This window comes from Actinomadura parmotrematis (assembly GCF_019458805.1).
GTDB lineage: Bacteria > Actinomycetota > Actinomycetes > Streptosporangiales > Streptosporangiaceae > Spirillospora > Spirillospora parmotrematis.
Window position 1 is genome coordinate 166,237 of record NZ_JAIBOA010000014.1, and the last position, 56,479, is coordinate 222,715.

Genomic DNA, 56,479 nt, shown 5'->3' on the forward strand with positions numbered 1-56,479 from the left:
GGGCGGGAGCGGTCGCCGGAGGCGATCGTCGCGGCGGCGCGGGAGGAGTTTCCGGGGTTTCACGAGCACATCGCCGCTTTGATCCGCTGAGCGGCGGGGGGCATCGGTCAGGAATCGAGAAGCGGGGGTGGCGGGCGGCTGCCTAGCGTGGGGGGCGCGGGCGGCGTTCGGGCCGTTCGGAGGGCGATTCCGGGAGTGGTGATGGGTACCAAGGGGATCACGACCGTGCTGCATCCCGTGGCGGATCTGGCGGCGGCCAAGGCGGTGTACACGGCGCTGCTGGGGGCGGAGCCCAGCACCGACAGCGAGTACTACGTCGGGTACGACGTCGGCGGGCAGCACATCGGGCTCGTGCCGGGCGGGGCGGAGAAGGGGCCCGTCGCGTACTGGGCGGTGGACGACATCGAGGGCAAGCTGGCCGAAGTGTCGGAGGCGGGTGGGACCATCAAGGACGCGCCGCGCGACGTCGGCGGGGGCCGCCGGGTGGCGACGTTCACCGACGTCGACGGCAACGTGCTCGGGGTCCTGCAGGACGGTTGAGCGACGGATGATGGAGGCACGATGACCACGCACGCCGCCGACGGCCATGACCTGATCCGCGTGCACGGGGCGCGCGAGAACAACCTCAAGGACGTCGACGTGGAGCTGCCGAAGCGGCGGCTCACGGTGTTCACCGGGGTCTCGGGGTCGGGGAAGAGCTCGCTGGTGTTCGGCACCGTCGCCGCCGAGTCGCAGCGGCTGATCAACGAGACCTACAGCACCTTCGTGCAGGGGTTCATGCCGTCGCCGGCGCGGCCCGAGGTGGACGTGCTGGACGGCCTGACGACCGCGATCATCGTGGACCAGCAGCGGATGGGCGCCGACCCGCGGTCGACGGTGGGGACCGCGACGGACGCCAACGCGCTGCTGCGCATCCTGTTCAGCCGGCTCGGGGAGCCGCGCCTCGGGTCGCCGAAGGCGTTCGCGTTCAACGTCGCCTCGATCAGCGGGGCGGGCGCGGTGACGGTCGAGCGCGGCGGCCGGAAGGTGAAGGAGCGGCGGGCCTTCAGCATCACCGGCGGCATGTGCCCGCGCTGCGAGGGGCGCGGCGCCGTCACCGACTTCGACCTGTCCCAGCTGTACGACGCGGAGAAGTCGCTGGCGGAGGGCGCCATCACCGTCCCCGGCTACAGCGCCGACGGCTGGTTCGGGCGGATCTTCATGGGGTCGGGGTTCCTCGACCCGGACAAGCCGATCCGCGCGTACGGCGAGCGCGAGCTGCACGACCTGCTGTACCGCGAGCCCACCAAGATCAAGGTGGACGGGATCAACCTCACCTACGAGGGCCTCGTCCCGAAGATCTCCAAGTCGATGCTGGCCAAGGACCGGGAGGCGATGCAGCCGCACATCCGGGCCTTCGTCGACCGCGCCGTCACCTTCACCACCTGCCCCGACTGCGGCGGCACCCGGCTGAACGAGGGCGCCCGGTCGTCCAAGGTCGCCGGGATCGGCATCGCGGACGCGTGCGCGATGCAGATCAGCGACCTCGCCGGGTGGGTGCGCGGCCTGGACGAGCCGTCGGTGGCGCCGCTGCTCGCGGCGCTCGGGGACACGCTGGACTCGTTCGTGGAGATCGGCCTCGGCTACCTGTCGCTCGACCGGTCCGCGGGGACGCTGTCGGGCGGCGAGGCGCAGCGCGTCAAGATGATCCGCCACCTGGGGTCGCCGCTCACCGACGTCACCTACGTGTTCGACGAGCCGACGGCGGGGCTGCACCCGCACGACGTCCAGCGGATGAACGACCTGCTGCTGCGGCTGCGCGACAAGGGCAACACGGTGCTGGTCGTGGAGCACAAGCCGGAGGTCGTCGCGATCGCCGACCACGTCGTCGACCTCGGTCCCGGCGCGGGCCCGGCGGGCGGCGCGGTCTGCTTCGAGGGGACGGTCGAAGGGCTGCGGGCGAGCGGCACCGTCACCGGCCGCCACCTCGACGACCGCACCGCGCTGAAGGAGAAGGTGCGCGAGCCCGCCGGCGTCCTGGAGATCCGCGGCGCGTCCGCGCACAACCTGCGGGACGTCGACGTGGACGTGCCGCTCGGCGTGCTGACGGTCGTGACGGGCGTCGCGGGCTCGGGCAAGAGCTCGCTCGTGCACGGGTCGATCCCGGCCGGCGACGGCGTGGTGTCGGTCGACCAGAGCCCGATCCGCGGGTCGCGGCGCAGCAACCCGGCGACCTACACCGGGCTGCTCGACCCGATCCGCAAGGCGTTCGCGAAGGCCAACGGGGTGAAGCCGGCGCTGTTCAGCGCCAACTCCGAGGGCGCCTGCCCCACCTGCAACGGCGCCGGGGTGATCTACACCGACCTCGCGGTGATGGCGGGCGCCGCCACCACCTGCGAGGACTGCGAGGGCCGGCGGTTCCAGGCGGCGGTGCTGGAGTACCGGCTCGGCGGCCGCGACATCGCCGAGGTCCTCGCGATGCCGGTGGACGAGGCGGCGGGGTTCTTCGGCGACGGCGAGGCGCGCCTCCCGGCCGCGCACCGCATCCTCGGCCGGCTGTCCGACGTCGGGCTCGGCTACCTCGCGCTCGGGCAGCCGCTCACCACGCTGTCGGGCGGCGAGCGGCAGCGGCTGAAGCTCGCCGCCCACATGGGCGGCAAGGCCGGCGTGTACGTCCTGGACGAGCCGACGACCGGCCTGCACCTCGCCGACGTCGCGCAGCTCCTCGGCCTGCTCGACCGGCTGGTGGACGGCGGCACGTCGGTGATCGTCATCGAGCACCACCAGGCCGTGATGGCGCACGCCGACTGGATCATCGATTTGGGGCCGGGGGCGGGCCACGACGGCGGGCGGGTCGTGTTCGAGGGGACGCCCGCCGCGCTCGTCGCGGACGGGTCCACCCTGACCGGGCGGCACCTGGCGGCCTACGTCGGCGCCGCGCCGGGGCGGGCGTCGTGACGCCGATCGTGCGCCCCGGGCCGCGCGCGGTCCGGCCGGGCAGGGCGTCCGAACCGCAGCGGCTGCGGGACCTCGCGGTGCTCCGCCGCGTCCGCGACCGGATCGACCGCGAGTACGCGCGGCCGCTCGACGTCGAGGCGCTGGCGCGCGGCGCGCACATGTCGGCGGGGCACCTCAGCCGCGAGTTCCGGCTCGCCTACGGCGAATCGCCGTACGGGTACCTGATGACGCGGCGGATCGAGCGGGCCATGACGCTGCTGCGCCGCGGCGACCTCAGCGTCACCGAGGTGTGCTTCGCGGTCGGCTGCTCCTCGCTCGGGACGTTCAGCACCCGTTTCACCGAGCTCGTCGGGACGCCGCCGAGCGTCTACCGGCGCCGCGCCGCGGAGGAGACGGCCGGGATACCGCCGTGCGTGGCGAAACAGGTGACGCGGCCGTTGAGGAAGAGGGCGTGACCGGCATGGAGATCTCCGTTCACCACGTCTTCCTGCCGCACGACGACCCGGACGCGTCCCTGGCCTTCTACCGGGACGGCCTCGGGTTCGAGGTCCGCGGCGACGTCGGGTACGGCGGGATGCGCTGGATCACCGTCGGGCCCGCCGGAGGGTCCGGGACGTCGATCGTGCTGCACCCGCCGGCGGCGGACCCCGGCATCACCGCGGAGGAGCGCCGCACCGTCGCCGAGATGATGGCGAAGGGCACCTTCGGCAGCATCATCCTGGCGGCCGACGACCTGGGCGCCGCGTTCGAGCGGCTGGAGCGGACCGGCGCCGAGGTCGTCCAGGAGCCGGCCGACCAGCCCTACGGCGTCCGCGACTGCGCCTTCCGCGACCCGGCGGGCAACCTCGTCCGCATCCAGCAGGCCGGCTGACGGCGCGGGGTCCGCGCGGCGGGGCAAGGCTTCGCAGGCCCCCCGCCATCGGATGATCAAGTGCCGTTTCCGCCGGCGGGCGCGCGGGGAACCCTTCCGGGAAAGCCCAGGCGCGGAGGTGGGACGCGATGATACCGACGACAGGGGAGCGGGAGCGGCTGCCGGAGCTGGACGTCGAGCCGCCCGTCCGCCAGTCCCGCGTGACGGTGTTCTTCCGGCTGCTGCTGGCGATCCCGCACTTCGTGGTGCTGTTCTTCCTCGGCATCGCCCAGTTCTTCGTGGCGATCGTCGGCTGGTTCGCGGCGCTGTTCACCGGGCGCCTGCCGGAGGGCATCCGCGACTTCCTGATCGGCGTGCTCGGCTGGGAGACGCGGGTCGGCATGTACGTCGCGCTCACCGTCGACCGCTACCCGCCGTTCTCGTTCGAGCCCCGCGGCCACCCGGTCGCCATCGACGTCGGCCCGCCGACGCCGCTGAACCGGGTGGCGGTGTTCTTCCGGTTCATCCTGGTGATCCCGGCGTGGATCCTGATGGGCCTGCTGACGAGCGGCTGGTGGTCGGTGTCGTTCATCATCTGGCTGATCGTGCTGATCCTCGGCCGGATGCCCGCGCCGCTGTTCGAGGCGACCGCCGCGATCGGCCGCGCGTCGATGCGCACCCGCGCCTACTTCGGGCTGATGACGCCCGCCTACCCCAAGGGCTGGTTCGGCGACCCGGCCGCCGGGCCGCGGATGTCGGCGACCCGGCCGCTGGTGCTGTCCACGGCCGCCAAGGCCCTCATGGTGATCTTCATCGTGCTGGGCGTCGCCAGCGGCACCAGCCAGAGCACGGTGAACCGCGACCACAACGGCGACGACGCGACGACCACCTCCTCCGTCGCGCCCTGACGCCCGCCCGCGTGCGGACGCTCGAATGCGGCGGGCATGACAACGTCACTGCTTTGCCAATGCCGTTAGGAGCAAAGCAGTGCGAGCCATTTCTCGGGGCTTTAAGGCGCGGGCTCCGGTGCATGTCACTTGGGCTGGCAGGCAGGTCAGATGGTACCGGTAATTGCGCGGGGCGCCATTTCGGACGGAAAATGCGGTGGGACGGGGATGGCGCTGCGTCCGATGCCCGGGTAGGAAAGAACGGTGCAGGTGAGCTATGCGAGCGAACCGACGCCCGGCCGCCCGAACGAGGACCACGTGGTCGCCGGACCCGGCTGGGTGGCCGTCCTCGACGGGGCGACGGCGCGCCCCGGCGTGGCGACCGGCTGCGTCCACGACCCCGGCTGGCTGGTGCGGCGCCTCGGCGGCGCCCTCGCCGCCCGCCTCGCTCCCGAGGACGGGACGCCGCTGCCCGACGTCCTGGCCGGCGCCATCGAGGACGTGGGCGCCCGGCACGGCGGCGGCTGCGACCTCGGCAACCCCGACAGCCCGTCCGCGACGGTCGCGCTGCTCCGCCGCGCCGGCGGCGACCGCGGCGTCGACTGGCTGGTGCTCGCCGACTCGCCCGTCCTCGTCGACGACGGGACCGTCCGCGTCGTCAAGGACGACCGCGTCGACCGGCTGCCGAGCTACACCGACCGGGCCGTCCGCGACGCCCGCAACAGCCCCGGCGGGTTCTGGGTGGCGAGCACCCGCCCCGAGGCCGCCTACGAGGCGCTCACCGGCCGGGCCACCGGCGTCCGCCGCGCCGCCGTGCTGAGCGACGGCGCGGCCCGGCTCGTCGAGCGGTTCGGCCTCGCCGACTGGACGGGCCTGCTCGACCTGCTCGACGGCGAGGGCCCGCGCGAGCTCATCCGCCGCACCCGCGCGGCCGAGGCCGCCGCGGGCGCCGGGACGGCGCGCCGCGGCAAGCTCCACGACGACGCGACGGCCGTCCTCGTGCGGCCCTGAGGCGCTACTCGGCGGCGGGCGCGATGTGCGGCCACCAGCCGGCCAGGTCCTCGGGCAGGTGCCGGCCGTCGACCGTCAGCGAGGCGGTCATCATCGGGTGCATCCGGCAGGCCGGGAACGAGTGCGGGTAGCGCGGCTCGTCCAGGACGAGCACGCGGGTGCCGTTCACCGCCGGGACGTCCGCCGGCGCCGCCTCGTTGTAGACGCGGCGGCCGTGCGCGTCGTAGAGGAACCACGGCGACGTCGTGATCACCTTGCCGGGCGGTTCGGTGTCGGTGAAGTAGGCGACGACGTCGCGGTCCACCCGCTCGCCCGGCATCCCGCCGGGGCGGCCGGCGAGCGCGCCCGCCAGCAGCATGTGGAGCTGGAAGTTGTCGCTGACGCCGCCGAACGTCACCGTCCAGCCGTTGCCGGACTTGCGGTCCAGAACGAGCAGCCGCTCGCCGTCCAGGACGCGCAGGAGCGTCGCGGCGAAGGGCACGTTCTCGAAGTGCTCGGAGACGGCGCCGAGCCGCCGCGCCTTGTCGTCGCGGTCGGTGACGCCGGCCCGGACGCGCGGCGCCGTCGCCAGCATCGTGCGGGCGGCGAGCGCGTACCTGTCCATCGCGAACCACGCCATCATCGCCCCGACGGGGTCGGGCAGCGCGCGCGACAGGAGGTCCACGATGCGCTGCGACGGCTGGTCGTTGGAGGGATGCGGCAGCGGCTCGCCGGTCGCGCCGCGCCAGGCGCCCGCGAACGCCACGCAGACGTCGGCGTTCGCCACCGTCCTCGCGATGACGGCCTCGTCGGCGGGGAAGGACGCGGCGCCGTTCTCGACCCAGGCGCCGGCGATCACGGCGAGGATCGAGCCGAGGTTCGGCGGCGCGTCCCGCACCCCCTCGCCCATCTTCATCATCGCCGCGGTGAGGATCGTGGGGGGCGCCTCCTGGGACCACTGCATCATCCGGGGCATGAGCTCGCCGAACGCCGGGTCCTCGGCGACCGCCGCGCGCACGGTGGCGTCCACGTGCTGGAGGAAGGACTGATCCATGTGATCACCATGGCACGCGGCCACGACGGTTGTCGCAGGACGGCCGCGCTGACCTCGCCGATTCGATTTCGCACCCGGCCCCGGACCCGTGTATGGTTATCCCCGTCGCCGCGAACGAGAGAACGCGGAACGGCAGGCCCCTTTAGCTCAGTCGGCAGAGCGTCTCCATGGTAAGGAGAAGGTCTACGGTTCGATTCCGTAAAGGGGCTCCGCAGGTCAGAGACCGGTTCCGAGCATCTTCGGAGCCGGTTTTTCGTTGCGCCGCCGGCGCGGCGGGCGCACCGCCGCGGTCGGGTATCCTGTTTTCGTTCCTTACGGGCGCTGTGGTAGCGTCCCTCCGGTCTCAGCAGGACGATTCGCAGGTCACCGGCATAGGCGGTAACCTGGGGGCCGGCCGGGAGGCCACCTGCGGAAGCCGGTTCCGAGTCTCCGGGCCCGGTTCTCGCGATTCCAGGCCCCAGTGGAAATCCGGTATCCTTGCGAACCGGGCCATCAAGGCCAGCGCGGCGGGGTAGCTCAGTCAGGCAGAGCAAGCGGCTCATAATCGCTGTGTCGCCGGTTCAAGTCCGGCCCTCGCTACTAACCCGAGTCCGGCTCGCCCCTCACGGGGGCGAGCGGGCTGGGTTGAACCAACCAGGTCCCCCATCCCAGGGGCGGCCGAAGCTCGTCCATGTCCCCAGCTCAGAAAGGCACTCCATCGTGGCTGCCACCGACGTCCGGCCGAAGATCACGCTGGCCTGCCAGGAGTGCAAGCACCGCAACTACATCACGCGGAAGAACCGGCGCAACGACCCGGACCGCCTGGAGATCAAGAAGTACTGCCCCAACTGCCGCTGCCACCGGGCGCACCGCGAAACCCGATAGCCAAGGCCGTTACGGGGAAGCACTGCCCGCTGCGCTCTCCCACGGGGCCGGCTGCCACCGGGCGCACCGCGAAACCCGATAGCCAAGGCCGTTACGGGGAAGCACTGCCCGCTGCGCTCTCCCACGGGGCCGGCTGCCACCGGGCGCACCGCGAAACCCGCTAGCCCTCGCTAGTCGAGTCTGGCTCGCGCGGACCCCGCGCGCAGCGGCTTGGCGACTTCTTGCAGCCGAGCTTGCCCTGACATCATTCAGCCCGTCCCCGCGCCACCCGCGAGGGCGGGCTGAACGCCGTTCTGTTACGGTCCGAGCAGGCAGGTAGCGGGTGCCGGGGCGCGGGCACCCAGGGGGCCGCCAGGCCCACGAGCGTGGAGGGACGGCAAGGCATGGCACTGAACCGCGACTTCGTCGGGCGGACGTTCCCGCCCGGCGAGCCGTACGAGGTCAGCCGGGTGAAGATCCGCGAGTTCGCCGACGCGATCGGCGACCGCAACCCCATCTACCGCGACCCCGAGGCGGCGAAGGCCGCCGGGCACCCCGACGTGATCGCGCCGCCGACCTTCCCCATCGTGGTGTCGCTCGGCAACCCCGCGCTCGCCGACCCGGCCCTCGGCCTGAACTACGCGATGGTCGTGCACGGCGAGCAGCGCTTCGAGCACGTCCGCCCGATCCGGCCCGGCGACGCCGTCGTCTGCACCTCGACGGTCACCGAGATCCGCTCGATCGGCAACAACGAGAAGATGGTCATCGAGACCGAGATCCGCACCACCGACGGCGAGCTCGTCTGCAAGACCTACAACACCATCGTCGAGCGGGGGGCCTGATGACCGCGCAGGTGAAGTACGACGACGTCGAGGTCGGCACCGAGATCCCGGCGCGGAGCTACCCCGTCGACCGCGCGAACCTCGTCATGTACGCGGGCGCCTCGGGCGACTTCAACCCGATCCACTGGCGCGAGAGCACCGCCAAGGCCGTCGGCCTGCCCGACGTCATCGCGCACGGCATGTTCACGATGGCGCAGGGCGGCCGCTACGTCACCGACTGGGCCGGCGACCCCGGCGCCGTCGTCGACTACGGCGTGCGGTTCTCCGCGCCGGTCGTGGTGCCCGACGAGGGCGGCGCCGTCCTGGAGATCTCCGGGAAGGTGGAGGAGAAGCTGGCCGACGGCAAGGTCGTCGTGGCGCTCACCGCCCGCTCCGCCGGGCAGAAGGTGCTGACCCGCGCCAAGGCCGTCGTCCGGCTCGCCTGACCGGACGCGCGCGCCCGTTTCACGATCGCGCGCGCCGGGGACGTAGCATCGCCCCCGGCGCGCGCGATCGCGGCCGTTCCAGGGGAGGGAAGGACCACACGTGGCGGTGTTCGCCGAAGAAGTGAAGCTGGCCGGGTACACCACGCTCCGGCTCGGCGGGCCCGCCCGCCGGTTCGTCGAGGCGAGCACCGAGGCCGAGGTCGTCGACGCGGTGCGCCGCGCCGACGCGGCGGGCGAGCCCGTCCTGGTCCTCGGCGGCGGCAGCAACCTGGTGGTCTCCGACGACGGCTTCCCCGGCACCGTGGTGCGCGTCGGCACCCGCGGCGCCGAGCGCGTCGCCGGCGAGGGCGGCCGGACGCTCGTGCGGGTGCAGGCCGGCGAGGAGTGGGATCCGTTCGTCGCCCGCTGCGTCGAGCGCGGCCTCGCCGGGGTCGAGTGCCTGTCGGGCATCCCCGGCCGCGTCGGCGCCACCCCGATCCAGAACGTCGGCGCCTACGGCCAGGACGTCGGCGAGACGATCGTCGCGGTCCGCGCCTACGACCGGCGGGCCGGCGCCTGCGTCACCCTCGACCGCGCCGCCTGCCGCTTCTCCTACCGGCACAGCGCCTTCAAGGGCGACGACCGGTACGTGGTGCTGGAGGTCACCTACGCGCTGATCGAGTCCGACGAGTCGCAGCCGATCGCCTACGCCGAGCTGGCGCGCGAGCTCGGCGTCGCGACCGGCGCCCGCGTGCCGCTGAAGGACGCCCGCGCCGCCGTGCTGAAGCTGCGCCGCGGCAAGGGCATGGTGCTGGACCCCGCCGACCCCGACACGCGCAGCGCCGGCTCGTTCTTCACCAACCCGGTCCTGGACGCCGCCGGGCTCGCCGAGCTCGCCCGCCGCGTCGCCGACCGGTTCGGGCCGGACACCGCGTTCCCGCGCTACCCCGAGTCCTCCGGGCTGGACGGCGCGCCGCGCACCAAGACGTCGGCGGCCTGGCTGATCGACCGGGCCGGGTTCGCCAAGGGGCACGCGCGCGGCCCCGTCCGCATCTCCGGCAAGCACACCCTCGCCCTCACCAACCCCGACGGCGGCAGCACCGCCGACCTGCTGGGCCTGGCCCGCGAGGTCCGCGACGGCGTCCGCGAGGCGTTCGGCGTCGAGCTGGTGAACGAGCCGGTGTTCGTCGGCGTGCGGCTGTGACCGCGCGCTGCCGGCGGCCCCCGGCACCGCCCTCTTGACGAAGTTAGTTATCAAGCAATAACTTTGTCGCATGAGCCCCCGGATGAGCGCCGCCGAGCGCCGCGAGCAGGTGATCAAAGCCGCGATGGCCGAGTTCGCCCGCCGCGGCTTCGAGGGCACCTCCACGACGGCCATCGCCGGGCGCGTCGGCGTGTCCCAGCCCTACCTGTTCCGGCTCTTCCCCTCCAAGCACGCCATCGTCCTCGCCGCCGTCGAGCGCTGCTTCGACGTCATGGAGGCCGAGATGCGCGACGCGGCCGGCGGCCTGTACGGCGACGAGGCGTTCGCCGCGATGGGCACGCGCTACCGCGAGATGCTCGTCGGCGACCACGCGGCGCTCCAGTTCCAGCTCCAGATCTACGCCGCCGCGCTGGAGGACGAGGCGATCCGCGAGGTCGGCGAGCGGCGCTGGGCCGGGCTCTGGAAGATGATCGGCGAGATCAGCGGCGGCGACCCGCAGCGGGTCACCGACTTCGTCGCCTACGGCATGCTCCTCAACGTCCTCACCGCGTTCGGCATCCCGGTGACGTTCGGCGCGACGGCCGAGTCGCTGCGCGACTGGGCGCGGGACCGGCAGTGATCTTTTTTTCGGCATCAAAGTTAGTGACTGATAACTAATGAAGGAGGACGGCATGGCCCTGCGCCCCCCGGGCGGCGCCCTGCGCACGTTCATCGTCACCGGCATCGCGCTGTTCATGGTCACCCTGGACAACCTGATCGTCACCAACGCCCTGCCCGCCATCCGCACCGACCTCGGCACCGGCCTGGAAGGGCTGGAGTGGACGGTCAACGCCTACACGCTCGCGACCGCCGTCCTGCTCCTCCCGGCCGCCTCGATCGCCGACCGGTTCGGGCGCCGCCGCCTGTTCCTGCTCGGCCTCGCGCTGTTCACCGCCGCGTCCGCCACCGCCGCGCTCGCCCCCGGCATCGGCGTCCTCATCGCCGCCCGCGCCGTGCAGGGCGTCGGCGGCGCCATCGTCGCGCCGCTCACCCTCACCCTGCTCGCCACCGCCGTCCCGGCCGAGCGGCGCGGCGTCGCGCTCGCCGCCTGGAGCGCGATGAGCGGCCTCGGCGTCGCGCTCGGACCCGTCGTCGGCGGCGCCGTCACGCAGTACACCTCCTGGGAGTGGATCTTCTGGATCAACGTCCCGGTCGGCGCCGTGCTGCTCGCGATCGCGCCCCGGTTCCTCGCCGAGAGCCACGGCCCCGCCGGCCGCCTCGACCCCGCCGGCACGCTCCTCGTCAGCGGCGGCATGCTCGGCGTCGTCCTCGGTCTCGTGCGCGGCAACGAGCACGGCTGGACGAGCCCGCAGGTCCTCGGCGCGCTCGCCGCCGGCGGCGTCCTGCTCGCCGCCTTCATCGCCTGGGAGCTGCGCGCCCCGCACCCCATGCTGCCGATGGGCCTGTTCCGCAGCCGCGGCTTCAGCACCGTCAACCTGGTCGCCGCCGCCATGGCCCTCGCCATGTTCGGCACCACGTTCCTGCTGATCCAGTTCCTGCAGTCCGTCATGCAGCTCACGCCGCTCCAGGCGGGCGTGCGCAGCCTGCCCTGGACCGGCATGCCGATCCTCGTCGCGCCGCTCACCGCGCCGCTCGTCGCGCGCTTCGGCGGCCGCGCCGTGCTGGGCGCCGGGATGCTGTTCCAGGCCGCCGGCATCGGCTGGATGGCCGCCCTGCTCGCCCCGGACGTCACCTACGGCGCGCTCGTGCCCGGCTTCGTCCTCGCCGGCATCGGCATGGGCCTGTTCTTCCCGCCCGTCGCCCGCCTCGTCCTCGGCTTCGCGCCGCCCGAGCGGACCGGCGTCGCCTCCGGCGTCTCCAACACCGTCCGCCAGCTCGGCACCGTCCTCGGCGTCGCCGTGCTCGGCGCGATCTTCTCGGCGAACGGCGACATGACCGCGCCGGAGCCGTTCGCGGACGGCCTCGCCCCGGCGCTCTGGACCGCCACCGCCGTCCTCGCCGCCGCCGCGCTCGCCACCCTCGCCGTCCCGCGCCGCCTGCCGGCGCACCCCGCACCCGAGCCCGCGCCCGTCGCGGGACCGGTCGCCGAACCCGCCCCCTAGGCGGCCAGCCAGGCGTCGACGCCGGACAGCAGCCGCGCGCGGACGCCGTCCGGCGCCGCCGACCCCGCGATCGACTGGCGCGCCAGCTCGGCCAGCTCGGCGTCGGAGAACCCGTGCTCGGCCCGCACCAGGTCGTACTGGCGGGCCAGCCGGGACCCGAACAGCAGCGGGTCGTCGGCGCCGAGCGCGATCCGCGCCCCCGCCTCGTACAGCTCGCGGACCGGGACCGCCCCCGCCGACGGCGCCACCCCCAGGCCGACGTTGGAGGCCGGGCAGACCTCCAGCGTCACGCCCCTCTCCACGATCCGCCGCAGCAGCGCCGGATCCTCGACCGCCCGCACACCGTGCCCGATCCGGTCGGCGTCCAGCGTCTCCAGGCACTCGCGGACGCTGCCCGGACCGAGCAGCTCGCCCCCGTGCGGCGTCGACAGCAGCCCGCCCCGCTTGGCGATCCGGAACGCGCCCTCGAAGTCGTAGGCGCGGCCGCGCCGCTCGTCGTTGGACAGCCCGAACCCGACGACGCCGCGGTCGCGGTACTGCAGCGCGAGCCGGGCGAGCGTCCTCGCGTCCAGCGGGTGCCGGGTCCGGTTCGCCGCGATCACCACGCCGATGCCGACGCCGGTCGCCGCCGCCGCGGCGTCCACCGCGTCGAGCACCAGCTCCACCGTCGGGCTGAGCCCGCCGAACCGCGCCGCGTAGCCGCTCGGGTCCACCTGGATCTCCAGCCAGCCCGACCCCTCGGCGGCCTCGTCCTCGGCGGTCTCGCGCACCAGCCGGCGCAGGTCGTCCGGCGTGCGCAGCACCGACCGGGCGATGTCGTACAGCCGCTGGAAGCGGAACCAGCCGCGCTCGTCGGTCGCCCGCAGCTTCGGCGGCCACTCCTCCACCAGCGCCTCGGGCAGCTGCACGCCGTGCCCGGCGGCCATCTCGACGAGCGTCGAGTGCCGCATCGAGCCGGTGAAGTGCAGGTGCAGATGGGCCTTCGGCAGCGTGGACACGTCGCGCGGGACGCCCGGCGGGCGCGCCGGGGCGGCCGGCGCCGCGCCACCGGGACGGACGTGAGCGAGAGGGGCCTCCATGGGCCAATGTTGCCGGACGCCGCGATCGGGGCGGCGTCCGCCTCACCAGTACCGTCCCGGAGGACTAGGGAGGACCCTTCCCCATGGCCCGGCCGGACCAGGCGCGGCCTGGCCCGGAACAGCAGAAAGGATCATGGACCGGCGGGCGGTCCATGATCCTTCCGTGCTGGGGGAGCGGTCAGCGCGCCTCGCCGAGCAGCTTGGCCACCCGCGACACGCCCTCGACCAGGTCGTCGTCGCCGAGCGCGTACGACAGCCGGAAGTAGCCCGGCGTCCCGAACGCCTCACCCGGCACCAGCGCGACCTCGGCCTCCTCCAGGATCAGCGCCGCGAGCTCCACCGTGCTGCTCGGCCGCTTCCCCCGGATCTCCTTGCCGACCAGCTCCTTGACCGACGGGTAGGCGTAGAACGCGCCCTCGGGCACCGGGCAGAGCACGCCCGGGATCTCGTTCAGCATCCGCACCATCGTCTGCCGCCGCCGGTCGAACGCGGTGCGCATCTCCGCCACCGCCGACAGGTCGCCGGTCACCGCCGCGAGCGCCGCCGCCTGCGACACGTTCGCGACGTTGGACGTGGCGTGCGACTGCAGGTTCGCCGCGGCCTTCACCACGTCCTGCGGGCCGATCAGCCAGCCGACCCGCCAGCCGGTCATCGCGTACGTCTTCGCCACGCCGTTCAGCACCAGCGTGCGGTCGGCCAGCTCGGGCACCACGACCGGCAGCGAGTGGAACCCGGCGTCCCCGTACACCAGGTGCTCGTAGATCTCGTCGGTGACGACCCACAGGCCGTGCTCGTCCGCCCAGCGGCCGATCGCCTCGATCTCGTCGCGGGTGTAGACCGCGCCCGTCGGGTTGGACGGCGACACGAACAGCAGCACCTTGGTGCGGTCGGTGCGGGCCGCCTCCAGCTGCTCCACGCCCACCCGGTAGCCGGTCGTCTCGTCGGCCACCACGTCCACCGGCACGCCGCCCGCGAGCTTGATGGACTCGGGGTAGGTCGTCCAGTACGGCGTCGGCACGATGACCTCGTCGCCCGGGTCGAGCAGCGCCGCGAACGCCTCGTACACCGCCTGCTTGCCGCCGTTGGTGATCAGCACCTGGCCCGCCTCGACCGCGTAGCCGGAGTCGCGCGCGGTCTTCTCGGCGACCGCCGCGCGCAGCTCCGGCAGCCCGCCGGCCGGCGTGTACTTGTGGAACCGCGGCGTGCGGGCGGCCTCGACGGCGGCCTCCACGATGTAGTCCGGCGTCGGGAAGTCGGGCTCACCCGCGCCGAACCCGATGACCGGGCGGCCCGCCGCCTTGAGCGCCTTGGCCTTGGCGTCGACGGCCAGGGTGGCGGACTCGGAGATCGCGGCGATGCGCTGGGAGATGCGAGGACGGTCGATGCTCATGGCCCTATCGTTACAGAAGCCGGGCGGTGCTTCAGCGGGATATCGCGACCCGTCCCGGCGCTGGTGGACCGGCCGGGGAAACGCCCGGCGCGCCGGGCGCGGGGCGGCGTTCCGGCGTTCCGGTTCGACGTGCGGGCCGCGGCGACGTAGACTCACCTGCCTAGTGACGCGTCATCGTCGTACGGCCATGTCCGCAAAAGCCGTATGCTGTGACCGGCACGGTCCGATCTCCGGATCGGTCCCGTCCTCTCGCGAGGACGTAGGGCAGTGGCTCAATTGGTAGAGCTCCGGTCTCCAAAACCGGCGGTTGGGGGTTCGAGTCCCTCCTGCCCTGCGAGGTGCGGTGCGCGCACCTGTACCGCCACGTCTCCGCCCCAGCGGGCGGCCGTGGTGCGGGAATGCGCGGCAACCACGGTGTGGTTGAACACGACCTACGAGGTGAACGGCGGCACAATGGCGACTGAGACGCGCGGCGAGGCCGCGGCCAAGGACGAGGGCAGGGACAAGCCCGCCTCCAAGCGGACCGGTCCGGCGCTCTTCGTGCGCCAGGTGGTCGCCGAGCTGCGCAAGGTCATCTGGCCCACCCGCCGGGAACTGATCACCTACACCACCGTGTCGCTGGTGTTCGTGCTCGTCATGGTCGCGCTCGTGTCGGGCGTCGACTGGGTCCTGCAGAAGGGCGTCCTCGCCCTCTTCACCTGATCGCGCCCGCGCCGCCGGCCCCGGCGGCCGGACGGCGACGGAAAGCCCGCGGCGCCCGCCCTCCGGGCAGGCGGGCGGGGATCGCAACGAGAGAAGAGAGTCAGCCACCGTGTCCGAGTCCTCCCAGCCCCACGACGAGGCCGTTGAAGAGGCCCAGTCTGCTGCGGCTGCTGCGGCCGACCCGGCGGACGCGTCCGCCGCGGCGGACGCCCTGCCCGCGGACGCCGCCGAGCCCGCGGACGACGCGGCGGGGACCGGCGCGGACGCCGAGGCCGCGGACGGTGCGGACACCGAGACGGGCGAGACCGACGAGGCCGACGCCGGCGACGAGGCCGCCGAGGGCGAGGCCGCGGCGGCCGACGCCGGCGAGGCCAAGCTCGACGCCTACAACCAGTTCAAGATGGAGATGCGCCTCCAGCCGGGCGACTGGTACGTGGTGCACTCCTACGCGGGGTACGAGAACCGGGTCAAGACCAACATCGAGACCCGCACCCAGACCCTGAACATGGAGGACTACATCTTCCAGATCGAGGTGCCCCAGCACGAGGTCACCGAGATCAAGCAGGGCAAGCGGCAGAAGGTCAACGAGAAGGTCCTGCCGGGCTACATCCTGGTCCGCATGGAGCTGACCGACGAGTCCTGGGCCGCGGTCCGCAACACCCCGGGCGTCACCGGCTTCGTCGGGCTGCTGAACAAGCCGTCCCCGCTCAGCCTGGACGAGGTCGCCAACCTGCTGGCGCCCGAGCCCGAGGAGCAGGTCAAGACCAAGGAGCAGGCCGCCCGGTCCGCCCCCGCCGTGGACTTCTCGGTCGGCGAGTCGGTCACCGTCATGGACGGCCCGTTCGCCACGCTGCCCGCCACCGTCAACGAGATCAACGCCGAGCAGCAGAAGCTCAAGGTGCTGGTGTCGATCTTCGGCCGGGAGACGCCGGTCGAGCTGTCGTTCAACCAGGTCTCCAAGATCTGACGCGGCCGCGCCGGGCAGCCGGCGCGCCCGCGTATCCTGGAAGGGCCGCCCACCGCGTGGGCGGCTTTTTCGGGTCACGAATCCCCCCGCTCCGGCGGGGTCTTCAAGATCCCAACACCCGGGTGTCCGTTCCCGGCCCGGGTGTGGCCCGCTCGGCGGGAGTCGGGATCACACCGCAACGGGAACGAGAGGTGGGCATCCCGTGCCTCCCAAGAAGAAGAAGATCTCGGCCGTCGTCAAGGTGCAGCTCAACGCCGGTGCCGCGACGCCCGCGCCGCCCGTCGGTACCGCGCTCGGTCCGCACGGCGTCAACATCATGGACTTCTGCAAGCAGTACAACGCCGCGACCGAGGCGCAGCGCGGCAACGTCATCCCCGTAGAGATCACCATCTACGAGGACCGCTCGTTCACCTTCGTCACCAAGACCCCGCCGGCCGCGCAGCTCATCCTGAAGGCCGCGGGCGTGGAGAAGGGCTCGGGCGAGCCGCACAAGACCAAGGTCGGCTCGGTCACCGCGGACCAGATCCGCGAGATCGCCACCACCAAGATGCCCGACCTGAACGCCAACGACCTGGCGGCCGCCGAGAAGATCGTCGCCGGCACCGCCCGCTCGATGGGCATCGAGGTCAAGTAAGCCGTCCGCGCGGATCGTCCGCGCGGTTCGACGTGGGAGGGCCCCCGTGCGGGGTCCGTACCACAGAGGAGTTCCCATGAAGCGCAGCAAGTCCTACCGCGCCGCGGCCGAGAAGATCGACCGCGACGCGCTGTACAGCCCGGTCGAGGCCGTGAAGCTGGCCAAGGAGACCGCGGCGACGAAGTTCGACGCGACCGTCGAGGTCGCGCTGCGGCTCGGCGTGGACCCGCGCAAGGCTGACCAGATGGTGCGCGGCACCGTCAACCTGCCGAACGGCACGGGCAAGACGGCCCGCGTGCTGGTGTTCGCCGGCGGCGCGAAGGCCGACGAGGCCCGCGAGGCCGGCGCCGACATCGTCGGCTCGGACGACCTGATCGAGAAGATCCAGGGCGGTTTCCTGGACTTCGACGCGGTGGTCGCGACGCCGGACCAGATGGGCAAGGTCGGCCGTCTCGGCCGCGTGCTCGGCCCGCGCGGCCTGATGCCGAACCCGAAGACCGGCACCGTGACGATGGACGTGGCCAAGGCCGTGTCCGACATCAAGGGCGGCAAGATCGAGTTCCGGGTGGACCGGCACGCGAACCTGCACTTCATCATCGGCAAGGCGTCGTTCTCCGAGCGCCAGCTCGTGGAGAACTACGCGGCGGCGATCGACGAGGTGCAGCGGCTGAAGCCGTCGGCGGCCAAGGGCCGTTACGTGAAGAAGGCCGTGCTGACGACCTCGATGGGCCCGAGCATCCCGGTGGACCCGAACGCGGTCCGCAACCTGCTCGCCGAGCTCGACGAGAGCTGATCGGGCCGGCTCCGGCCGGTCCGCGAACGGAGGCGCCCCCCGCGTGCGGGGGGCGCCTCCGGCGTTTCCGGGGCGGGGCCGCCTACGCCTTGAGGGGTAGGGTCTTGCTCCCCATTCGTACCCTCGGGGGATGCCGGGTGTTTCGTCCCTCGCGAGACTGGAAGACATCAGCAGGGCGACAAGGGAGGCTCTAACCCCATGAAGCGTAGTTACGCAGTGGCCGCGGGGAGTACCGCGGTCGGCGCCGCGCTCCTCCTGTCGGGGTGCAATGCCGACGGGACGGGCGGAACGGACGCCAACCTCAAGCTGACGGCGAACCAGGCGCTGATCAAGACGTCGCAGAAGGCGGCGAAGGCGAACACCTTCAAGGCCGACGTGACGGTGAAGGACACGTCCGAGGGCGGCCAGGTGCACGCGACCGGGCAGTTCCGGCTCCGTCCCGACCTGGCGTTCAGCGCGCAGGTCGACAGCGCGAGCAAGGGGTCGGCGTCGATCCCGCTGTCCGGCTCGCAGGCGATCTTCACCTCGGACACGCTGTACGTGAAGGCGCCGTCGCAGCTGCGGCAGTTCATCGCGGGCGGCAAGCCCTGGCTGAAGATCGACGTGACCCAGCTCCAGCAGCGCACCGGGGTGGACGTCAAGGGCCTCGTCGGGCAGGTCGAGCAGGCCGACCCGGCGCAGCAGACGAAGATGTTCACCGGCTCCAAGGACGTGCGCCGCGTCGGCACCGAGACGGTGGACGGCGTGAAGACGACGCACTACGCCGGTTCGGTGACGGTGAAGGACGCGCTGGCGCAGCTGGACGCGCAGCAGCGGTCGAAGGCGTCGCAGTGGCTGTCGAACGCCGACCAGAACAGCAGGATCAAGTTCGATCTGTGGTCGGACGGCGACAACCTGCCGCGCAAGCTGGTCTCGACGGGCCAGGGCAAGGACGACAACGGTTCGGTGCAGGTGCTGTACACCGACTACGGCAAGTCGGTGACGGTGAACGCGCCGCCGTCGGACCAGGTCGGGCAGCTCTCGCTGAACGGGCTGCTCGGCGGTAACACGCCGAAGCCGGCCCCGACGCCGACCGCCTGACCCGCCGCTCCGCCGGTACTCGACCGCGACGCCCGGTCCTTCGGGACCGGGCGTCGCGGCGTCCGGGGGAGGGGCCGGGGGCGGCGCTGTGCACGAAAATGCACGGAAATCGCCGGAGGGAACCGCTAGCGTCTCCGCTGCGTCCCGATCTTGGACGGCCGCTTTCGTGCGCGTCCCCGGCCCGGCGCGCCGCCCCCCCCACCTGAGGAGACCACTCCATGATCCGTCGTTTCGCGTCCGCCACCGCCGCCACGGCGGGGCTCGCCCTGTCGCTGACGGGCTGCCTCGGCGACGCCGGGAAGGAGGTCGGCGAGAACGCCGCCAAGGGCGTCCGGCTGACCGCCGCGCAGGTCCTCGGCCGGACGGCGGACCGGGCGGCCAAGGCCGACACCTTCACGGCCGACATGACGATCGACAGCAGCGCGCCGCAGGCCCCGCTGAAGATGCACGTGCTCGCGCAGACGCGGCTGCGGCCCGAGGCCGCGATGCGCATGACGGTCGGGTCGTCCGAGGTGGCCGGGAACCGGATTCCGGGCTACGAGGCGCGCCTCGTCGGCGACGCGATGTACATGAGGATGCCGGCGTTGAGGAAGGCGACCGGCGGCAAGCCGTGGGCGAAGCTGTCGCTGAAGCAGGCGGGCGGTGCGAGCGGCATCGACCTCGGCAAGCTGATGGACCAGGCCGAGCAGCAGAGCCCCGCGACGCAGACGAGGATGCTGACGGCGTCCAAGGACGTGCGGAAGGTGGGCACCGAGAACGTCGGCGGCGTGCCGACCACGCACTACGCCGGGACGATGTCGCCGCGCGAGGCGCTCGCGAAGGTGGATGCGAACACCCGGACGACCCTGGAGAAGACCTACGGGCAGCTCGGCGCCACCGCGATCCGGTTCGACGTGTGGGTGGGCGCGGACGACCTGCCCCGCAAGCACGTCTCCGTCGTGCCGCTGTCGGGCGGGCAGACGACCACGACGGTGCTGTACCGCGACTACGGCAGGCCGGTCACCGTGCAGGCGCCGCCGGCGTCGCAGACGGGCGCGCTGAAGATGCCGAAGCTCGGCTCCTGACGTCCGGCCCCGCGCCGCACCGCGCCCGTCCCGTATCCGCGGGCGGGCGCGGCCCTGTTCCGCGAAGGATTTGGCGTGCGCGCCGCCGAGCACGTATCGTGGGGCCTGCCGAAGACCGCCGGTCGTCACCCGCGAGGGTGGCCGAAGGACCCGAAGACATCGTTCGGGCGGCCCGCGTAGGTGTGTTGAGAGCTTCCGCATGACCTCCGTGTCGTGCCTCCGCCCCGCGCGCCTGCGCCGGGGCGTTCGCTGTTTTTCCAGGCTTTTCGCCCCGGCGGCTTCCACCCAGGTGGCGGCGCCCGTCCCCGACGGGTCCGCGACCACCCCAGGTAATCGGAAGGAGGCCCATGGCCAAGGCCGAGAAGGCCACGGCGATCGCCGAGCTGAAGCAGAGCTTCGAGGGCTCGAACGGCGCCGTGCTGACCGAGTACCGCGGGCTCAGCGTCGCGCAGCTCAAGGAGCTGCGCGGCAACCTCGGCGAGAACGCGAAGTTCGCCGTGGTGAAGAACACGCTGACCAAGATCGCCGCGAGCGACGCCGGTGTCGACGAGCAGTTCTCCAACCTGCTCGAAGGCCCCTCGGCGATCGCGTTCGTGACCGGCGACGTGGTCGAGGCCGCCAAGGGCCTCCGTGACTTCGCCAAGGCCAACCCGCTCCTGGTGATCAAGGGCGGCTTCATCGACGGCAAGTCGATGGACGCCGCGGAGATCTCCAAGCTCGCGGACCTGGAGTCGCGCGAGGTGCTCCTCGCGAAGCTCGCGGGTGCGATGAAGGGCTCGATGGCGAACGCCGCCGCGCTGTTCAACGCCCTGCCGACGCAGGCCGCCCAGCTGGCCGAGGCCCTGCGCGCCAAGCGCGAGGCCGCCGGCGAGGGGGCCGAGGCTCCGGCCGCCGACGAGGCGCCCGCCGAGTAAGTCCCGGCCGCAAGGCCAGGACCCCGCGGTCCAGCAACACCCGAACTTTCAAGCCGTAGCGGAGGAAACATCATGGCGAAGCTCAGCACCGACGAGCTGCTCGACGCGTTCAAGGAGATGACCCTTCTCGAGCTCTCCGAGTTCGTGAAGCAGTTCGAGGAGGTCTTCGACGTCAAGGCCGCCGCCCCCGTGGCCGTCGCCGCGGCGCCGGCCGCCGGCGGTGCCGCCGGCGGTGGCGAGGCCGCCGCCGAGCAGGACGAGTTCGACGTCATCCTCGAGGGTGCCGGCGACAAGAAGATCCAGGTCATCAAGGAGGTCCGCGGCCTGACCTCGCTCGGCCTCAAGGAGGCCAAGGACCTGGTCGACGGCGCTCCGAAGACCCTCCTGGAGAAGGTCAACAAGGAGACCGCCGAGAAGGCCAAGGAGGCCCTGGAGAAGGCCGGCGCCTCGGTCACCGTCAAGTAGTCGCGGCTTCTCCGAGCTGTTCTCTCGCGAGGCGGCCACCCCGGACGGGGTGGCCGCCTCGCGGCGTTCCCGGGCCTGGCCGGGCCCGGACCCGCGCGCGGCGATGGGATCCGCCGCCGGGCGCGGCGGCCCGCGGGGCGAAAGTTGTTGGCAGGTGACAGAATCCCGCCGCGAACCGTGTGCGCGGGCGGGTTGTCACAGGTCACAGGATGGGCGTAGCGTCCGTTTCTGCACGGTTAACACTGTGCGGCGGTCCTGTTGCGCCTGTCCCGGCACCCCCGGCGTGAGGTGCGGCTTCTCGACCGCGTAGTCTCACGCGTGACGTAAGTAACGATTGTCTTACGACGTCGCATTTTGCTCCTGAACCGGTCCCCAACCCCTTCCATTTCAGGCGGGGGCCGCTACGGTAGTGGCACCCGCCACAGCTACCGGGTAGTAGCAATGACGCGGACACACGGTGCGACGGACAGTAGCTGAGTTTGCACTCGCTCATTGGTCCGGAATCCCCCCGGCCTGGACGAAAGGTGACGAGTGGGCGTCGAAATCAGAGTCGAGGGCCTGACGAAGTCCTTCGGCCGCCAGACGATCTGGCAGGACGTGTCGCTGACGCTGCCCGCAGGAGAGATCTCCGTCCTGCTCGGACCCTCCGGGACGGGCAAGTCGGTCTTCCTGAAGTCCCTCGTCGGGCTGCTGAAGCCCGACCGCGGCCACATCTGGATCGGCGACCGGGACCTGCCGTACCTGCCCGAGCGCGACCTCTACGAGACCCGCAAGCTGTTCGGCGTCCTCTTCCAGGACGGCGCCCTGTTCGGCTCCATGAACCTCTACGACAACATCGCCTTCCCGCTGCGCGAGCACACCAAGAAGGGCGAGTCCGAGGTCAAGCGGATCGTCATGGAGAAGATGGAGCTGGTCGGCCTCCTCGGCGCCGAGCACAAGCTCCCGGGCGAGATCTCCGGCGGCATGAAGAAGCGCGCCGGCCTCGCCCGCGCCCTCGTCCTGGACCCCGAGATCCTGCTGGTGGACGAGCCGGACTCCGGCCTGGACCCGGTCCGCACCGCCTACCTGAACCAGCTGATCGTCGACCTGAACGCCGAGATCGGCGCGACGTTCCTCATCGTCACCCACGACATCAACACCGCCCGCACCGTCCCCGACAACATCGGCCTGCTGTTCCTGCGCGAGCTGGTGATGTTCGGGCCGCGCGAGATGCTGCTGTCCAGCGAGGAGCCGGTCGTCCGGCAGTTCCTGAACGCGCGCCGCGCGGGCCCGATCGGCATGTCCGAGGAGAAGGACATGTCCGAGCTGGAGGCCGAGGCGAAGATGGGCATGGAGGTCGGCAAGCTGCCGCCCATCGCCCCGCAGCTCATGCCGAGCGACGGCCGGGTGCGGCCCGGCCAGGCGCCCCCCGGCGCGTGGTGCGCCGCGCACGGGGTGACCCCGCCGCCCGGCTCGTTCGTCGACGACCTCGGCCGCAACTGGGTCGAGGAGTGGCCGCGCTACGTGGCCTCGATGGGGCACTCCTCGGCCGCCGGGCACGGCCAGGGTGGACAGCAGCCCGCCGGAGGCGCGCGGTAATGTCCACTCCTGGTATCGGCGCGGACCAGCGAGAGGGCAGGAAGAGCGGCGGCGGCAACGCCGCGCTCCGCAAGATCTCCGATGGGGCCACCAACGTCGCGATCAAGGAGCCGGGGCGGTTCTTCGCCCTGGTCCTCGACACCTTCCGGGCCATGTTCCAGTGGCCGTTCCAGTGGCGCGAGTTCATCCAGCAGGCCTGGTTCATCGTCAGCGTCACCGTGGTGCCGACCATGCTCGTCGCCATCCCGTTCGGCGGCGTGCTGTCGCTGCAGGTCGGCGGGCTGATCCGGCAGCTCGGCGCGCAGTCCTACACCGGCGCGACGGCCGTCGTCGCGATCGTGCGCGAGGCGAGCCCGCTGGTGACCTCGCTGCTGGTCGCGGGCGCCGCCGGCTCGGCGATGTGCGCCGACATCGGCTCGCGCAAGATCCGCGAGGAGATCGACGCGATGGAGGTGCTCGGGATCAACCCGCTGCACCGCCTGGTGGTGCCGCGGATGCTCGCCTGCGCCTTCATCGCCCTGTTCCTCAACGGCCTGGTCTCGGTCGTCGGCCTGATCGGCGGCTACGTGTTCAACGTGGTGCTGCAGGACGGCACCCCGGGCGCCTACCTCGCCTCGTTCAACGCGATCGCCCAGCTGCCCGACCTGCTGCAGGCCGAGTTCAAGGCGTTCGTGTTCGGCATCACCGCCGGCCTCGTCGCGGCCTACAAGGGCCTGAACGCCAAGGGCGGCCCGAAGGGCGTCGGCGACGCGGTCAACCAGACCGTCGTCATCACCTTCATGCTGCTGTTCGTGGAGAACTTCATCATCTCCACGCTGTACTTCCAGTTCGTTCCGTCGAAGGGCATGTGAGATGGCTGCCCCAAGCAAGGCGGGGAAGGCCGTCAACCGCGCGGTGAGCGCGCCGCTGGAGCGCCTGGAGGACCTCGGTCACCAGCTGTCGTTCTACGGGCGCGCCTTCGCGTGGGTGTTCCGGGTCCTGCGCCGCTACCGCACCGAGGTGCTCCGCCTGCTCGCCGAGGTCAGCCTCGGCACCGGCGGCCTCGCGGTGATCGGCGGCTCGGTGGTGATCGTCGCGTTCATGACGTTCTTCACCGGCAGCCAGGTCGGCCTCCAGGGCTACAACTCGCTCAACCAGATCGGCACCGCGGCCTTCACCGGCTTCGTCGCCTCCTACTTCAACACCCGCGAGATCGCGCCCCTGGTGTCGGCGCTCGCGCTGTCGGCGACGGTCGGCTGCGGCTTCACCGCCCAGCTCGGCGCGATGCGGATCTCCGACGAGATCGACGCGCTGGAGGTCATGGCCGTCCCGTCCATGCCGTTCCTGGTCACCACCCGGATGATCGCCGGCATGATCGCGGTGATCCCGCTGTACATCGTCGGCCTGCTCGCCTCCTACGGCGCGACGCGGCTCATCGTCACGGTGTTCTACGGGCAGTCGACCGGCACCTACGACCACTACTTCGACCTGTTCCTGCCACCGAACGACATCCTCTGGTCGTTCGGCAAGGTGATCGTCTTCTCGGTGCTGGTCATGCTCATCCACTGCTACTACGGCTACCACGCGAGCGGCGGCCCGGCGGGCGTCGGCGTCGCCGTCGGCCGCGCGGTGCGCACCAGCATCGTGGTGATCAACGTGGCCGACCTCATGCTCGGCATGGCGATCTGGGGAGCCACCACCACCGTCCGGATTGCGGGGTGACGGCGCGATGACCCATTCCGCCAACCCGAGCGGCGGCGGCATCCCGCAGCGGGTGCTGTTCCGGCTCCTCGGCCTGTCCATGGTGATCGTGCTGCTGCTGCTCGTGGCGCTCACCGTCGCCTTCTACAACAAGAGCTTCACCCGGGTGATGAAGGTCAAGGTCGTCGGCGACCGGGCCGGCCTGCAGCTGCTGCCGCACTCCGACGTCAAGGTGCGCGGCCTCATCGTCGGCGAGGTGCGCGGCACCAGGGTCACCGAGAACGGCGCGCAGATCGACCTCGCGCTCGACCCCGACAAGGCCAAGCTGATCCCGACGGGCGTGCAGGCGCGGCTGCTGCCGAAGACGCTGTTCGGCGAGAAGTACGTGGACCTGGAGGTGCCGGCCACGGCCGGGCCGACCGGGCTGCACGCCGGCCAGACGATCGAGCAGGACCGCTCGCAGGCGGCCGTCGAGATCGACAAGGTGCTGAACAACCTGCTGCCGGTGCTGCAGGCGGTGCAGCCGGAGAAGCTGAACACCACCCTGAACGCGATCGCGACGGCCCTGCAGGGCCGCGGCGACCAGCTCGGGCGCGACCTGGAGCAGGCCGACGCGCTGCTGCGGAAGATCAACCCGCAGCTCGGCACGCTGGTCGACGACCTGCGCGGCCTGGCCGACGTCTCCGACATCTACGCCGACGCCGCGCCCGACCTGCTGCAGACGCTGCGCAACATCAACGTCACCAGCACGACGATCACCGACAAGCGGGTGCAGATCGAGGACCTCATCCCGCAGGTCACCGGGTTCGCCCAGAACACCGACCGGTTCGTGACGCAGAACGCGCCGAAGATCATCGGGTTCAACATCGCCAACCGGCAGGGCCTGGAACTGATCGCCCGCTACTCGCCGTCGCTGCCGTGCGTGTTCAAGGGCCTCGCCAAGCTCGCGCCGGAGGCCGAGCGGGTGGCCGGCGGCAACGGCTCGACCACGTTCAACCTGACGATCGAGATCGTCAAGCCGCGGCCGGGCTACAAGTACCCGCTGGACTCGCCCGAGGCCAAGGACTACCGCAACCCGCGGTGCTACAACCTGCCGAACCCCAAGGTGCCCTCGCCCGACTACCTGGCGCTGGACGGCACCGAGGACGACCTGTGGTGGAAGGACGCCCACGGCAAGGACGACCCGATCCCGCACGCCACCGGCCGCGGCCGCTCGGTGTCGGACGTGTTCGTCGACCCGGGGACCGCGATGAGCGAGAAGGACAAGATCAAGAACCTGGTCGGGCCGCTCACCCGCACCCAGGCCGACCAGGTGCCGGACGTGGCGGCGCTGCTGTACGGCCCGGTCCTGCAGGGATCGGTGGTGACCGTCAAGTGAAGACCACCAGCGCGGCGATCAAGCTGACGATCTTCGTGGTGCTCACCTCGATCGCCACCGGCGTGCTCGCCATGACCATCACCAACTCGCGGTTCACCGCCTCCCGGCACTACAAGGCGATCTTCACCGACGTGGCCGGGCTGCTCGCCAAGGACGACGTCCGGGTCGCGGGCGTGCGGGTCGGCGAGATCGACAGCATCAAGCTGTCCAAGAACAACCAGGCCGAGGTGACGTTCTCGCTGAACCGGTCGGGCGTCTTCCGGGCCGGGCTGCCGGCCACGACCAACGCCCAGATCCGCTACCGGAACCTGATGGGGCAGCGCTACCTCGCGCTCACCGAGGGCGCCGGCACCCCGAACCGGTACCTGCCGCGCGACGGCGTCATCCCGGTCGCCCAGACCAAGCCGGCGCTCGACCTCACCGTGCTGTTCAACGGCTTCCGCCCGCTGTTCCAGGCGCTGGAGCCGAAGGACGTCAACACCCTGGCGTACCAGATCGTCCAGGTGCTCCAGGGCGAGGGCGGCACCGTCAACAGCCTGCTGACGCACGTGGCGTCGCTGACCAACTCGCTCGCCGACCGCGACAAGGTCATCGGCGAGGTCATCGACAACCTCAACCTGGTGCTCGGCACCATCGACTCCCGCAGCGACCAGGTCGACCAGCTGGTCACCGACCTGCGCGGGTTCGTCTCGGGCGTCTCCGACGACCGCCAGGCGATCTTCGACTCGGTGTCGGCGATCAACGACCTGGAGGGCACCACCGCCGACCTGCTGAAGGACGGCCGCGGCGACATCAAGGCCGGCATCGCCGACCTGCGCAAGCTGACCGGCACCCTGAACGCCAACAGCGGCACGATCGACAAGACCCTCAAGACGACCCCGGGGAACCTGGAGGGGCTGCTCAACATCTCCTCCTACGGCTCCTGGTTCAACATGTACATCTGCGGTCTCGACGCGCGGGTGCGGCTGCCCGGCGGCCCGGTCTACCAGACGCCGGCGATCGTGAACGAGAACGCGAGGTGCAAGTAGATGAGGGTCCCGTTCCGGGAGCGCAACCCGGTCCCCATCGGGCTGATCGCGTTCACCGTCATCATCGTGCTGCTGGTGCTCGCGATGAACCTGTCGAGCATCCCGCTGATCAACGGCGGCAGCACGCACACCGCCGCGTTCGCCGAGGCGGCCGGGCTGAAGTCCGGCGAGGAGGTGCGCGTCGCCGGCGTCAAGGTCGGCAAGGTCACCGCGCTGGACCTGGACGGCGACCACGTCAAGGTCACCTTCCGGGTGGACGACGGCGTGAAGCTGGGCTCGCTGACCCGCGCCGAGATCAAGATCAAGACGCTGCTCGGCTCGCACTTCCTCGCGCTCGACCCGCGCGGGCCGGGCAGGCTCGGCCGCGGCATCCCGATCGACCGGACCACCACCCCCTTCGAGGTGGTCCCGGCGATCAGCGAGCTGAGCCAGCGGGTCTCCCAGATCGACACCGCCCAGCTCGCCAAGTCCTTCGACGTGCTGTCGGACACCTTCGCCAACTCCCCCGACGAGGTGAAGGCGTCGCTGCAGGGCCTCCGCCGGCTGTCCAGCACGATCGCCTCGCGCGACGACGAGCTGCACGAGCTGGCCGGCAAGGCCAGGAACGTCTCGCAGCTCCTCGCCGACCGCAACCAGGACTTCGCCAAGCTCGTCACCGACGGCGACAAGGTCCTCCAGGCGGTGCAGGCGCGGCGCGCGGTCATCCACCAGGTGCTGGTCAACACCGTCGTGCTGTCGCAGCAGGTCAACGCCCTGATCGGCGAGAACCAGGCGCAGCTGAAGCCGATGCTGGCCAACCTGGACAAGGTCACCTCGCTGCTGGTGAAGAACCAGGACAACCTGGACCGGATCCTCAAGCTGTACGCGCCGTTCGCCCGGCAGTTCTCCGACGTCACCGGCACCGGCCGCTGGTTCGACAGCTACATCCAGAACCTGCTGCCGATCCCGGCGTCCATCAGCGACGCGAACGCCGGGAACAAGACGGGCGGCACCGGCACCCGCGGCCCGTCCACGACCGGCGGCCAGCCGGGCACCAAGACCGGCCAGTCCGGCACCCAGTCCAACCCGTTGCCGTTCCTCCCGTAAGCGCAGGCAGGTCACTCGTGCGTAACTCAGCAACCATCCTCCGCATCGGCGGCGCGGTCCTCGCGCTGGCGGTGCTGGCGGCCGCGCTGGTGCTGCTGCTGCGGGAGCCCAAGCAGCGGCACCTGACGGCCTACTTCACCCGCACCGTCGGCCTCTACCCCGGCGCCGAGGTCCGCATCCTCGGCATCAAGGTCGGCCAGGTCACCAGCGTCAAGCCGGCCGGCGACTCGGTCCGCGTCGAGCTGAAGTACGACGCCAAGTACAAGGTCCCCGCGACCGCCCAGGCCGTCATCGTCAACCAGACCCTCGTCGCCGACCGCTACGTCCAGCTCACCCCCGTCTACAAGGGCGGCGCGGTCATGCCCGACCGCTCGACCCTCACCATCAACCGCACCGCGGTGCCGGTGGAGACCGACGAGGTGAGCGGCAGCCTGAACGACCTCGACAAGGCCCTCGGCCCCGACGGCGCCAACAAGGACGGCTCGCTGTCGCGGCTGCTGCAGGTCGGCGCCGACACCCTGGACGGCCAGGGCGACGACATCCGGCAGACCATCCACGACACCTCCACGATGCTGTCCACGCTGAGCGCCGACCGCGGCGACGTCGCCAAGACGATCGCCAACCTGCGGGTCATCACCGGCGCGATGAAGGACAACGACGCGCAGATCAAGTCCTTCACCACCCACCTGAACGGCGTCTCCGGGCAGCTGGCGGGGGAGAAGGAGGAGCTGAGCGCCGCGCTCGCCACGCTCGGCCCGACGCTGCGCAACGTGCAGGCGTTCATCAAGGACAACCGCAAGGACCTGTCGGTGAACGTGCGGAAGCTCGCCCAGATCACCGGCGTGCTGGTGAAGGAGAAGGACGCCCTCGCCGAGGTCCTCACCGCCGGCCCGATCGCGATCAACAACCTGGCCCGCGCCTACGACCCGATCAGCGGCACCATCCACACCCGCGACAACTTCCGCCAGTTCAACAACCTGGCGGACTGGGTGTGCTCGCTCGCCTACTCGGTCGGGACCCCGGCCAAGCAGTGCCTGGACTTCGTCACCCCCTACAACGGGATCGGCACCGCCCTCTCGGGCCTCAGCCTCGACCTGTCCTGGATCACCGCGCTGACCACCCACTACGACCCGGTGCCGATCCCGCCGGACGCCTACGGGCCGAACGGCAAGAAGTCGACCGCCAAGTCCGCGTCCACCGCCAAGTCCGCGTCCACGCAGCGGATCGCGAAGACGCAGGACGTGCGCGCGCTGCTCCCCGGAGGTGGCCGATGATCCGGCGACCGGTCAAGAAGGGCGCCGTCCGGCTCGGCGCCGCCGCGCTCGCGGGCGCCACGGCCCTGTCGGGCTGCTCGTTCCGCGGCGTGGACTCGATCCCGCTGCCGGGCGGCCCCGACCTCGGCGACCGCCCCGAGACCCTCACCATCGAGTTCGCCAACGTGCTGGACCTCGTCCCGCAGTCGGTGGTCAAGGTCAACGACGTGTCCGTCGGCAAGGTCGACAAGATCGACCTCGCCGGCGGGAACGGCCAGGGCTGGCACGCCGTCGTCACCGTCAAGGTGCGCCGCGACACCCGCCTGCCGGCCAACGCGATCGCCACCATCGGCCAGACCAGCCTGCTCGGCGAGAAGTACGTGGCGCTGTCCCCGCCGACGAGCGAGCCGGCCGCCGGGTCGCTGGCGAACGGCGACCGCATCCCGCTCGCCCGCACCACCCGCAGCACCGAGATCGAGGAGGTGCTGTCGGCGTTCTCGCTGCTGCTGAACGGCGGCGGCATCGAGCAGGTCTCCACGATCAGCCGCGAGCTGCAGGCCGCGATGAACGGCCGCGAGGACACCATCAAGTCGGTGCTGCACCGGGTGAACACCTTCGCCGGGACGCTGGACCGCAACCGCGACGCGATCAACCGGGCGCTCGACAGCATCGACCGGCTCTCCGGCAAGCTCGCCGCCGAACGCAAGACGATCAACGACACGATCGACAGGACCGGCCCGGCGGTGTCGGTCCTCAACCGCAACCGGGCCGACCTCACCCGGATGCTGGTGGCGCTGGACAAGCTGAGCCGCACCACCACCACGACGATCCGCCGGTCCAAGGCCGACCTGCTGGCCAACCTCAAGGACCTCGACACGATCGTCCGCAACCTGAACAAGGCCGGCGACGCGCTGCCGAAGGCCCTCGGCACGATGATCACCTTCCCGTTCCCGAGCACCTTCGGCAACGTGATCAAGGGCGACTACGGCAACGTGCGGCTCACCGTCGACCTGGACTTCGAGTCCATCGCCAAGAACCTGCTCGGCGGCACCGACCTGGAGAGCCAGCTCGGCAGCGGCCAGCAGATGCGCCAGATGCTGAAGGTGCCGAACCTGACGCTGCCGCAGACGCCGCTCGGCGCGCTGCCGCAGATGCCGGGCTCGGCCGCCACGCCCGGCGCGACGCCGACCCCGACGCCGTCCAAGCGCGCCGCCGGCACCGCGACGACGCCGACCGCGCGGCCGGCGGCCCTCGGCCAGGGCGACCTGCAAACTCTGCTGTTGGGGGGCATGTCGTGATCATCAAGCGCGGCGTCAAGATCCAGCTCGTCGTCTTCCTGATCATCACGATCGTGGGCGTGTCCATCGTCAGCGTGCGCTACCTCGGCGTCGGCCGCGGCGTCCTCGGCCGGCAGTACACCGCCTACGTCGACCTCAGCGACTCCGGCGGCGTGTTCACCAACGCCGAGGTCACCTACCGCGGCGTGCCGGTCGGGCGGGTCGGGCCGATCAAGCTCACCCGGGACGGCATCAAGGTGCAGCTGAAGCTGGAGAAGGGCGACGGCAAGCGCATCCCGCGCGACAACCTCACCGCCGTCGTCGCCAACCGCTCCGCCGTCGGCGAGCAGTACATCGACCTCCAGCCGAGCAAGAGGACCGGGCCCTACCTCGACGAGGGCGCCCCGTACACGATCCCGCGGCAGAACACCAAGCTCCCGGTCTCCACCGCCGAGCTGCTGCGCAACGTCGACCGGCTGGTCTCCTCGATCGACCCGAAGAACCTCGGCACCATCGTCGACGAGCTCGACAAGGCGTTCAACGGGTCGGCGACCGACCTGCAGAAGATCCTGGACGACACCGACCGGATCCTCAAGACCGCCGACGAGGCCTACCCCGACACGAAGGCGCTGCTGGACAACAGCCAGGTCGTGCTGAACACCCAGCGCATGCAGGGCGCCAACATCAAGGGCTTCGCGCGCAAGCTGAACGAGCTGACCGCGTCCATCCGCGACGACGACAAGAACATCCGCGCGGACATCGACGCGACGCCGGGCGCGGTGACCCAGGCCAACGCCCTGGTGAACGGGCTCGCGCCCAACCTGCCGGTGTTCCTGGCCAACATGACGACCACCGGGCAGATCATCACCTCCCGGCAGGCCGGCCTGCGGTCGCTGTTCATCCTGTACCCGGTCACCGTGGCCGGCGCGTTCACCGTGACCCCCGGCGACGGCACCCAGCACCTCGGCCTGGACCTCAACATCTCCTCGCCGCCCGCCTGCACCCAGGGCTACGAGAAGACCAAGCAGCGCTGGCCGCAGTACACCGCGCACAAGTCGCCGCGCCTCGACATCGGCTGCACCGCCTCGCCGCGGACCGGCACCGACGTGCGCGGCGGGCACAACTTCCCGAAGTCGGCGATCTCGCCGACGCCGCAGCTGCCGGCCGGCGCCACCTCCGGCGCCGGCTTCCCGGGCGGCACCGCCTCCTCCTCGGCCGCGGACGCGGGCACCGAGGCGCAGGCCGAGACCAAGGACAAGAACGGGACCGGCACGGCCGCGAGCGCGCAGGACGCCGGGGACGGCGGCACCTACACCGCTTCGGCCGACTCGGTGGAATTCGCCGGGTACGATCCGTCGACCGGCGTCGTCTACGGCCCCGACGGCAAGAAGTACGCCCTGCCGCGGACCGCCGGTACCCGCCAGTTGGGAGAAGAATCCTCGTGGAAGTGGCTGCTGCTGGGACCCCTCAGCCAGTGAACCGCGCGCGCAGCCTGCCCGTCACGATCGTCCTCTGGGCGGTCGTGGCGGGGCTCGCCGCCGCGCTGGTCTGGCTCGGCGTCCAGTACCGGAACGTGAGCTCGGACGCCGACGACCGGGAGAAGGCCGCGCAGGCCGCCCGGCAGACCGGCGTCAACCTGATGACGCTGGACTACAAGCACGGGCAGCAGGACCTGAACCGGATCCTGGCCGGCCTGACCGGCGAGGCCAAGGACAAGATGAGCACCCAGGCCAAGACGCTGCTGGACCAGCTGAACAAGAACCAGGCCACCTCGACCGTCAACCAGGTGGAGGCCGGCGTCGTCAGCATCGACGACGGCGAGGCCGAGGTGATGGTGTCGCTGAACGGCACCGTCACCAACACCAAGGTCAAGGAGGGGGCGGCGCGCCCCTACCGGTACCTGATGGACCTGGTGAAGTCCGGTGACCGCTGGTTGGTCTCGAAGCTGGAGGTCGTTCCGTGACGATGCTCGGACGGGGCAGGCGCTCCGCGAAGGACAAGGCCGCGAAGGACGAGGCCGGCAAGGCCGCCGCCGAGACCGAGGAGGCCGCGGTGGAGGCCGCCGCGGAGGCCGCCGAGGACAGCGCGGAGGAGGCCGAGAGGTCCGCAGCGGAGGCCGAGGCCGCCGCCGCCGAGGAGGCGGAGAGGGCCAGGGAGGCCGAGAAGGCCGAGAAGGCCGCCGCCGCGAAGAAGGCCGCCGCCGCCGAGAAGGCCGCCGAGAAGGCCGCGCGGGCCGCCAAGGCCGCCGAGCGCGCCCGCCGGGCGGCCGAGGCCGCCAAGGCCGCGCAGGCCGCCGAGGAGGCCGCCGCGCGCGCCGAGGAGGCCGCCGCGCTCGCCCAGGCCGCCGCCGCGGCGGCCGAGGCCGGCACGGACGTCGACACCGACACCGACGCCGCGGACGCCGACACCGACGTCGCGGACGGGACCGCCGTCGAGGACGCGGGGGAGGCCGAGGACGACGCCGCAAGGGACGCGGACGCCGACGGCGCCGCGAAGCCCGCCGCGCCGCGCAAGCGCTTCCGCAGGGCCGCGAAGAGCGGCGCGGGCGCCGAGCCCGCCGAGACGGACCGCGAGACCGTCCCGGCCGCGTCCGCCTCCGGTGAGCGCTCCTGGACGCCCTACGGCGGCGTCACCGCGCTCGCCGTCGCCACCGTGCTGATCATCGCGCTTGGCGCGGGCGCCGTCGTGCTCGGCCTGAAGTGGCGCGAGACGAAGGCGACCGAGGAGGCCGCCAAGCAGGGCACGTTCGCCGCGTCCCGGGCCGCGCAGGACCTGTCGTCCTACGACTACCGGACGCTCGACAGCGACTTCAAGACGGCCGCGACCCACACCACCGGCAAGCTGCGCACCCAGTACGACCAGCTCGCCCAGCAGCTGAAGACGACCGCGGTGGAGCAGCAGGCGGTGTCCACCTCCACGATCGTGAAGACCGGCGTCGTCAGTGCGACGCCGACGAAGGTCGTCGCGCTCGTCTACGCCAACCGCAGCACCTCCACCAAGAGCGACAAGACCCAGCGGCTCCCCGAGGCGCTGCGGATCAAGATGACCATGGTGAAGGTCAAGGGCAAGTGGCTGGCCTCGGAGCTGACGGTGATCTCGTAGCCGGCGCCGTCGCAGGTGTGACGCGATCCACGCCGCGAGCGGCCGCCCCTCCGATCGGGGGCGGCCGCTCGCGGCGTCGGGGCCCGGTTTCCGGCGGGGTCCGGCGCACCCTAAACTATGGGCTTCCTCACTGCAGGTCAGAGCCCGGAAAGTCCATGTCCGCTCTTGACTCCACGGCGATGAGGGGCGATGCTCCAAGGCAACGTGATGCATACAGCGGCGCTGGAGTTGCGAGCGGTGTGGCGGTCGGCTACACTGCCCCTTTGCGCTGCCCTCTGACTATCCACGTGTGAGAGCACTCCTGCCCAGGCCCGTTTTGGGGTCGTTTCCGCGGGTCTTGGACGTGGATCGTCTGGCGTGCGTGTCGTCAGTTACGCCGCGAGCCCTCGGAAGGACCACTCTTGGCAGCCTCGCGCAACGCCTCGAATACCGCATTCGGTCCGAACCGCGTCTCCTTCGCGCGCATCAAGGAGCCGCTCGAAGTCCCGGACCTCCTTGCTCTGCAGACCAACTCCTTCGACTGGCTGCTGGGCAACGAGAAGTGGAAGGCCCGGGTCGAGGCGGCCCAGAAGGCCGGAAGTAAGAGCGTCCCGACCCAGTCGGGCCTCGAAGAGATTTTCGAAGAGATCAGTCCCATCGAGGACTTCTCCGGGACCATGTCGCTGTCCTTCCGGGACCACCGGTTCGAGCCGCCCAAGTACTCCGTCGAGGAGTGCAAGGACAAGGACATGACCTACTCCGCCCCGATGTTCGTCACGGCGGAGTTCATCAACAACACCACCGGTGAGATCAAGAGCCAGACGGTCTTCATGGGCGACTTCCCGCTCATGACCTCCAAGGGCACCTTCATCATCAACGGCACCGAGCGCGTCGTCGTGTCGCAGCTCGTCCGCTCCCCGGGCGTCTACTTCGACCGCTCGCTGGACAAGGCGTCCGACAAGGACATCTACGGCTGCCGCGTGATCCCGAGCCGCGGCGCCTGGCTCGAGTTCGAGATCGACAAGCGCGACAACGTCGGCGTCCGCATCGACCGCAAGCGCAAGCAGCCCGTCACCGTGCTGCTGAAGGCGCTCGGCTGGGACGAGGCGCGGATCCGCGAGCGCTTCGGCTCCTACGAGTCGATCAACATCACCCTGGAGAAGGACCACACCTCCGGCCAGGACGACGCGCTGCTGGACATCTACCGCAAGCTGCGTCCGGGCGAGCCGCCGACCAAGGAGTCGGCGCAGACCCTGCTCGAGAACCTCTACTTCAACCCCAAGCGCTACGACCTCGCGAAGGTCGGCCGCTACAAGGTGAACAAGAAGCTCGGGCTGGACCTGGAGACCAACCAGGGCACCATGACCGAGGACGACATCGTCGCCACGATCGAGTACCTCGTCCGGCTGCACGCCGGCGAGGAGGAGGCCACCCTCGGGGCGGTCGCCGTGCCGATCGAGGTCGACGACATCGACCACTTCGGCAACCGGCGCCTGCGCACCGTCGGCGAGCTCATCCAGAACCAGGTCCGTCTCGGCCTGGCCCGGATGGAGCGCGTCGTGCGCGAGCGGATGACCACCCAGGACGTCGAGGCGATCACGCCGCAGACCCTGATCAACATCCGGCCGGTCGTCGCCTCCATCAAGGAGTTCTTCGGCACCAGCCAGCTCTCGCAGTTCATGGACCAGACCAACCCCCTGGCCGGCCTGACGCACAAGCGGCGCCTGTCCGCGCTCGGCCCCGGCGGTCTGTCCCGCGAGCGCGCCGGCATGGAGGTCCGCGACGTCCACCCGTCGCACTACGGCCGCATGTGCCCGATCGAGACCCCGGAGGGCCCGAACATCGGCCTCATCGGCTCGCTCGCGGCGTTCGGCCGGGTGAACCCGTTCGGGTTCGTGGAGACCCCCTACCGCAAGGTCGAGGGCGGCCGGGTCACCGAGCAGATCGACTACCTCACCGCCGACGAGGAGGACCGCTTCGTCATCGCGCAGGCCAACTCCCTGCTCGACGACGACGGCTCGTTCACCGAGTCCAAGATCCTGGTCCGCAAGAAGGGCGGCGAGGTCGAGCTGATCCCGCCGAACGAGGTCCAGTACATGGACGTCTCGGCGCGGCAGATGACCTCGGTCGCCACCGCGATGATCCCCTTCCTGGAGCACGACGACGCCAACCGCGCGCTCATGGGCTCCAACATGCAGCGCCAGTCGGTGCCGCTGCTGCGCAGCGAGGCCCCGCTCGTCGGGACCGGCATGGAGTACCGCGCGGCCGTCGACGCCGGCGACGTCATCGTCGCCGAGAAGGCGGGCGTGGTCGAGGAGGTCTCCGCCGACTACGTGACCGTCATGAACGACGACGCCACCCGGACCACCTACCGGGTCGCCAAGTTCAAGCGGTCCAACCAGGGCACCAGCTTCAACCAGAAGCCGATCGTGGCCGAGGGCCAGCGCGTCGAGATCGGGCAGGTCGTCGCCGACGGCCCCTGCACCGACCAGGGCGAGATGGCGCTCGGCAAGAACCTGCTGGTCGCCTACATGCCGTGGGAGGGCCACAACTACGAGGACGCGATCATCCTGTCGCAGCGCCTCGTGCAGGACGACGTGCTGTCCTCGATCCACATCGAGGAGCACGAGGTCGACGCCCGCGACACCAAGCTCGGCCCCGAGGAGATCACCCGGGACATCCCGAACGTCTCCGAGGAGGTCCTCGCCGACCTCGACGAGCGCGGCATCATCCGCATCGGCGCCGACGTCGTCCCCGGCGACATCCTGGTCGGCAAGGTCACGCCGAAGGGCGAGACCGAGCTCACCCCCGAGGAGCGGCTGCTGCGCGCGATCTTCGGTGAGAAGGCGCGCGAGGTCCGCGACACCTCGCTGAAGGTGCCGCACGGCGAGCAGGGCAAGATCATCGGTGTCCGGGTGTTCTCCCGCGACGAGGGCGACGAGCTGCCGCCCGGCGTCAACGAGCTGGTCCGCGTCTACGTGGCCCAGAAGCGCAAGATCACCGACGGTGACAAGCTGGCCGGCCGGCACGGCAACAAGGGCGTCATCTCCAAGGTCATGCCCGCCGAGGACATGCCCTTCCTGGAGGACGGCACCCCGGTCGACATCGTGCTGAACCCGCTCGGCGTCCCCGGCCGCATGAACATCGGCCAGATCCTGGAGTCCCACCTCGGCTGGGTCGCCAGCCGCGGCTGGGAGGTCGAGGGCGACGACGCCGACTGGAAGCGGCAGCTGAAGGCGATCGGCGCGGACAAGGCCGAGCCCTGGACCCGCACCGCCACCCCGGTGTTCGACGGCGCCCACCAGGACGACGTCACCGGCCTCATCGAGTCCACCCTGCCGAACCGCGACGGCCAGCGCATGGTGGGTCCGGGCGGCAAGGCGCGGCTGTTCGACGGCCGCACCGGCGAGCCGTACCGGGACCCGATCTCGGTCGGCTACACCTACATCCTCAAGCTGCTCCACCTGGTCGACGACAAGATCCACGCGCGCTCGACCGGCCCGTACTCCATGATCACCCAGCAGCCGCTCGGCGGTAAGGCCCAGTTCGGCGGCCAGCGCTTCGGTGAGATGGAGGTGTGGGCGCTGGAGGCGTACGGCGCCGCCTACGCGCTCCAGGAGCTGCTGACCATCAAGTCCGACGACGTGCTCGGCCGCGTGAAGGTCTACGAGGCCATCGTCAAGGGCGAGAACATCCCGGAGCCGGGCATTCCGGAGTCGTTCAAGGTGCTCATCAAGGAGATGCAGTCGCTCTGCCTCAACGTCGAGGTGCTCTCCAGCGACGGCATGTCCATCGAGATGCGCGACACCGACGAGGACGTCTTCCGCGCGGCTGAGGAACTCGGCATCGACCTGTCCCGGCGCCCCAACGAGGGCGCGATGAGCGTCGACGAGGTCTGATCCAAAAGGGGATATGCACAAGTGCTCGACGTAAACTTCTTCGATGAGCTGCGGATCGGCCTCGCGACGGCGGACGACATCCGGCAGTGGTCGCACGGCGAGGTCAAGAAGCCCGAGACCATCAACTACCGGACGCTGAAGCCCGAGAAGGACGGCCTGTTCTGCGAGAAGATCTTCGGTCCCACCCGGGACTGGGAGTGCTACTGCGGTAAGTACAAGCGCGTCCGCTTCAAGGGCATCATCTGCGAGCGCTGCGGCGTGGAGGTCACCCGCGCCAAGGTGCGGCGCGAGCGGATGGGCCACATCGAGCTCGCCGCGCCGGTCACCCACATCTGGTACTTCAAGGGCGTCCCCTCGCGCCTGGGGTACCTGCTGGACCTGGCCCCGAAGGATCTCGAGAAGATCATCTACTTCGCGGCCTACATGATCACCAGCGTGGACGCCGAGCGGCGCGACCGCGACCTGCCGACGCTGGAGGCCCACATCTCCGTGGAGCGCCAGCAGATCGAGCAGGCCCGCGACGCGCAGATCGAGGCGCGCCAGCAGAAGCTGGAGGGCGACCTCGCCGAGCTGGAGGAGGCCGGCGCCAAGGCCGACCAGAAGCGCAAGGTCCGCGACGGCGCCGAGCGGGAGATGAAGCAGCTGCGCGACCGCGCGCAGCGCGAGATCGACCGCCTCGACGAGGTGTGGAGCCGGTTCAAGAACCTCAAGGTCCAGGACCTGGAGGGCGACGAGCTGCTCTACCGCGAGATGCGCGACCGCTACGGCAAGTACTTCGAGGGGGGCATGGGCGCCGCGGCGATCCAGGCCCGCCTGAAGAACTTCGACCTCGACGCCGAGGCCGAGAAGCTGCGCGAGATCATCCGCACCGGCAAGGGTCAGAAGAAGGCCCGCGCCCTCAAGCGGCTGAAGGTCGTGTCGGCGTTCCTCAACACCACCAACAGCCCGCTCGGCATGGTGCTGGACTGCATCCCGGTGATCCCGCCGGACCTGCGTCCGATGGTGCAGCTGGACGGCGGCCGCTTCGCGACCTCCGACCTGAACGACCTGTACCGCCGCGTGATCAACCGCAACAACCGGCTCAAGCGGCTGCTCGACCTCGGCGCGCCCGAGATCATCGTCAACAACGAGAAGCGGATGCTGCAGGAGGCCGTCGACGCGCTGTTCGACAACGGCCGCCGCGGCCGTCCGGTCACCGGTCCGGGCAACCGCCCCCTGAAGTCCCTCAGCGACATGCTGAAGGGCAAGCAGGGCCGGTTCCGCCAGAACCTGCTGGGCAAGCGCGTCGACTACTCGGGCCGCTCGGTCATCGTCGTCGGCCCGCAGCTGAAGCTGCACCAGTGCGGCCTGCCGAAGCAGATGGCGCTGGAGCTGTTCAAGCCGTTCGTCATGAAGCGGCTGGTCGACCTCAACCACGCGCAGAACATCAAGTCCGCCAAGCGGATGGTCGAGCGCGCGCGCCCCGTCGTCTGGGACGTGCTGGAAGAGGTCATCACCGAGCACCCGGTGCTGCTGAACCGCGCGCCGACGCTGCACCGCCTCGGCATCCAGGCGTTCGAGCCGCAGCTGGTCGAGGGCAAGGCCATCCAGATCCACCCGCTCGTCTGCACGGCGTTCAACGCCGACTTCGACGGCGACCAGATGGCGGTGCACCTGCCGCTGTCGGCCGAGGCGCAGGCCGAGGCGCGGATCCTGATGCTGTCCACGAACAACATCCTGAAGCCGTCGGACGGCAAGCCCGTCACCATGCCCACCCAGGACATGGTGATCGGCCTCTACTGGCTGACCACGCAGCAGGACGGCGCCCCGGGCGAGGGCCGCGCGTTCGGCTCGATCTCCGAGGCGATCATGGCCTACGACCGCGACGAGCTGTCGCTGCAGGCCACCGTCCAGCTCCGGCTGAAGGACGTCCCGCCGCCGCGGGCGTGGACGGCGCCCGAAGGCTACGAGCCGGGCCAGCCCTACCGGCTGGAGACCACGCTCGGCCGCGCCCTGTTCAACGAGGCGCTGCCGGCGGACTTCCCGTTCGTGAACGCCGAGATCGGCAAGAAGCAGCTCTCGGCGATCGTCAACGAGCTGGCCGAGACCTACCCTAAGGTCGAGGTCGCCAACGCGCTGGACGCGCTGAAGAGCACCGGCTTCCACTGGGCCACCCGGTCCGGCGTGACCATCTCGATCGACGACGTGATCACCCCGCCGAACAAGGCGGAGATCCTGTCGTCCTACGAGGCCCGCGCCGACAAGGTGCAGCGCGAGTTCAACCGCGGTCTGATCACCGACGACGAGCGCAAGCAGGAGCTCATCGGGATCTGGAACGAGGCCACGGCCAAGGTCGCGGTCGACATGGAGCAGGCGTTCGCCAAGGAGAACCCGATCTGGATGATGATCCAGTCGGGTGCCCGCGGCAACCCGCTGCAGCTCCGCCAGATCGCCGGCATGCGCGGCCTGGTGTCCAACCCCAAGGGCGAGACGATCCCGCGCCCGATCAAGTCCTCGTTCCGCGAGGGCCTGTCGGTCGTCGAGTACTTCATCTCCACCCACGGCGCCCGCAAGGGCCTCGCCGACACCGCGCTCCGCACCGCCGACTCGGGCTACCTGACCCGGCGCCTGGTGGACGTGGCGCAGGACGTCATCGTCCGCGAGGAGGACTGCGGCACCGACCGCACCATCCCGTTCGCGGTCGCCGAGACCGAGCCGGACGGCACGCTGGTCAAGCTGGCCACCACCGAGACCGCGCTGATCGGCCGCACCATCGCCGAGGACGTCGTGGTCGACGGGACGGTCATCTTCCCGGCCGACACCGACCTGTCCGACGCGGTCGTGACCCGGCTGGTCGAGGCCGGCGTGGAGTCGGTGCGGACCCGGTCCGCGCTGGTCTGCGAGGCCAAGGTCGGCGTCTGCGCCGCCTGCTACGGCCGCTCGCTCGCCACCGGCAAGCGGGTGGACGTCGGCGAGGCCGTCGGCATCATCGCGGCCCAGTCGATCGGCGAGCCCGGCACCCAGCTGACGATGCGCACCTTCCACACCGGCGGTGTGGCGGGCGGCGACATCACGCACGGCCTGCCGCGCGTCCAGGAGCTGTTCGAGGCCCGCATCCCCAAGGGCGTGGCCCCGATCTCCGAGGTCGCCGGCCGGGTCAAGATCGACGAGACGGAGAAGACCCGCAAGGTCGTCATCGTCCCGGACGACGGCTCGGAGGAGATCGCCTACCAGGTGCCGATGCGCTCGCGCCTGATGGACGGTGTCCGCGAGGGCGCCCACGTCGACGTCGGCCAGCAGCTGATCGTCGGTGCGCAGAACCCGCACGAGGTGCTGCGCATCCTCGGCCCGCGCGCGGTGCAGCTGCACCTGGTGCACGAGGTCCAAGAGGTGTACCGGTCGCAGGGCGTGTCCATCCACGACAAGCACATCGAGATCATCGTGCGGCAGATGCTCAAGCGGGTGAACATCCTGGAGTCGGGCGACACCGACCTGCTCCCGGGCGACCTGATCGAGCGTCCGATCTTCGAGGAGCGCAACCGCTCGGTCGTCGCCGAGGGCGGCGTCCCGGCGGCGGGCCGCCCGGTGCTCATGGGCATCACCAAGGCGTCCCTGGCGACCGAGTCGTGGCTGTCGGCCGCCTCCTTCCAGGAGACGACCCGCGTCCTCACCGAGGCCGCGATGCACGCCAAGAGCGACCCGCTGCTCGGCCTCAAGGAGAACGTCATCCTGGGCAAGCTCATCCCGGCCGGTACGGGCATGCCCCAGTACCGCAACGTCCGGGTCGAGCCGACCGAGGAGGCCAAGGCGGCGGTGTACTCCGTCGGCTCCTACGACGACGGCGCCGAGTACGCCTTCGGGCAGGGCTCGGGCGAGGCCGTGCCGCTGGAGGAGTACGACTTCGGCCAGTACAACCGGTAGTCACCGAGGTCTGAGGAGGGCCCCCGCCGACATCGCGTCGGCGGGGGCCCTTCCCGTTCCCGCCCGGCGCCGCGGGGCCGGTGTCCACCGGTCGGTGGACGGCGGGTTCAGCCGTTCGGGGCTCATGCGGGGGAGGGCGCTCCGACCGGCATGGAGGGCATGACGAACCTCCCTGTACGGATGGCGCGGTGGAGCGCCCGTCACCCCTGGCGCGCGATCGCCGCCTGGTTCCTGTTCGTGTTCGTGTGCCTCGGCGCAGGCGTCTCCGCCGGCGGCCACGCCGCCACGTCGGCCGACTACCGCGTCGGCGAGGCGGGCCGCGCCGAGGCGATGGCCGAGCAGGGAGGGCTGCAACGCAAGCCGTTCGAACGCGTCCTCATCACCGCGCCGGACGCGGGCCGGCGGGCCGCGGCCGAGGCGGCCGCGCGCGAGGTGACCGCCCGGATGAAGGGCCTGCCGGAGGTCGAGTCGGTCGCCCCGCCGGCGCGGTCCGCCGACGGCCGGTCGCTGCGGGTGGACGTGACGCTGCGGGGGCCCGAGCTCGACGGGAAGAAGCACGTCGAGCCGGTGCTCGCGCGGACCGCCGCCGTCGCCGGAGCCCATCCGGACCTGCGGATCGACGAGTCGGGCAGCCCGTCCAGCAGCAAGGACGTCCAGGGCCGGCGCGGCGCGGACCTGTCGCGCACCGAGATGATCGCGCTGCCGGTCACGCTGCTCGTGCTGCTGCTCGTGCCGGTGCTGCTCGCGGCGACCTCGATCGCGGCGGCGATCGGGCTGTCGATGCTCGCCTCGCACCTGGTGCCGGACTCCGGGGTCGGCGCCAACGTCATCCTGCTGATCGGCATGGCGGTCGGCGTCGACTACACGCTCTTCTACCTCAAGCGGGCCCGCGAGGAGCGGGACCGGGCGGGCGGCGCCCTCGACCGGCGGGCCGTCGTCGAGCTCGCCGCGGCTTCCTCTCCCGCCCCGGCCGCTGACGACCTAGGGTGGAGGAAGGGGGCTGACATGCGGAAAGCCGTACTGATCGGAGTGGCCGCCGTCGTCGCGGTGGTGGTGGGCGGGGTCGCGTGGGCGGCGGCCCCGGGGCCGGGCAAGGCGCAGGTGAGCCAGGAGCAGTACCGGACGCTGGCGGGACAGTGCCGGTACGCCGAGAAGCCGCGGGCGTGCCGGGACGCGGTGGGGAAGAAGTACCGCGTCGGCAAGGCGGACGCGGAACTGGCCTGCCGCGCCTACGGCGGCGTGACGCTGTGCGGGACGCTCGGCCTGTCCGCCAAGGAGAAGACGTGCGCGGACAAGGCCGTCCGGGCCGGGATGGCGCGGGCGCGCGCCGAGGCGGAATGCTACCTGTACTCCTGACCCGGCCCGGTGAGACTCGTCACGGTGCGTGACCGGTGACGGGGGTGCGGCGCGGTCGCTGGGTCCTTACCGCCGTACCGGTTCCCGCGCCTCGGAGGGCCGCCGGAACCCGGTGCCGGGACCGGGCGTCTACAGAAGAGGTGATTTGCGATACCGAGTCCGATCGGGGCAGGCTGGAGCCCGGAACTCCACTGGGATGGCCACGCCGTTTCGGGGGAGGATCGGCGGTACGGCCCGGAGGACGTGTGACACGCCGCACGCTTCCGGGTGAACGGGAGAAGGCCTGGACGCCCGATGTCCGGGACGACGGCGTCGAAGGAGCCCACGATGACCGAGAATGACGGCGCGCAGGGTCCGCAGTGGCCGTCGCCCGATGACGACGGCGCCAAGGACGCGCCCGCCGAGGAGCGCGGGCAGCAGCCGCCCGGTCGCCCCCTGGGCGACCGCACGGTGGTGTTCGGCGCGCCGCAGCTCGGCGGCCGGCCCGGCCAGCAGCCGCCCGCGCCCCCGCAGCAGGAGGAGCGGTCCGGCGGGCAGGGCGAGCAGCAGCCCTGGCAGCAGACGCAGCCGTCGCAGCAGCCGGAGGAGCGGCCCGCGCCGCCGGCCGCCCCGCCGACGATGATCGAGCAGCCGATCGGCTCGCTCGGCCAGGAGCAGCCCGCCGCGCCGCCCTACCCGCAGCAGCCGTACGAGCAGCAGGGGCAGCACGCTCCCCAGCAGGAGCAGTACGGCCAGCAGGGTTACGGGCAGCAGCAGTACGGCCAGCAGCCTCCGCAGCAGCAGTACGGGCAGCAGCCCTACGAGCAGCAGCAGCAGTACGGGCAGCAGGGTTACGGGCAGCAGAGTCCCTACGACCAGCCCGGCTACGGCCAGGTCCCGCCCTCGCCCTACGGGCAGCAGGGCGACCAGCAGCAGTACGGCCAGGCCCAGCAGGGCCGGCAGCAGTACGGGCAGCCCGAGCAGCCGTACGGGCAGCAGCCCGAGCAGCAGCCGTCCTACGGGCAGCAGCCGCCGGCGGGTGACGCCGGCAACAACGAGCGCACGATGATCGTCCCCGGTCCCGGCCAGGAGGAGAAGCCGCGCCCGGCCGTGGACGACCAGGCGACGCTGCACTGGTCGCCCGGCACGGACGTGCCGGTCGCCTCCGGGCCCGAGCGCAAGCAGCCCGAGCCCTGGCAGGCGCCGAACCCGCCCGAGACGCCCGAACCGTGGTCGACCCCGGCGCAGGACCAGGGCGGCGACCACGAGCGCACCGTCACGGTCTCGCAGTCCGAGGCCGGCGGCTACCGGTCGCAGGACCCGCCCGCGTTCGGCGGCGCCGTGCCGCAGGCCGAGGACGCGCAGCCGACGCAGGCGTTCGACCCGTCGGCCCAGGCCCAGGGCAAGCACTCCGCGCAGGGCGTCCAGGGCGACCAGACGCGCCTGGACGTCGGCCAGCAGCAGTGGCAGGCCCCCGACCAGCAGGCGCAGAACCCGTACGGGCAGCAGGGCCAGAACCCCTACGGCCAGCAGGAGCAGTACGGCCAGCAGGGTCAGGGCCAGCAGCAGTACGGCCAGCAGCCGTACGGGCAGCAGGGCTTCGGCCAGCAGGGCGACCAGCAGCAGCAGTACGGCCAGGCCCAGCAGGGTTACGGGCAGCAGCAGTACGGCGGCCAGGACCAGCAGGGCCAGAACCCCTACGGCCAGCAGGGCCAGCACGGCCAGCAGCAGTACGGCCAGCAGCAGGGCTACGGGCAGCAGGGCGACCAGCAGCACTACGGCCAGGGCCAGCAGGGCCCGTACGGGCAGCAGCCCCAGCAGTACGGCGGCGCCTACAGCGCCGGCGGCGAGGGCGGCAAGGAGAAGGGCGGCAAGAACCTGGTCCTCATCACCGGGATCGTCGTCGCGGTCGTGGTGATCCTGGTGGTGCTCGCCGTTCTCTTCATGTAGCGGGCACGGCATGTAAACGGCGCGCCACGGCCCGTCCTGCGGAAGTCCCCCCGCGGGGCCCGCCGATACGGGAGAATGCCGGTGGGTGTTCCGTCGCGAGACGGAATATCCGCCGGCATTCCGTCGTTACGGGTCATGGGAACATGGCCCGCGAGGGTGATCCAGGGCTTGCGCCGGAGGGGGCCCGCGCGGTAGTGCGGTGCTCGCTTTGACCTTTGGCGTAGGGCTCGGTAATCTCTCTCCTTGTGCCCGTCCTGTACGGGCCGCTCTGCGTGCGCTCTGGCCGAACCCTCTGGTAGGGGGCCGGCGCCGCAATCACTCCCCGGCTTGATCTGGCCCTTTTGCGGGCTGGGCGGTCTGTGTCGCTCCCCGAGTGGACGACACGCCCGACCGCGTGGGTCGGAGAGGTCGGGAAACCGGCAGGTCACAGCCTCCCATGAGGTGGTGATGACGGGTCCCACGCAGGTGGAACCCAGGCAGAACAAGACTTACCGGCTCGGTATGAGGAAGACGGAGACGCGGTGCCCACGATCCAGCAGCTGGTCCGAAAGGGCCGCCAGGACAAGGTGACCAAGAACAAGACGCCTGCGCTGAAGGGCAGCCCCCAGCGCCGGGGTGTCTGCACGCGCGTCTACACGACGACGCCCAAGAAGCCGAACTCCGCGCTTCGCAAGGTCGCTCGTGTCCGGCTGACCAGCGGGATCGAGGTCACGGCCTACATCCCCGGCGTCGGACACAACCTGCAGGAGCACAGCATCGTGCTCGTGCGCGGCGGCCGAGTGAAGGACCTCCCGGGCGTTCGGTACAAGATCATCCGCGGCTCGCTCGACACCCAGGGTGTCCGCAACCGCAAGCAGGCGCGCAGCCGCTACGGCGCGAAGAAGGAGAAGTAATGCCGCGCAAGGGACCCGCTGGCAAGCGCCAGCTGATCGCGGACCCGGTGTACAACTCGCCGCTGGTGACTGCGCTGATCAACAAGATCCTCCTGGACGGCAAGCGCTCCATCGCGCAGTCCATCGTGTACGACGCCCTCGAGGGCGCCCGCGAGAAGACCGGCAACGACCCGGTCGTCACGCTGAAGCGCGCGCTCGACAACGTCAAGCCGACCCTGGAGGTCCGCAGCCGCCGCGTCGGTGGCGCGACCTACCAGGTCCCGGTGGAGGTGCGGCCGGCGCGCAGCACCACCCTCGCCCTCCGCTGGCTCGTGGTGTACGCCCGCCAGCGCCGCGAGAAGACCATGACCGAGCGCCTCATGAACGAGCTGCTCGACGCCAGCAACGGCCTCGGCGCATCCGTCAAGAAGCGCGAGGACACGCACAAGATGGCGGAGTCCAACAAGGCCTTCGCCCACTACCGCTGGTAACCCGGCGGATCGACGAACGACGAGAGACGACGCGAGGACACAGTGGCTACCAAAACCGGTGTAGACCTGGCCAAGGTCCGCAACATCGGGATCATGGCCCATATCGACGCTGGCAAGACCACGACGACTGAGCGCATCCTGTACTACACCGGGATGAGCTACAAGATCGGCGAGGTTCACGACGGCGCCGCGACCATGGACTGGATGGAGCAGGAGCAGGAGCGGGGCATCACCATCACCTCCGCGGCCACCACCTGCACCTGGCCGGTCGACGACGTCAAGCACACCATCAACATCATCGACACCCCCGGGCACGTCGACTTCACCGTCGAGGTGGAGCGGTCGCTGCGGGTGCTCGACGGCGCGGTCGCGGTGTTCGACGGCGTCGCCGGTGTGGAGCCGCAGTCCGAGACCGTGTGGCGCCAGGCCGACCGGTACAACGTGCCCCGCATCTGCTTCGTCAACAAGCTGGACCGGGTCGGCGCGGAGTTCCACCGCTGCGTCGACATGATCATCGACCGCCTCCAGGCGACCCCGCTGGTCATGCAGCTCCCGATCGGCGCCGAGGCCGACTTCAAGGGCGTCATCGACCTCGTGACGATGAAGGCCCTGGTCTGGAACGAGGAGGCCAAGCTCGGCGAGATGTACGACACCGTCGACATCCCCGAGACGCACGCCGACACCGCCCGCGAGTGGCGCGACAAGCTGATCGAGACGCTGGCCGAGGCCGACGACGAGATCATGGAGATGTACCTGGAGGGCAACGAGCCCACCGTGGAGCAGCTCTACCCGGCGATCCGCCGCGCCACCATCGCCGCCGCGGTGAACCCGGTGCTGTGCGGCACGGCGTTCAAGAACAAGGGCGTGCAGCCCCTGCTCGACGCGATCGTGCGCTACCTCCCCTCCCCGCTGGACGTCGAGGCCATCGACGGCCACGCCGTCCGCAACGAGGAGGAGACGCTCACCCGCAAGCCGAGCGAGGACGAGCCGTTCTCGGCGCTGGCGTTCAAGATCGCTTCTGACCCGCACCTGGGCAAGCTGACCTTCGTCCGCGTCTACTCCGGCGTGCTGGAGTCCGGGTCGACCGTCATGAACTCCGTCAAGGAGCGCAAGGAGCGGATCGGCAAGATCTACCGGATGCACGCCAACAAGCGCGAGGAGATCGAGCGCGTGGGCGCCGGCGACATCGTCGCCGTCATGGGTCTGAAGCAGACCACCACGGGCGAGACGCTGAGCGACGAGAAGTCCCCCATCGTCCTCGAGTCGATGAACTTCCCGGCGCCGGTCATCCACGTGGCGATCGAGCCGAAGACCAAGGCCGACCAGCAGAAGCTGGGCACCGCGATCCAGCGCCTGGCCGAGGAGGACCCCTCCTTCCAGGTGCGCACCGACGAGGAGACCGGCCAGACCGTGATCTCCGGCATGGGCGAACTCCACCTGGAGATCCTCGTCGACCGGATGAAGCGCGAGTTCAAGGTCGACGCCAACGTCGGCAAGCCGCAGGTGGCCTACCGCGAGACGATCACCCGCAAGGTCGAGAAGGTCGAGTACACCCACAAGAAGCAGACGGGTGGCTCCGGCCAGTTCGGCCGAGTGATCATCGACATGGAGCCGCTCGGCGACGGCAACGACGGCTACGAGTTCGTCAACAAGGTCACCGGTGGCCGCATCCCCCGGGAGTACATCCCGTCGGTGGACGCCGGCTGCCAGGAGGCCGCCGAGTTCGGCGTCCTCGCCGGCTACCCGATGGTGGGCGTCAAGGTCACCCTTCAGGACGGCGCCTACCACGAGGTCGACTCCTCGGAGATGGCGTTCAAGGTCGCCGGGTCGATGGCCTTCAAGGAGGCCGCCCGCAAGGCCGGGGCGACCATCCTGGAGCCGATGATGGCGGTCGAGGTCACCACGCCCGAGGAGAACATGGGCGACGTGATCGGCGACATCAACAGCCGTCGCGGCCAGATCCAGTCCATGGACGAGCGCGCGGGCATGCGCGTCGTCAAGGGCCTGGTCCCGCTGTCGGAGATGTTCGGCTACGTCGGCGACCTGCGCAGCAAGACGCAGGGCCGGGCCGTCTTCACGATGCAGTTCGATTCCTACGCCGAGGTTCCGTCGAACGTCGCGCAGGAGATCATCTCCAAGGCCCGGGGCGAGTAGCGCCGGCCTGCCCGACCTTCCAGGTCACCTGACGTACATCGAAGCGGTCGGCACGCCGGCCGAGGATCGCAACAAGGAGCAACAGTGGCGAAGGCCAAGTTCGAGCGGACCAAGCCGCACGTGAACATCGGCACCATCGGGCACATCGACCACGGTAAGACCACCCTTACCGCGGCGATCACCAAGGTGCTGCACGACGCGTACCCGGACATCAACCCCTTCACGCCGTTCGAGGACATCGACAAGGCGCCGGAGGAGCGCGAGCGCGGTATCACCATCTCCATCGCGCACGTCGAGTACCAGACCGAGTCGCGTCACTACGCCCACGTGGACTGCCCGGGCCACGCGGACTACATCAAGAACATGATCACCGGTGCCGCCCAGATGGACGGCGCGATCCTGGTCGTGGCCGCCACCGACGGCCCGATGCCGCAGACCAAGGAGCACGTGCTCCTGGCCCGCCAGGTCGGCGTGCCCTACATCGTCGTCGCGCTGAACAAGTGCGACATGGTGGACGACGAGGAGATCCTGGAGCTCGTCGAGCTCGAGGTCCGCGAGCTGCTCTCCGAGTACGAGTTCCCCGGCGACGACGTCCCGGTCGTCCGCGTCTCCGCCTTCCAGGCGCTGCAGGGCGACGAGAAGTGGGGCCAGTCCATCCTGGAGCTCATGGCCGCCGTGGACGAGAACGTCCCCGAGCCGGTCCGCGACACCGACAAGCCCTTCCTGATGCCGGTCGAGGACGTCTTCTCGATCACCGGTCGCGGCACCGTCGTGACCGGCCGCATCGAGCGCGGCGTGGTCAACGTCAACGAGGAAGTCGAGATCATCGGCATCAAGGACACGGCGACCAAGACCACGGTCACCGGTGTCGAGATGTTCCGCAAGCTCCTCGACCAGGGCCAGGCGGGCGACAACGTCGGCCTCCTGCTCCGCGGCATCAAGCGCGAGGACGTCGAGCGCGGCCAGTGCATCATCAAGCCGGGCACCAACACCCCGCACACCGAGTTCGAGGCGCAGGTCTACATCCTGTCCAAGGACGAGGGCGGCCGGCACACGCCGTTCTTCAACAACTACCGCCCGCAGTTCTACTTCCGGACCACGGACGTGACCGGCGTGGTGAACCTCCCCGAGGGCACCGAGATGGTCATGCCGGGCGACAACACCGAGATGCGCGTCGAGCTGATCCAGCCCATCGCCATGGAGGACGGTCTGAAGTTCGCCATCCGCGAGGGTGGCCGGACGGTCGGCGCGGGTCGCGTCACCAAGATCCTCAAGTAGCACCCCTCCTCGGGCGGGGCGGCCAAGCACTGCCAGCGAGCACCTTGGCCGCCCCGTTCCGAGACCAGATCAGTAACAGCGGCACTACCAGCAAAGGACACCGAGGCCACCATGGCGGGACAGAAGATCCGCATCCGGCTCAAGGCCTACGACCACGAGGTCATCGACACCTCCGCGAAGAAGATCGTTGAGACGGTGACGCGGACGGGCGCCAAGGTCGCGGGCCCGGTGCCGCTGCCGACCGAGAAGAACGTGTACTGCGTCATCCGCTCGCCGCACAAGTACAAGGACAGCCGCGAGCACTTCGAGATGCGCACGCACAAGCGCCTCATCGACATCATCGACCCGACGCCGAAGACCGTCGACTCGCTGATGCGGCTCGACCTTCCGGCCGGCGTTGACATCGAGATCAAGCTCTAAGGGACGCATCCGACATGAGTACGCAGAGGAAGGGCGTCCTGGGCGAGAAGCTCGGCATGACCCAGGTCTTCGACGATGAGGGCCGGATCGTTCCGGTGACCGTCGTCCAGGCCGGGCCGTGTGTCGTCACCCAGCTCCGCTCCCAGGAGACCGACGGCTACACCGCCGTCCAGATCGGCTACGGCCAGATCGACCCGCGCAAGGTGAACAAGCCGGAGTCCGGCCACTTCGCCAAGGCGGGCGTCACGCCGCGCCGGTACCTGGTCGAGCTCCGCGCCGACGACACCACCGGGTACGAACTCGGCCAGGAGATCACCGTCGAGGTGTTCGCGGCCGGCCAGAAGATCGACGTGACCGGCACCAGCAAGGGCAAGGGCACCGCCGGTGTCATGAAGCGCCACGGCTTCAAGGGCCTCAGCGCCTCCCACGGCACCCAGCGCAAGCACCGCTCGCCGGGCTCGATCGGCGGCTGCGCGACCCCCGGTCGCGTGTTCAAGGGCCTGCGCATGGCCGGCCGCCACGGCAACGCCCGCACCACCGTGCAGAACCTGACGGTGCACGCCATCGACACCGACAAGAACCTGCTCCTGATCAAGGGCGCGGTTCCCGGTCCGAACGGCGGCGTCGTCCTCGTCCGCGACGCAGTGAAGGGGACGGGCAAGTGACCTCCAAGCTCGACATCGACCTGCCCGCCGAGATCTTCGACGCGAAGACCAGCGTGCCGCTGATCCACCAGGTCGTGGTGGCGCAGCAGGCCGCGGCGCGCCAGGGCACGCACTCCGCCAAGACGCGGGGCGAGGTGTCCGGCGGTGGCAAGAAGCCCTACCGCCAGAAGGGCACCGGTCGCGCCCGCCAGGGCTCGACCCGCGCCCCGCAGTTCGCCGGCGGTGGCACCGTGCACGGCCCGCAGCCGCGGGACTACACGCAGAAGACGCCGAAGAAGATGAAGGCGGCCGCCCTCCGCGGCGCCCTGTCCGACCGCGCCCGGTTCGGCCGGGTGCACGTCGTGGACGGCCTGATCGACGGCGACACCCCGAAGACGAAGACGGCGCTGGCCGCGCTGCGCGGCATCACCGAGGCGCGCCGCGTCCTGCTGGTCCTGGACCGCGAGGACGAGGTCACCTGGCGCAGCCTGCGCAACGAGGCCAGCGTGCACGTCATCGTCTCCGACCAGCTCAACACCTACGACGTGCTGGTGAACGACGACGTGGTCTTCACGCAGAAGGCCTACGACGAGTTCGTCGCGCGCGCGAAGAAGAAGTGAGGAGGGACAGTAATGGCTAGGATCGCTGACCCCCGTGACATCATCCTCGCGCCGGTCGTCTCGGAGAAGAGCTACGGGCTGCTGGACGAGGGCAAGTACACCTTCCTCGTCCGCACCGACGCCAACAAGACCCAGATCAAGCAGGCGGTCGAGTCGGTGTTCGGGGTGAAGGTGGCGAACGTCAACACCATCAACCGGCCCGGCAAGCGCAAGCGCACGCGCTTCGGCTACGGCAAGCGCAAGGACACCAAGCGCGCGATCGTCAGCCTGGCCGAGGGCGAGTCGCCGATCGACATCTTCGGCAACCAGGGCTGACGCCCGGCTGACCGGAGCAGACAAGGGATGAACGAATAAGATGGGCATCCGTAAGTACAAGCCGACGACCCCGGGCCGTCGCGGCTCCAGCGTCGCGGACTTCGTCGAGGTCACGCGCCGCGAGCCGGAGAAGTCGCTGCTGCGTCCCCTCCCGAAGAAGGGCGGCCGCAACAACCACGGCCGCATCACCACCCGGCACCAGGGCGGTGGCCACAAGCGCGCCTACCGCGTGATCGACTTCCGTCGGCACGACAAGGACGGCGTGCCGGCCAAGGTCGCGCACATCGAGTACGACCCGAACCGCACCGCGCGCATCGCGCTGCTGCACTACGCCGACGGCGAGAAGCGCTACATCCTCGCGCCGCACGGCCTGAAGCAGGGCGCCCGCGTCGAGAACGGGCCGGGCTCGGACATCAAGCCGGGCAACTGCCTGCCGCTGCGCAACATCCCGACGGGTACCGTCGTGCACGCCATCGAGCTGAAGCCCGGCGGCGGCGCGAAGATCGCCCGCTCGGCCGGCGCCGGCGTGCAGCTCCTCGCCAAGGAGGGCAAGTACGCCACGCTGCGCATGCCCTCCGGCGAGATGCGCATGGTCGACGTCCGCTGCCGCGCGACGGTCGGCGAGGTCGGCAACGCCGAGCAGTCGAACATCAACTGGGGCAAGGCCGGCCGCATGCGGTGGAAGGGCAAGCGCCCGACCGTCCGCGGTGTCGCCATGAACCCGATCGACCACCCGCACGGTGGTGGTGAGGGCAAGACCAGTGGTGGTCGTCACCCGGTGAACCCGAACGGCAAGAAGGAAGGCCGTACTCGCCAGGCGAACAAGTCGAGCGACCGGCTGATCGTCCGTCGTCGCAGCAAGAAGAAGCGGTAGGAGTCGCTCGTCATGCCACGTAGCCTCAAGAAGGGCCCCTTCGTGGACGACCACCTCGCCAAGAAGGTGGACGTCCAGAACGAGAAGGGCACCAAGAACGTCATCAAGACGTGGTCCCGGCGCTCCATGATCGTGCCGGACATGATCGGTCACACGATCGCCGTGCACGACGGCCGCAAGCACGTGCCGGTGTTCATCACCGACGCGATGGTGGGTCACAAGCTCGGCGAGTTCGCGCCGACCCGCACCTTCCGCAGCCACGTCAAGGAAGACCGCCGCAGCCGTCGCGGCTAGAGCAGGCAGATACGGCCCGCAGGGAATAGCGGGGCCGTGCTGAACGTAGGAGAGAGGGAACAGCGATGGAAGCCAGGGCCCAGGCGCGGTTCATCCGCGTCACGCCCAGGAAGGCCCGCCGCGTGGTGGACCTCATCCGCGGCCTGCCTGCCGCGGAGGCTCAGGCGGTGCTGCGGTTCGCCCCCCAGGCTGCGAGTGAGCCGGTGGGCAAGGTGCTGGCGAGTGCCATCGCCAACGCCGAGCACAACTTCAAGCTCGACACCGGCTCGCTCGTGGTGAGCCGCGCATGGGTCGACGAGGGTCCGACGCTCAAGCGTTTCCGCCCCCGCGCCCAGGGTCGTGCTTACCGCATCAACAAGCGCACCAGCCACATCACCGTGGTCGTGGAGTCGCGGGACGAGGCCACGGCCTCGGCCGGCGGTAAGAAGACGAGGAGGACCCGGTAGTGGGTCAGAAGATCAACCCGCACGGGTTCCGGCTCGGGATCACCACCGACCACAAGTCCGTGTGGTTCGCGGAGAAGCTGTACAAGGACTACGTCAAGGAAGACGTCCAGATCCGGCGCATGCTGCAGAAGGGCATGGATCGGGCGGGCATCTCCAAGGTCGAGATCGAGCGCACCCGCGACCGCGTCGAGGTGAACATCCACACCGCGCGCCCGGGCATCGTCATCGGCCGCCGCGGCGCCGAGGCCGAGCGCCTCCGGGGCGACCTGGAGAAGCTCACCGGCAAGCAGGTCCGGCTGAACATCCTCGAGGTCAAGAACCCCGAGATCGACGCGCAGCTCGTCGCGCAGGGCGTGGCCGAGCAGCTGTCCAGCCGCGTCGCGTTCCGCCGCGCCATGCGCAAGGCGATCCAGTCCGCGATGAAGTCCGGCGCCAAGGGCATCAAGGTCCAGTGCGGCGGCCGCCTCGGCGGCGCCGAGATGTCGCGGTCGGAGTTCTACCGCGAGGGCCAGGTCCCGCTGCACACGCTGCGCGCCGACATCGACTACGGGTTCTACGAGGCCCGCACGACGTTCGGCCGCATCGGCGTCAAGGTGTGGATCTACAAGGGCGAGGCCGCGGCGACGCGCGCCGAGCGCGAGGCCAAGGCCGCGCAGCAGCGCGCCGCCGGCGGCGGCCGCGGTGACCGTGACCGTCGCGGCGGTGGCGGCGGCGGCGAGCGTCGCGGTGGCGGCGGCAACCGCGGTGGACGCGGTGGCGGCGGCGGCCGCGGCGGCGAGCGCGGTGGCGCCCGCCAGCAGCAGCAGAGCAGCGAGCAGCCGGCCCAGGCTCAGGCCCCGGCCACCGAGGCTGCTCCGAGTGGTGAGGGGAGCTGACGTCCGATGCTGATCCCTCGTAAGGTCAAGCACCGCAAGCAGCACCACCCGAAGCGGTCGGGCAAGGCCAAGGGCGGCACCCGCGTCACGTTCGGCGAGTACGGCATCCAGGCGGTCGAGGCCGCCTACGTGACGAACCGCCAGATCGAGGCCGCGCGTATCGCGATGACCCGTCACATCAAGCGTGGCGGCAAGGTCTGGATCAACATCTTCCCGGACCGCCCGCTGACCAAGAAGCCCGCCGAGACCCGCATGGGCTCCGGCAAGGGCTCGGTCGAGTGGTGGGTGGCGAACGTGAAGCCGGGCCGCGTGATGTTCGAGATCTCCTACCCGAACGAGCAGGTCGCTCGGGAGGCGCTCACCCGCGCGATCCACAAACTGCCCATGAAGTGCAAGATCGTTACGCGAGAGGTGGGTGAGTCCTGATGGCCAAGGGTCTTACCGCCGACGACCTGCGGACCGAGCCCGAGGACGTGCTGGTCGAGAAGCTGAAGGAGGCGAAGGTCGAGCTGTTCAACCTCCGCTTCCAGGCCGCGACCGGCCAGCTGGAGAGCCACGGGCGGCTGCGCACCGTCAAGCGCGAGATCGCTCGCATCTACACCGTGATGAACGAGCGGGCGCTCGGCATCGTCACGGTCGCCGACGACGACGCGAAGGACGAGAGCTGATGAGCGAGCAGACCGAGCAGCGGCCCACCCGCAAGATCCTCGAGGGCCTGGTGGTCAGCGACAAGATGGACAAGACCGTGGTCGTGTCCGTCGAGGACCGCGTGACGCACCGCCGGTACCACAAGGTCATCCGCCGCACCACCAAGTACAAGGCGCACGACGAGGCCAACGAGTGTGGCATCGGCGACCGCGTCCGTCTCATGGAGACCCGGCCGCTGTCGGCCAGCAAGCGCTGGCGCGTGGTCGAGGTCCTCGAGAAGGCCAAGTAGAGCCGAGCAGGTTCTGCGCGGCGCCCCGCGCCGCAGTCAATGAAGAACTGGTTCCACCAGGCTCAACGGAGTCGCTCCGTGGAGAACCGGTGTGACGAACAGGAGATGTTGTGATCCAGCAGGAGTCGCGACTCAAGGTCGCCGACAACACCGGTGCGAAGGAGATCCTTTGCATCCGTGTTCTCGGCGGCTCGGGTCGGCGCTACGCGGGAGTCGGCGACGTCATCGTCGCGACGGTGAAGGACGCCCTTCCCGGCGCCGGCGTGAAGAAGGGTGACGTCGTCAAGGCGGTCGTCGTGCGCACCCGCAAGGAGCGCCGGCGTCCGGACGGCTCCTACATCCGCTTCGACGAGAACGCGGCCGTCCTGATCAAGGACGGCGGCGACCCCCGCGGCACCCGTATCTTCGGCCCGGTGGGCCGCGAGCTGCGCGAGAAGAAGTTCATGCGGATCATCTCGCTGGCTCCGGAGGTGCTGTGATGAAGATCAAGAAGGGCGACGAGGTCATCGTCATCGCCGGCAAGTCCAAGGGCGCCACCGGCAAGGTGCTGCGCGTGGACGTGCGCAACGACCGGGTGGTCGTCGAGGGCGCGAACCTCATCACCAAGAACATCAAGGCCGACGCCCAGCGTGCCGGCAAGGAGAGCGGCCGGGTCACCGTCGAGGCGCCCCTGCACATCAGCAACGTGGCCCTCGTCGAGGACGGCAAGCCCGTCCGCGTCGGCGTCCGCGTGAACGATGACGGCTCCAAGACCCGGATCTCGCGCCGCACCGGCAAGGAGATCTGAGATGACCGAGACCGCCACCGAGCGCCCCGTTCCGCAGCCCCGGCTGAAGCTTCGCTACCGCGAAGAGATCCGCCAGGCGATGAACGAGCAGTTCGGCTACGCCAACGTGATGCAGATCCCCGGGCTGACCAAGATCGTGGTCAACATGGGTGTCGGCGACGCGGCCAAGGACGCCAAGCTGATCGAGGGCGCCGTCCGCGACCTGACCAACATCACCGGTCAGAAGCCGGCCGTGAACCGCGCCAAGAAGTCCATCGCCCAGTTCAAGCTGCGCGAGGGCATGCCGATCGGCGCCCACGTGACGCTGCGCGGCGACCGGATGTGGGAGTTCCTGGACCGCCTGCTGGCGACCGCGCTCCCGCGCATCCGCGACTTCCGCGGCCTGTCGCCGAAGCAGTTCGACGGCAACGGCAACTACACCTTCGGCCTGGTCGAGCAGGTCATGTTCCACGAGGTGGACCCCGACAAGGTGGACCGCCAGCGGGGCATGGACATCACCGTGGTGACGACCGCCAAGACCGACGACGAGGGCCGGGCGCTCCTGAAGCTCCTGGGCTTCCCCTTCAAGGAAGCCTGAGCTTCCATCGGCGGCCCTCCGGGGCCGAGGATCGCAACAAGGAGAACTAGAGCATGGCGAAGAAGTCGCTGATCGCCAAGGCCGCTCGCAAGCCCAAGTTCGGCGTCCGCGCGTACACTCGTTGCTCGCGCTGCGGCCGTCCGCGCTCCGTCTACCGGAAGTTCGGCCTCTGCCGTGTCTGCTTCCGCGAGATGGCGCACCGGGGCGAGCTGCCCGGCATCACCAAGTCCAGCTGGTAGGACCGCGCCC

General features: G+C 70.6%; 58 protein-coding genes and 3 tRNA genes (1 of these 61 cut by a window edge). 58 read left to right on the top strand and 3 right to left on the bottom strand.

Annotated elements, in window-relative coordinates:
* The 7 genes from K1Y72_RS22265 to K1Y72_RS22295 form a co-directional block, all read left to right on the top strand.
* A protein-coding gene (locus K1Y72_RS22265) for an SMI1/KNR4 family protein (protein WP_220168346.1) crosses the window boundary here: on the top strand, positions 1-90 show its 3' end. 438 nt of this gene lie to the left of the window's left edge; 90 of the gene's 528 nt are visible here — the last part of the coding sequence; its start codon lies beyond the left edge, outside the window; the stop codon is at positions 88-90.
* A 111-nt stretch (positions 91-201) separates the two neighbouring features.
* On the top strand, positions 202-540 hold the full coding sequence (locus K1Y72_RS22270; protein WP_308287181.1) for a VOC family protein: 339 nt from the start codon (positions 202-204) through the stop codon (positions 538-540).
* Between the two features lie 21 nt (positions 541-561).
* On the top strand, positions 562-2,937 hold the full coding sequence (locus tag K1Y72_RS22275; protein ID WP_220168348.1) for an ATP-binding cassette domain-containing protein: 2,376 nt from the start codon (positions 562-564) through the stop codon (positions 2,935-2,937).
* A gap of 5 nt (positions 2,938-2,942) precedes the next feature.
* Entirely contained in the window at positions 2,943-3,392 is a 450-nt protein-coding gene (locus K1Y72_RS22280) for a helix-turn-helix transcriptional regulator (protein WP_308287186.1), read from the top strand.
* Positions 3,393-3,397: 5 nt separating this feature from the next.
* Entirely contained in the window at positions 3,398-3,808 is a 411-nt protein-coding gene (locus tag K1Y72_RS22285; RefSeq protein ID WP_220168417.1) for a VOC family protein, read from the top strand.
* 128 nt (positions 3,809-3,936) lie between these two features.
* The gene (locus K1Y72_RS22290; RefSeq protein WP_220168349.1) at positions 3,937-4,695 is read left to right on the top strand and encodes a DUF4389 domain-containing protein; all 759 of its coding nucleotides are present in this window, start codon (positions 3,937-3,939) and stop codon (positions 4,693-4,695) included.
* Between the two features lie 249 nt (positions 4,696-4,944).
* Positions 4,945-5,685: a protein phosphatase 2C domain-containing protein gene (locus K1Y72_RS22295; RefSeq protein ID WP_308287182.1), complete on the top strand. Its 741-nt coding sequence runs from the start codon at positions 4,945-4,947 to the stop codon at positions 5,683-5,685.
* 4 nt (positions 5,686-5,689) lie between these two features.
* On the opposite strand, the gene K1Y72_RS22300 is transcribed toward K1Y72_RS22295, so the two are convergent.
* Positions 5,690-6,718, bottom strand: coding sequence for a hypothetical protein (locus K1Y72_RS22300; protein ID WP_220168351.1), 1,029 nt, complete (start codon positions 6,716-6,718; stop codon positions 5,690-5,692).
* A 136-nt stretch (positions 6,719-6,854) separates the two neighbouring features.
* Between K1Y72_RS22300 and K1Y72_RS22305 the strand changes: the two genes are divergently transcribed.
* From K1Y72_RS22305 to K1Y72_RS22340, 8 genes are all read left to right on the top strand, one after another.
* A tRNA-Thr gene (locus tag K1Y72_RS22305) sits at positions 6,855-6,927 on the top strand.
* A 296-nt stretch (positions 6,928-7,223) separates the two neighbouring features.
* Positions 7,224-7,297 (top strand) — tRNA-Met (locus K1Y72_RS22310).
* A gap of 120 nt (positions 7,298-7,417) precedes the next feature.
* Positions 7,418-7,582: a 50S ribosomal protein L33 gene (gene rpmG, locus K1Y72_RS22315; protein WP_018654800.1), complete on the top strand. Its 165-nt coding sequence runs from the start codon at positions 7,418-7,420 to the stop codon at positions 7,580-7,582.
* 383 nt (positions 7,583-7,965) lie between these two features.
* Positions 7,966-8,403 carry a MaoC family dehydratase N-terminal domain-containing protein gene (locus K1Y72_RS22320; RefSeq protein WP_220168352.1) on the top strand — a complete coding sequence of 146 codons (438 nt, stop codon included), beginning with the start codon at positions 7,966-7,968 and terminating at the stop codon, positions 8,401-8,403.
* The gene (locus K1Y72_RS22325) at positions 8,403-8,828 is read left to right on the top strand and encodes a MaoC family dehydratase (RefSeq protein ID WP_220168353.1); all 426 of its coding nucleotides are present in this window, start codon (positions 8,403-8,405) and stop codon (positions 8,826-8,828) included. Before K1Y72_RS22320 ends, K1Y72_RS22325 begins: the two co-directional genes overlap by 1 nt.
* Positions 8,829-8,928: 100 nt before the next feature.
* Positions 8,929-10,011: a UDP-N-acetylmuramate dehydrogenase gene (locus K1Y72_RS22330; protein WP_220168354.1), complete on the top strand. Its 1,083-nt coding sequence runs from the start codon at positions 8,929-8,931 to the stop codon at positions 10,009-10,011.
* Between the two features lie 70 nt (positions 10,012-10,081).
* The gene (locus K1Y72_RS22335) at positions 10,082-10,630 is read left to right on the top strand and encodes a TetR/AcrR family transcriptional regulator (RefSeq protein WP_220168355.1); all 549 of its coding nucleotides are present in this window, start codon (positions 10,082-10,084) and stop codon (positions 10,628-10,630) included.
* A 52-nt stretch (positions 10,631-10,682) separates the two neighbouring features.
* A complete protein-coding gene (locus K1Y72_RS22340) occupies positions 10,683-12,113 on the top strand; it encodes a DHA2 family efflux MFS transporter permease subunit (RefSeq protein WP_258573249.1) in 1,431 nt (476 codons plus the stop codon).
* Here the strand turns inward: K1Y72_RS22340 and K1Y72_RS22345 are convergent.
* Both K1Y72_RS22345 and K1Y72_RS22350 read right to left on the bottom strand, forming a co-directional pair.
* Complete coding sequence (locus tag K1Y72_RS22345) at positions 12,110-13,192, bottom strand: adenosine deaminase (RefSeq protein ID WP_220168356.1); 1,083 nt, start codon at positions 13,190-13,192, stop codon at positions 12,110-12,112. The two genes, K1Y72_RS22340 and K1Y72_RS22345, sit on opposite strands and share 4 nt — an antisense overlap.
* Positions 13,193-13,370: 178 nt before the next feature.
* A complete protein-coding gene (locus K1Y72_RS22350; RefSeq protein ID WP_220168357.1) occupies positions 13,371-14,582 on the bottom strand; it encodes a pyridoxal phosphate-dependent aminotransferase in 1,212 nt (403 codons plus the stop codon).
* 261 nt (positions 14,583-14,843) lie between these two features.
* On the opposite strand from K1Y72_RS22350, the gene K1Y72_RS22355 reads away from it, so the two are divergent.
* The 43 genes from K1Y72_RS22355 to K1Y72_RS22565 all read left to right on the top strand — a co-directional run bounded on the left by K1Y72_RS22355 (position 14,844) and on the right by K1Y72_RS22565 (position 56,469).
* A tRNA-Trp gene (locus tag K1Y72_RS22355) sits at positions 14,844-14,916 on the top strand.
* A 119-nt stretch (positions 14,917-15,035) separates the two neighbouring features.
* A complete protein-coding gene (gene secE, locus K1Y72_RS22360; RefSeq protein ID WP_220168358.1) occupies positions 15,036-15,284 on the top strand; it encodes a preprotein translocase subunit SecE in 249 nt (82 codons plus the stop codon).
* Between the two features lie 109 nt (positions 15,285-15,393).
* The gene (gene nusG / locus K1Y72_RS22365) at positions 15,394-16,251 is read left to right on the top strand and encodes a transcription termination/antitermination protein NusG (RefSeq protein ID WP_220168359.1); all 858 of its coding nucleotides are present in this window, start codon (positions 15,394-15,396) and stop codon (positions 16,249-16,251) included.
* A gap of 202 nt (positions 16,252-16,453) precedes the next feature.
* On the top strand, positions 16,454-16,885 hold the full coding sequence (gene rplK / locus K1Y72_RS22370) for a 50S ribosomal protein L11 (RefSeq protein ID WP_220168360.1): 432 nt from the start codon (positions 16,454-16,456) through the stop codon (positions 16,883-16,885).
* Positions 16,886-16,961: 76 nt separating this feature from the next.
* The gene (gene rplA / locus K1Y72_RS22375) at positions 16,962-17,678 is read left to right on the top strand and encodes a 50S ribosomal protein L1 (RefSeq protein WP_220168361.1); all 717 of its coding nucleotides are present in this window, start codon (positions 16,962-16,964) and stop codon (positions 17,676-17,678) included.
* A 198-nt stretch (positions 17,679-17,876) separates the two neighbouring features.
* Complete coding sequence (locus tag K1Y72_RS22380; protein ID WP_220168362.1) at positions 17,877-18,758, top strand: SCO4651 family lipoprotein; 882 nt, start codon at positions 17,877-17,879, stop codon at positions 18,756-18,758.
* 218 nt (positions 18,759-18,976) lie between these two features.
* Entirely contained in the window at positions 18,977-19,822 is an 846-nt protein-coding gene (locus tag K1Y72_RS22385; RefSeq protein WP_220168363.1) for an SCO4651 family lipoprotein, read from the top strand.
* 347 nt (positions 19,823-20,169) lie between these two features.
* Positions 20,170-20,736, top strand: a complete 567-nt coding sequence (rplJ, locus tag K1Y72_RS22390) for a 50S ribosomal protein L10 (RefSeq protein ID WP_220168364.1) — start codon at positions 20,170-20,172, stop codon at positions 20,734-20,736.
* A 72-nt stretch (positions 20,737-20,808) separates the two neighbouring features.
* The gene (gene rplL, locus K1Y72_RS22395; RefSeq protein ID WP_220168365.1) at positions 20,809-21,201 is read left to right on the top strand and encodes a 50S ribosomal protein L7/L12; all 393 of its coding nucleotides are present in this window, start codon (positions 20,809-20,811) and stop codon (positions 21,199-21,201) included.
* Between the two features lie 531 nt (positions 21,202-21,732).
* On the top strand, positions 21,733-22,779 hold the full coding sequence (locus tag K1Y72_RS22400; RefSeq protein ID WP_220168366.1) for an ABC transporter ATP-binding protein: 1,047 nt from the start codon (positions 21,733-21,735) through the stop codon (positions 22,777-22,779).
* Positions 22,779-23,630, top strand: a complete 852-nt coding sequence (locus tag K1Y72_RS22405; protein WP_258573254.1) for an MlaE family ABC transporter permease — start codon at positions 22,779-22,781, stop codon at positions 23,628-23,630. The genes K1Y72_RS22400 and K1Y72_RS22405 overlap by 1 nt, the downstream gene beginning before the upstream one ends.
* Position 23,631: 1 nt before the next feature.
* Entirely contained in the window at positions 23,632-24,480 is an 849-nt protein-coding gene (locus K1Y72_RS22410) for an MlaE family ABC transporter permease (protein ID WP_258573255.1), read from the top strand.
* A gap of 7 nt (positions 24,481-24,487) precedes the next feature.
* Positions 24,488-25,837, top strand: coding sequence for an MCE family protein (locus K1Y72_RS22415; protein WP_220168367.1), 1,350 nt, complete (start codon positions 24,488-24,490; stop codon positions 25,835-25,837).
* Positions 25,834-26,865: an MCE family protein gene (locus K1Y72_RS22420; protein WP_220168368.1), complete on the top strand. Its 1,032-nt coding sequence runs from the start codon at positions 25,834-25,836 to the stop codon at positions 26,863-26,865. Before K1Y72_RS22415 ends, K1Y72_RS22420 begins: the two co-directional genes overlap by 4 nt.
* Complete coding sequence (locus K1Y72_RS22425; protein WP_220168369.1) at positions 26,866-27,951, top strand: MCE family protein; 1,086 nt, start codon at positions 26,866-26,868, stop codon at positions 27,949-27,951.
* Positions 27,952-27,968: 17 nt separating this feature from the next.
* On the top strand, positions 27,969-29,225 hold the full coding sequence (locus K1Y72_RS22430) for an MCE family protein (RefSeq protein ID WP_308287183.1): 1,257 nt from the start codon (positions 27,969-27,971) through the stop codon (positions 29,223-29,225).
* A complete protein-coding gene (locus K1Y72_RS22435; protein ID WP_220168370.1) occupies positions 29,222-30,502 on the top strand; it encodes an MCE family protein in 1,281 nt (426 codons plus the stop codon). The genes K1Y72_RS22430 and K1Y72_RS22435 overlap by 4 nt, the downstream gene beginning before the upstream one ends.
* Positions 30,499-31,959, top strand: a complete 1,461-nt coding sequence (locus K1Y72_RS22440) for an MCE family protein (protein WP_220168371.1) — start codon at positions 30,499-30,501, stop codon at positions 31,957-31,959. Before K1Y72_RS22435 ends, K1Y72_RS22440 begins: the two co-directional genes overlap by 4 nt.
* Entirely contained in the window at positions 31,956-32,444 is a 489-nt protein-coding gene (locus K1Y72_RS22445; protein WP_308287184.1) for an Rv1363c family protein, read from the top strand. The genes K1Y72_RS22440 and K1Y72_RS22445 overlap by 4 nt, the downstream gene beginning before the upstream one ends.
* A 2-nt stretch (positions 32,445-32,446) precedes the next feature.
* A complete protein-coding gene (locus K1Y72_RS22450; protein WP_504739488.1) occupies positions 32,447-33,583 on the top strand; it encodes an Rv1363c family protein in 1,137 nt (378 codons plus the stop codon).
* A 401-nt stretch (positions 33,584-33,984) separates the two neighbouring features.
* The gene (gene rpoB, locus K1Y72_RS22455) at positions 33,985-37,461 is read left to right on the top strand and encodes a DNA-directed RNA polymerase subunit beta (RefSeq protein ID WP_220168373.1); all 3,477 of its coding nucleotides are present in this window, start codon (positions 33,985-33,987) and stop codon (positions 37,459-37,461) included.
* Positions 37,462-37,482: 21 nt separating this feature from the next.
* Positions 37,483-41,361 carry a DNA-directed RNA polymerase subunit beta' gene (locus K1Y72_RS22460; RefSeq protein WP_220168374.1) on the top strand — a complete coding sequence of 1,293 codons (3,879 nt, stop codon included), beginning with the start codon at positions 37,483-37,485 and terminating at the stop codon, positions 41,359-41,361.
* Positions 41,362-41,520: 159 nt separating this feature from the next.
* Positions 41,521-42,717, top strand: coding sequence for an MMPL family transporter (locus tag K1Y72_RS22465; RefSeq protein ID WP_220168375.1), 1,197 nt, complete (start codon positions 41,521-41,523; stop codon positions 42,715-42,717).
* A gap of 327 nt (positions 42,718-43,044) precedes the next feature.
* Entirely contained in the window at positions 43,045-44,646 is a 1,602-nt protein-coding gene (locus tag K1Y72_RS22470; protein WP_220168376.1) for a hypothetical protein, read from the top strand.
* A gap of 521 nt (positions 44,647-45,167) precedes the next feature.
* Positions 45,168-45,539: a 30S ribosomal protein S12 gene (gene rpsL, locus K1Y72_RS22475; protein WP_067832642.1), complete on the top strand. Its 372-nt coding sequence runs from the start codon at positions 45,168-45,170 to the stop codon at positions 45,537-45,539.
* Positions 45,539-46,009, top strand: coding sequence for a 30S ribosomal protein S7 (gene rpsG / locus K1Y72_RS22480; protein ID WP_021597494.1), 471 nt, complete (start codon positions 45,539-45,541; stop codon positions 46,007-46,009). Before rpsL ends, rpsG begins: the two co-directional genes overlap by 1 nt.
* 42 nt (positions 46,010-46,051) lie before the next feature.
* The gene (gene fusA / locus K1Y72_RS22485) at positions 46,052-48,163 is read left to right on the top strand and encodes an elongation factor G (protein ID WP_220168377.1); all 2,112 of its coding nucleotides are present in this window, start codon (positions 46,052-46,054) and stop codon (positions 48,161-48,163) included.
* Positions 48,164-48,247: 84 nt separating this feature from the next.
* Complete coding sequence (gene tuf, locus K1Y72_RS22490) at positions 48,248-49,441, top strand: elongation factor Tu (RefSeq protein WP_220168378.1); 1,194 nt, start codon at positions 48,248-48,250, stop codon at positions 49,439-49,441.
* Between the two features lie 111 nt (positions 49,442-49,552).
* The gene (gene rpsJ / locus K1Y72_RS22495; protein ID WP_018657599.1) at positions 49,553-49,861 is read left to right on the top strand and encodes a 30S ribosomal protein S10; all 309 of its coding nucleotides are present in this window, start codon (positions 49,553-49,555) and stop codon (positions 49,859-49,861) included.
* Between the two features lie 14 nt (positions 49,862-49,875).
* Positions 49,876-50,526, top strand: a complete 651-nt coding sequence (gene rplC / locus K1Y72_RS22500) for a 50S ribosomal protein L3 (protein ID WP_220168379.1) — start codon at positions 49,876-49,878, stop codon at positions 50,524-50,526.
* On the top strand, positions 50,523-51,125 hold the full coding sequence (rplD, locus tag K1Y72_RS22505) for a 50S ribosomal protein L4 (protein WP_220168380.1): 603 nt from the start codon (positions 50,523-50,525) through the stop codon (positions 51,123-51,125). Before rplC ends, rplD begins: the two co-directional genes overlap by 4 nt.
* A 12-nt stretch (positions 51,126-51,137) precedes the next feature.
* Complete coding sequence (rplW, locus tag K1Y72_RS22510; protein WP_220168381.1) at positions 51,138-51,440, top strand: 50S ribosomal protein L23; 303 nt, start codon at positions 51,138-51,140, stop codon at positions 51,438-51,440.
* Positions 51,441-51,480: 40 nt separating this feature from the next.
* Positions 51,481-52,314 carry a 50S ribosomal protein L2 gene (gene rplB / locus K1Y72_RS22515; RefSeq protein ID WP_220168382.1) on the top strand — a complete coding sequence of 278 codons (834 nt, stop codon included), beginning with the start codon at positions 51,481-51,483 and terminating at the stop codon, positions 52,312-52,314.
* Positions 52,315-52,326: 12 nt separating this feature from the next.
* The gene (gene rpsS, locus K1Y72_RS22520) at positions 52,327-52,608 is read left to right on the top strand and encodes a 30S ribosomal protein S19 (RefSeq protein ID WP_220168383.1); all 282 of its coding nucleotides are present in this window, start codon (positions 52,327-52,329) and stop codon (positions 52,606-52,608) included.
* A gap of 65 nt (positions 52,609-52,673) precedes the next feature.
* The gene (gene rplV / locus K1Y72_RS22525; protein WP_220168384.1) at positions 52,674-53,054 is read left to right on the top strand and encodes a 50S ribosomal protein L22; all 381 of its coding nucleotides are present in this window, start codon (positions 52,674-52,676) and stop codon (positions 53,052-53,054) included.
* On the top strand, positions 53,054-53,929 hold the full coding sequence (rpsC, locus tag K1Y72_RS22530) for a 30S ribosomal protein S3 (protein ID WP_220168385.1): 876 nt from the start codon (positions 53,054-53,056) through the stop codon (positions 53,927-53,929). Before rplV ends, rpsC begins: the two co-directional genes overlap by 1 nt.
* A gap of 6 nt (positions 53,930-53,935) precedes the next feature.
* A complete protein-coding gene (gene rplP / locus K1Y72_RS22535; protein ID WP_220168386.1) occupies positions 53,936-54,355 on the top strand; it encodes a 50S ribosomal protein L16 in 420 nt (139 codons plus the stop codon).
* Positions 54,355-54,597 (top strand): 50S ribosomal protein L29, encoded by a 243-nt coding sequence (rpmC, locus tag K1Y72_RS22540; protein ID WP_220168387.1) that lies wholly within the window; start codon positions 54,355-54,357, stop codon positions 54,595-54,597. Before rplP ends, rpmC begins: the two co-directional genes overlap by 1 nt.
* On the top strand, positions 54,597-54,866 hold the full coding sequence (gene rpsQ, locus K1Y72_RS22545; RefSeq protein ID WP_220168388.1) for a 30S ribosomal protein S17: 270 nt from the start codon (positions 54,597-54,599) through the stop codon (positions 54,864-54,866). Before rpmC ends, rpsQ begins: the two co-directional genes overlap by 1 nt.
* Before the next feature lie 110 nt (positions 54,867-54,976).
* Positions 54,977-55,345: a 50S ribosomal protein L14 gene (gene rplN, locus K1Y72_RS22550; RefSeq protein WP_026414311.1), complete on the top strand. Its 369-nt coding sequence runs from the start codon at positions 54,977-54,979 to the stop codon at positions 55,343-55,345.
* Positions 55,345-55,653, top strand: coding sequence for a 50S ribosomal protein L24 (gene rplX / locus K1Y72_RS22555; protein WP_220168389.1), 309 nt, complete (start codon positions 55,345-55,347; stop codon positions 55,651-55,653). Before rplN ends, rplX begins: the two co-directional genes overlap by 1 nt.
* Position 55,654: 1 nt before the next feature.
* The gene (gene rplE / locus K1Y72_RS22560; protein WP_220168390.1) at positions 55,655-56,230 is read left to right on the top strand and encodes a 50S ribosomal protein L5; all 576 of its coding nucleotides are present in this window, start codon (positions 55,655-55,657) and stop codon (positions 56,228-56,230) included.
* Positions 56,231-56,283: 53 nt separating this feature from the next.
* A complete protein-coding gene (locus K1Y72_RS22565) occupies positions 56,284-56,469 on the top strand; it encodes a type Z 30S ribosomal protein S14 (RefSeq protein WP_018657585.1) in 186 nt (61 codons plus the stop codon).
* Positions 56,470-56,479: the final 10 nt, after the last annotated feature.

Bases quoted from the DNA above. Each gene is read 5' to 3' on its own strand.
- K1Y72_RS22270 (WP_308287181.1), top strand. From the start codon at position 202: ATGGGTACCAAGGGGATCACGACCGTGCTGCATCCCGTGGCGGATCTG.
- K1Y72_RS22275 (WP_220168348.1), top strand. From the start codon at position 562: ATGACCACGCACGCCGCCGACGGCCATGACCTGATCCGCGTGCACGGG.
- K1Y72_RS22285 (WP_220168417.1), top strand. From the start codon at position 3,398: ATGGAGATCTCCGTTCACCACGTCTTCCTGCCGCACGACGACCCGGAC.
- K1Y72_RS22290 (WP_220168349.1), top strand. From the start codon at position 3,937: ATGATACCGACGACAGGGGAGCGGGAGCGGCTGCCGGAGCTGGACGTC.
- K1Y72_RS22300 (WP_220168351.1), bottom strand. From the start codon at position 6,718: ATGGATCAGTCCTTCCTCCAGCACGTGGACGCCACCGTGCGCGCGGCG.
- K1Y72_RS22320 (WP_220168352.1), top strand. From the start codon at position 7,966: ATGGCACTGAACCGCGACTTCGTCGGGCGGACGTTCCCGCCCGGCGAG.
- K1Y72_RS22325 (WP_220168353.1), top strand. From the start codon at position 8,403: ATGACCGCGCAGGTGAAGTACGACGACGTCGAGGTCGGCACCGAGATC.
- K1Y72_RS22335 (WP_220168355.1), top strand. From the start codon at position 10,082: ATGAGCCCCCGGATGAGCGCCGCCGAGCGCCGCGAGCAGGTGATCAAA.
- K1Y72_RS22340 (WP_258573249.1), top strand. From the start codon at position 10,683: ATGGCCCTGCGCCCCCCGGGCGGCGCCCTGCGCACGTTCATCGTCACC.
- K1Y72_RS22345 (WP_220168356.1), bottom strand. From the start codon at position 13,192: ATGGAGGCCCCTCTCGCTCACGTCCGTCCCGGTGGCGCGGCGCCGGCC.
- K1Y72_RS22350 (WP_220168357.1), bottom strand. From the start codon at position 14,582: ATGAGCATCGACCGTCCTCGCATCTCCCAGCGCATCGCCGCGATCTCC.
- secE (WP_220168358.1), top strand. From the start codon at position 15,036: ATGGCGACTGAGACGCGCGGCGAGGCCGCGGCCAAGGACGAGGGCAGG.
- rplA (WP_220168361.1), top strand. From the start codon at position 16,962: ATGAAGCGCAGCAAGTCCTACCGCGCCGCGGCCGAGAAGATCGACCGC.
- K1Y72_RS22380 (WP_220168362.1), top strand. From the start codon at position 17,877: ATGAAGCGTAGTTACGCAGTGGCCGCGGGGAGTACCGCGGTCGGCGCC.
- K1Y72_RS22385 (WP_220168363.1), top strand. From the start codon at position 18,977: ATGATCCGTCGTTTCGCGTCCGCCACCGCCGCCACGGCGGGGCTCGCC.
- rplJ (WP_220168364.1), top strand. From the start codon at position 20,170: ATGGCCAAGGCCGAGAAGGCCACGGCGATCGCCGAGCTGAAGCAGAGC.
- rplL (WP_220168365.1), top strand. From the start codon at position 20,809: ATGGCGAAGCTCAGCACCGACGAGCTGCTCGACGCGTTCAAGGAGATG.
- K1Y72_RS22405 (WP_258573254.1), top strand. From the start codon at position 22,779: ATGTCCACTCCTGGTATCGGCGCGGACCAGCGAGAGGGCAGGAAGAGC.
- K1Y72_RS22410 (WP_258573255.1), top strand. From the start codon at position 23,632: ATGGCTGCCCCAAGCAAGGCGGGGAAGGCCGTCAACCGCGCGGTGAGC.
- K1Y72_RS22415 (WP_220168367.1), top strand. From the start codon at position 24,488: ATGACCCATTCCGCCAACCCGAGCGGCGGCGGCATCCCGCAGCGGGTG.
- K1Y72_RS22425 (WP_220168369.1), top strand. From the start codon at position 26,866: ATGAGGGTCCCGTTCCGGGAGCGCAACCCGGTCCCCATCGGGCTGATC.
- K1Y72_RS22435 (WP_220168370.1), top strand. From the start codon at position 29,222: ATGATCCGGCGACCGGTCAAGAAGGGCGCCGTCCGGCTCGGCGCCGCC.
- K1Y72_RS22450 (WP_504739488.1), top strand. From the start codon at position 32,447: ATGCTCGGACGGGGCAGGCGCTCCGCGAAGGACAAGGCCGCGAAGGAC.
- K1Y72_RS22465 (WP_220168375.1), top strand. From the start codon at position 41,521: ATGACGAACCTCCCTGTACGGATGGCGCGGTGGAGCGCCCGTCACCCC.
- K1Y72_RS22470 (WP_220168376.1), top strand. From the start codon at position 43,045: ATGACCGAGAATGACGGCGCGCAGGGTCCGCAGTGGCCGTCGCCCGAT.
- rpsG (WP_021597494.1), top strand. From the start codon at position 45,539: ATGCCGCGCAAGGGACCCGCTGGCAAGCGCCAGCTGATCGCGGACCCG.
- rpsJ (WP_018657599.1), top strand. From the start codon at position 49,553: ATGGCGGGACAGAAGATCCGCATCCGGCTCAAGGCCTACGACCACGAG.
- rplC (WP_220168379.1), top strand. From the start codon at position 49,876: ATGAGTACGCAGAGGAAGGGCGTCCTGGGCGAGAAGCTCGGCATGACC.
- rplW (WP_220168381.1), top strand. From the start codon at position 51,138: ATGGCTAGGATCGCTGACCCCCGTGACATCATCCTCGCGCCGGTCGTC.
- rplB (WP_220168382.1), top strand. From the start codon at position 51,481: ATGGGCATCCGTAAGTACAAGCCGACGACCCCGGGCCGTCGCGGCTCC.
- rpsS (WP_220168383.1), top strand. From the start codon at position 52,327: ATGCCACGTAGCCTCAAGAAGGGCCCCTTCGTGGACGACCACCTCGCC.
- rplV (WP_220168384.1), top strand. From the start codon at position 52,674: ATGGAAGCCAGGGCCCAGGCGCGGTTCATCCGCGTCACGCCCAGGAAG.
- rplP (WP_220168386.1), top strand. From the start codon at position 53,936: ATGCTGATCCCTCGTAAGGTCAAGCACCGCAAGCAGCACCACCCGAAG.
- rpmC (WP_220168387.1), top strand. From the start codon at position 54,355: ATGGCCAAGGGTCTTACCGCCGACGACCTGCGGACCGAGCCCGAGGAC.
- rpsQ (WP_220168388.1), top strand. From the start codon at position 54,597: ATGAGCGAGCAGACCGAGCAGCGGCCCACCCGCAAGATCCTCGAGGGC.
- rplX (WP_220168389.1), top strand. From the start codon at position 55,345: ATGAAGATCAAGAAGGGCGACGAGGTCATCGTCATCGCCGGCAAGTCC.
- rplE (WP_220168390.1), top strand. From the start codon at position 55,655: ATGACCGAGACCGCCACCGAGCGCCCCGTTCCGCAGCCCCGGCTGAAG.
- K1Y72_RS22565 (WP_018657585.1), top strand. From the start codon at position 56,284: ATGGCGAAGAAGTCGCTGATCGCCAAGGCCGCTCGCAAGCCCAAGTTC.